Raw genomic sequence first — 55,287 nt, 5'->3', positions numbered from 1 at the left:
CCACCCTGAAGTATGAGTGGCAGCGACGGCGGCGGACTGATGTCCAGTGCGGGACTGGTCCGATATTTCGACGCCGAAGACCAGAACACGATCCGTATCGACCCTCGAACAATCGTCGCGACCGGCGTCATGTTCGGGCTGTTGATGCTCGTGCTGAACGCGATGATCGTGTAGGCGATTCCGCACTGTTTTCTGCTCCCCGCCACTGACTCGCGGGTATGCACTTCACGCAACGCGAACAGCAGGCGCTCCGCGACGCCGGCGTCGATCAGGAGACCATCGAAACGGCCTCCGACGCAGTGGTCGCAGCCACCGACGACGCGGCCGCAGAACTCGAAGCCTTCTTCGACGGCCGCGAGACGGTGTACTCCGATATGGACATCGCCCACAGTTCCAGCGAGATTCAGGAACACACTGTCGAATACTGCGACCTGTTCACCCACGCCGACGACATCCGGGGGTATCTGCGCTTCGGCACCTGGGGCGTCCCGGTCGAGGGCGGACGCGTTCTGAGCGACGAGAAAGTAGAGCTCTCGCTGGGGCCGACAGTCCACGGACGGGTCCGCTTTGCCGCCGCCGAGGACGCGCTATGACCGTCCGGGTCAGGGGCATCTACGCGACGGCGCTGACCCGGTTGCTGCGCGAGGCAGACCACGAGGTCGTTCAGGCGTCGGAACCGATCCAGAACCGCTTCGACGGCGAGTTCGCCGACGAGCGGGCGGCGGTCACCGTGGCGACGACGGACGACCAGCAGGGCGTCGGCGTCATGGGGGACACCGATATCGCCAAAGGTGTCATCGACCGCCTGACCGAAATTGGCCGGGACACGCTCCACTGGGACGACCCGACGCCAGAGGGCGCGGTCTACGCCGGCACCGTGACCGAGACGCTGGGGAGCGGGGCTGTCGTCGACCTCGGCGACGGCGAAGGCTTTCTCCCGTACTCGTCCTCGGACGAACGCGTCGAGACCGGCGATACGCTCCGGGTGCAGGTCGTCGAGGCGAGCGCGCCGTGGACGAACGGCCGACCCGTACTAGAGACGACCGTCGCGGTCCGCGGGTCGCTGCTCTCGCTCGTGCGCGGCGAGACCGCCAGCACACCGGGGACTGGCGGCCCGGCAATGCTTGACCTCATCGCTGCGGAGCCCCGGGACGGCTGGGGCGTCTCGTGGGAGTCGGCGAGCGAGGACGCGAGCTTCGACGCGCTGGCCGAGGCCCTCGACGCCGCCAACGACCGCGCAGCGGTCATCGACGACGCGCTGGCGGGAGCCGACGCGCCCGAGGACTGCGCCCCTACTCGCTACGACGAGGGGCTTTCGACGGCGTGGCTGTGGTTCGGCCGCGAGAGCCGCTTCGCGCTCGACGAGGCCCGCCGCGAGGTGACGGCGACGATGTCGGGCCACCACCGCGTGAAGGCCGGGGACCGCGCCGCCAGCGCCGCCGTCGACTACGTCGAGGCGCTGTGTGACGACATCGCGGCAGACGGCGAGACCGACTTCCCCTTCGCCGTGACAGCCCGGCAGTTCGGCCCGCAGGTCGGCGGGTCGCTGTCGCTGGGTCACGGCAAGCCCGACGGTCGGCTCATCACGCTGGGCAACGGCGAGGTCCAGTCGGTCGACGACGACGGAACGGTGACCATCGAGCGGGAGATGAGTCCCGGCGGCACCTACGACGCCCTCGGCGTCCCGAAGGAGGCCGGCGACATCGCCGAGACAAAGGTCAAGGAGGGGCGCTGGTGGTATCCGACGGTGTACCGCGACAGCGACGGCGAGAAGAAGGGCACCTACGTCAACGTCTGCACGCCCGTCGAGGTATTCCCCGACACCGCCCGGTACGTGGACCTCCACGTCGACGTGGTGAAACACGCCGACGGCACCGTCGAGCGGGTCGACGACGACGAACTCGACGCGGCCGTCGAGCGGGGACACATCTCCGAACCGCTGGCCGAGCGCGCCCGGAGCGTCGCCGCCGCTGTCAAGAGTGCGCTGGAGTGACGGAGCGAGGCCAGTCACGCGACGCGGCGTCAGTCGTGCCGGCGTCGGGCGCGCCAGGCTGCCAGCCCGACTGCAGCCAGCGCCGAGCCGACGCCGAAGCCGGGGCCGCCGACGCCGAGGGAGGTGCCGTCAGTGCCACCGGCCCCGGCGTCCGTAGCCGACGCGTCGGCCGTCGGCGTCCGTATCCGCGGGTCCGGGAACGTGTACAGCGCGGGCTGGACCTCCGTCCCCTGACTCGCGTTCGTGCTCCCGGCGACGAAACAGCCGGCGGCCCGCTGGGCGGTCCAGAAGGAAGTCGCGTCGGTGTTTCGCCACTCGAAAACCTGTTCGGGGGCGGTCGGGTCCGTCAGGTCGTGAACGCGGACGCCGCCGTTGTACCACGCGGAGTAACAGCGGTTGTCGGTCAGTTCGAAGTTGTGTGCCGTCGTGAGGATGCCCCCCGGCGTGGGGTCCGAGGTCGGCGGTGGGTCGAGCGTCGACAGCAGCTCGGCGTCGTCCGGGTCGCTGATGTCGTACAGGTCGATGCCGCTCGGGCCGCCGCTGCCGTCGTCACTGAGGTCCCACGACTCGCCGCCGACGCCCAGCAGCGACGCGTCCTCGTCGACCGTCACGAAGTGGTCGTTGCCCGGTGGCTCGCTTCGCTCGGTCCCGGGGTCCTTGATGGCGGCGAGGTCCTCGGGAGTCCGGCCACGGACGTTCGCTATCAACGAGATATCACTCGGGTCTGATACGTCGACAATCCACGTCCCGCCGTCCCAGTACGCCAGATACGCACGACCGTCCTGCACCCACACGTCGTGCAGCGGCCAGAGGCTGGTCGGCACGTCGGCCCAGGCGTCGCCGGCGTCTAACAGCGACCACTCGCCGACTTCCTGCTCAGTTTCAGTGTCGACGACGAGCAAGGGGTTGCCGTCGCGGTCGTTCGCGGTCAGATAGGCGTAACGGCCGTCGAAGTGGCAGTTGTGGATACGCGTGTCCAGTTCGAGGCCCGCGATTCGTGTCGGGTCCCGCCTGTCGCTCACGTCGAAGACGACGAAGCCGTGGGCACCATCGGCGGGGTGGGCCGGCCCAGCGGCCAGCAACCGCGAGCCGCTGACAGCGAGGTCCTGCACGCGCTGTATCGGTCCGTTGTCACTGTCGGCCAGCAGGTCCGTCCGTCGGCTGAGCGGTCGCGGACTGGTCGGCGTGACGAGGTCGACGAGCGCGACGCCGTCGCCCGTCGCGACGTAGGCCGTGTGTCCGTCGGGGCTGGTAACGACCTCGTACACCGTCTCCATCTCCAGCACGCCCAGCGGGTCCTCGCCGACCGGGGTGTCGGAGGCCGCTGGCTCGGCCGTCCCGTCACCGGTCGGCGACGGATGGCCACGGGTCGTCCCCGTAGCCAGACCGACACCTGTTCCTGCGAGGGCGAGTCGTCGGAGGACCGTCCGGCGGCGCATAGCCGTTCCTGCGGGAGCCAGGGCAAGAAGGATTCCGGTGCCCGCAGATCGATTAGTTCCCCTGGATAGCGTCGATAACCATCGCCGCGGCGATGATTGGCTCCTTGGGAACCGTGCTGGCGTCGTCGATAGTTATCTCGTAGCGGTCTTTCAGCGAGAACTGTCCGTCGATGTTGCCGACGTGGTTGCCGTCCTGGTCGGTGATCTCGTACTTGTGGGGGATCCACCCGCCGAACGGGACGACGTTGCGGGCGATGGTCACGAGCGCGCCTTGAGAGTTGATTTCGGCGATCTTCGCCTCGGTACTGGCGTCCCGAATCTTCCACGTATCTTGGAAGATGGAGTAGTCGTTGTCGAGGATGACGATGTCCTCGCCGGTCTTGGAGTCGGTCAGCACGTAGTTACCGGCCACGTCGATGATGCCGCCGGCCTTGACCTGGAACACCTCGTTGTCGTTTGCGTCGACGAACGGGAACTCCTCTTTCATCTTCATCATCTTCTGTTTCCCGCGGAGGACGACGTTCCCGGCGGCGTCCATGGCTTTGTACTTGCTGCGTATCAGGCTCTGTTCGACTGTGTAGCTGTCGTCGGAGAGGTCGATTCCGGTGATATCGTAGTCGCTCGTTCCCATACCAATCTCATATTCGATATTCGTGGTAAATCTTTCGCCACACTGTTCAAAATAAAAATAGGCCCACGCAAGGAGTCCGCCGCCGAGACCCGAACCGACAGGGTTTCCCGCCTACCGACCAAGTAAAATCCAAGAATGAGCAAGGATATAATCGAGGTCCGAGGGGCCGAGGAACACAACCTCAAGGACGTCGACGTGGAGATTCCCCGCGAGGAACTGACAGTCGTCACCGGGCTGTCGGGGTCGGGCAAATCCTCGCTCGCATTCGAGACGGTGTACGCCGAGGGCCAGCGGCGCTACATCGAATCGCTCTCCGCCTACGCACGGAACTTCCTGGGGCAGATGGACAAGCCACAGGTCGAGAACGTCGAGGGCCTGTCACCGGCCATCTCTATCGACCAGAAGAACGCGGCCAACAACCCCCGCTCGACGGTCGGGACCGTCACTGAACTGCACGACTACCTCCGTTTGCTCTACGCGCGCGTCGGCACGCCTCACTGTCCGGAGTGTGGCCGCGAGGTCGGTGAGCAGTCCGCACAGAACATGGTCTCCCGGATTCTGGAACTCCCCGAGGGGACCCGCGCCAAGCTGTGTGCGCCGGTCGTCCGCGACCAGAAGGGAGCCTTCGAAGACCTGTTCGACGACCTCGTGAGCGAGGGGTACAGCCGCGTCGAGGTCGACGGCGAGGAGTTCGACCTCACGATGGACCGACCTGAACTGGACGAGAACTACGACCACACGGTCGACGTGGTCGTGGACCGCGTGAAGATCTCGCCGGACGCCCGCTCGCGCATCACGGACTCCGTCGAGACCGCGCTCGAAGAGGCCGACGGGACGCTGAAGGTCATCCTGCCAGACCCGGCGGCGGGCGCTGCGGAGACGCTCGGTGGGTCGGATGCCAGAGCCACCGGCGACCTCGCCGACGGGGACGAGGAAGGCGACGGAGCCTCCTCGGATCGTGTCGTTGTCGAGCTTTCAGAAGACCTGGCCTGTACCCACTGTGGCATCGATATCTCCGAAATAGAGACGCGGTCGTTCTCGTTCAACTCACCCCACGGAGCCTGCCCGGAGTGTGAGGGGTTGGGCGAGACGAAAGAGGTCAGCGAGGACCTCGTCATCACCGACCCGACGAAGCCGCTCAAGCACGTCTTCGAGCCCTGGAGCTACGACCGGACGTACTACTCGCGGCAACTGGACAACGTCGCCGAGCACTTCGGCGTGGACCTCTCGACACCGTTCGAGGAGCTAGACGAGTCCATCCGGCGGCAGTTCCTCTACGGGACCGACAGCCAGGTCCACTTCGAGTGGCGAACGAAGAACGGCACCCGAGAGAAGACCGAGCGCTTCGAGGGCGTCATCCCCAACCTGGAGCGGCGACACGTCGAGACGGATTCGGACCGCGCCCGCGAACACATCGAGGAGTTCATGGCCACGACGACGTGCCCGGCCTGCGAGGGGACGCGACTCAAAGCCGAGTCGCGGGCGGTCCTCGTGGACGGCACCTCGATAACCGAGGTCAACGAGATGTCCATCAGCGACGCGCTGGCGCACTTCGAGGGCATGGAAGAGACCCTCTCGGCCCGCGACCGAAAGATCGCCGAGGAGATCCTCAAGGAAATCCGGGCCCGCCTTGGCTTCATGACCGAGGTCGGCCTGGACTACCTGACGCTGGACCGCGAGGCCTCGACGCTGTCCGGCGGCGAGAGCCAGCGGATTCGCCTCGCAACGCAGATCGGCAGCGGCCTCGTCGGCGTCCTCTACGTCCTCGACGAGCCGTCGATTGGCCTGCACCAGCGGGACAACGACCGCCTGCTGAACACCCTCGAAGAGCTCCGGGACCTCGGCAACACCCTGCTCGTGGTCGAGCACGACACCGAGACGATGCGGCGGGCCGACCAGATAATCGACATGGGTCCCGGGCCGGGCAAACGCGGCGGCGAGGTCGTCGTCAACGGCCCGATGGACGACCTCATCGACACCGACGAGTCGGTGACCGGGAAGTACCTCTCGGGCGAGCGGACGATTCCGGTCCCCGACAGCCGCCGGGATTCCGACGGCGAAATTACGGTTCGGGGCGCTCGCCAGCACAACCTCGCGGACCTCGACGTGTCCATCCCGCTGGGGACCTTCACCGCCATCACAGGCGTCTCCGGCTCCGGGAAGTCGACGCTGATGCACGACGTGCTGTACAAGGGCGTTGTCCGTCGGATGAACGATACTGACGTGAACCCGGGCGAACACGACGCCATCGACGGCCTCGACGACATCGAGACGGTGCGGCTCATCGACCAGTCGCCCATCGGCCGCACCCCTCGCTCGAACCCGGCGACGTACACCAACGTCTTCGACCACATCCGGGAGCTGTTCGCCGAGACGAACCTGGCGAAACAGCGCGGCTACGAGGTCGGCCGGTTCTCGTTCAACGTCAAGGGCGGCCGCTGTGAGGGCTGTGGCGGCCAGGGGACGGTCACCATCGACATGAACTTCCTCTCGGACGTGACGGTGCCCTGCGAGGAGTGTGGCGGCGCGCGCTACAACGACGAGACGCTGGACGTGACCTACAAGGGCGCGACCATCGCCGACGTGCTGGAGATGACCGTCGAGGAGGCCTACGACTTCTTCGAGAGCCATTCGGGGATTCGCCGCCGGCTGGAACTCCTGAAGGACGTGGGCCTGGACTACATGCGGCTGGGCCAGCCTTCGACCACGCTCTCCGGCGGCGAGGCCCAGCGCGTCAAGCTCGCCGAGGAACTCGGCAAGAAGGACTCCGGCGAGACGCTGTACCTGCTTGACGAACCCACGACCGGGCTCCACCCTGAGGACGAGCGGAAGCTCATCGACGTGCTCCACCGGCTCACCGACGACGGCAACACGGTGGTTGTCATCGAGCACGAACTCGACCTGGTGAAAAACGCCGACCACATCATCGACCTCGGGCCGGAGGGCGGCGAGAACGGCGGCGAACTCGTCGCCGAGGGCACCCCGGAGGACGTGGCCCGGACCGAGGCGTCCTACACCGGGCAGTACCTCCGTGACCTCCTGCCGAACGTCGAGCTTGAGGGGCCGCGAGCAGACCGCGAGCTATCGGCCGAACAGCCGGCTGCGGACGACGACTAATTGGCCGCGTCGTCGATCAATCGCTCCGCTCGCTTCACGAGACTCGCACTGAGGCGGGCTCCGACTTCATCCATCGCATAGAGCGTCTCCTTTGCGGCGTCTGGATCGATATCCCCGGTTTCCACGGCACGGACGAGTACACCGATTGTCCCCGAAACCGGTAGCGATATTGACTTACAAGCCTTCCGGAGCGGTTTGTCATCGGTGATGACGACACACTCGTCCGCAAGTCGAGCGCCGGTGAGCAGTGCAACATCGCCGTCGACGATCATTGGAACTTTTCTTTCGGTATCGATTACTGACCCAGGATCGTTCCCGAGTCGAGCCGCTGAATCGGAAACGAGTTCATCTTGATCTTCCTCTCCGGCCCAGGCGAGAATATTAGTTTGAACGATACTCCCTTCATCTATGCAGGTGTCGAGTGCTGATTTAGCAGGCTCTTTCGAGATCTCGAATTTTACCGCCCGAGGGACGACCAATCCACCACGCACGGAATCGAGTAAATCAATCGACCCGGTTTCAGCTAATCTAATAATAACGCTCGCATCAAGAAGTACGACCCGCCCGTTCCAGATCATCGAAGTGCGTCTACGTCGTCGGCCAGATCGACCTCGTCGTAGTTCGACAGAACTCCGCGGTCGTTCGCTTCAGCCATCATCTCCGCGATGGTGAGCCCTGCCAACTCCGCCGCACCGCGCATCCCGACCGCTCCGTCCTGATAGCGCTGGAGGGCGACCCGAATGAGTTCCTCGCGAGCGCCTTGCCGGATCGCCTGTCGGATCGCGTCGCTCCGACTCTCTCCTTTCGCCTCAGCGAGACGCGCCACCAGATCGAGTTCCGTATCGCTCATTCGAGTAGTGACGTTCTCCATGCGAAATGCAACGTATTGCATCGTATTAAGCGTGCGGTCATACCTGAGAGTGATGCCGTGTTCCGGGATAAATCTCCGCACCTGCCACCACGTTTTAGTCGACGGCGAAACCTGATATAGCCAGCTATGGCGCAGTCGACAGCGGACCGCATCGAGCGGAAACGGGGTATCGGTGGGCTGGCGAAGCAGGCGAACCCGGCCTTTGCCGTGGGCGCAGTCGCAGTCCCGCTCATTGCGTTTGCGGGGGCCGTCGCCAGCGGCAACATCCGGGCGCTAACCTACGTACATGTGATGGCTGGGGTGCTGTGGACCGGCATCGACCTGTTCATGGGGCTCGTGTTGGGGCCAGTGCTTGGCGGCCAGGAATCTGAGGCACGGGCCGACTTCTTCGCCTCGTTCACGCCCAAGATGACGTTCCTGATGCCGACACTGGCGACGGTGACCATCGCCGGCGGCATCCTGCTGGCGCTCAGGCTCGGGAAGTTCCCCAACGCCGACCCGTGGCTGGCGCTGCTGACCGCCGCGACGCTGATTCCGGTCGTCCTCCTCATCGGCTCCCAGTTCGATGCGCTGACCGACCCGAAGACGCTGGGCGTCCTCGGCGTCGCCGTCGTTGGTTCCGGCGCGTATCTGGCGGCCACGCTGCCGGCCTTCGCGATGACCTCGTGGTGGATCGTCGCGACGCTCGCTATCGTGACCCTGCTGTCCGTGCAGGGCTTCGGCGTCATCCTCCCCGGCGAAATCCGCATCTACCGGCAGGTCGTCTCCGAGAACCCGGACGTTGAGCTCGTCTCCGAGATAGGGATGCGAAACGCCAAGCTGGGCGGCCTGCAGGGGCTGTTGCAACTGGCAATCGTGTTCGTGATGGTCGGCCTGCGCTGGTGGACGCCGTAGTCTGTCTGTGGGTACCGCCCATCGGAGGCGACAGGAACAGTAATCCAGACCACATGCGCTCTCGTGTCGGCAGAACAACTACAATCTATCCGGAGTTAGCACACGTCGTATGTCCGACCCTGAAAGCGGTGAAACGGACCCCGAAACGGTACTGGAGGAACTCGCCGGACTCCCGACGCTGGCCCATCCGACGGCGTCCCCCGACGGCGACGAAGTGGCCTTCTACTACGACGTGAGCGGGCGCAACGAACTCCACATCCTCGATGTCGAGAGCGGGACCTGCGAGCAGTGGAGCGACGGCGAGGTGCCACGGAGCGCCCGCTGGCACGTCGAGTGGGGAGCCGATGGCGAGCGCGTGTTCTTCCACCTCGACGACGACGGCAACGAACAGAACGACGTGTACGCCATCGACCGCGACGGGTCGGTCGAGGCAGTCGTCGAGATGGACGGGCAGGTGGTGATACAGGACGTGGGCGAGGACGGCGAGACGCTGCTTCTGGGGTCGACACGCGACGGCCAGATGAACCTCTACAGTCACGACCTCCCGAGCGCCGAGACGACCAAACTCACCGACTACGACCGCGCGGTTCACACGGGACTGCTCTCGCCCGACGGGTCGCAGTTGGCGTACGCGACCAACGAGACCGACGACTTCGACAACATGGACGTGTACGTGAGCGACGCTGACGGGGCAAACCCGAAGCCCCTCGAAATCGGTGTCACCGGCGCGGAGGCCGCCCCGGCCGACTGGGGACCCGACGGCGACCGCCTGCTGGTCGTGGACAACAGCGACGACCTGTCCCGGAGCGGCGTCTACGACCTGGAGACGGACGAGGTAACGTGGTTCGGTGGTGAGTACGAGGAGGAGCCACAGGCGTTCCTGCCCGACGGTGAGCGGTTCTTGGCCGTTCGGACCCGTGAGGCCACGAAGGTGCCCGTCGTGTACGGCATCGAATCCGGCGAGGAGCGCGAACTCGACCTGCCCGAGGGCGTCGCCTCCTTCGGCATGATGGGCGGCGACCCGGTGCTTTCCGGGGACCGCTTGCTGACGCTCCACACAACGCCGACGAACCGGCCCGAACTGCTCGCCTACGACCTCACCGCCGACGAAACGACGACTCTCGTCGAGGCGGAGTACGGACCGTTCTCGCCCGAGGCCTTCGCCGACGCCGAGTACTTCGCCATCGAGTCCGACGGCGTCCCAGAGACGTGGCAGGCCGCAGTCGAGTACGACCCTTACAACACGCTGGAGATCGGCTGTCTCCTCTACGATTCTGGCGAGCGGCCGTCGCCGCTCATCGTGAATCCCCACGGCGGCCCGCGCGGGATGGACAGCAAGTCCTTCGACCTCTACACGCAGTTCCTCGTCCACCGGGGCTTCTCGGTGTTGCAGGTGAACTACCGGGGCTCGACCGGCCACGGCCGCGAGTTCATCCGCGAACTGTACGACGACTGGGGCGGGGCCGAGCAGGGCGACGTGGCCTCGGCCGCCGAGCACGTCCTCGCGACGCGTGAGTGGGTAGACGAGGACCGCGTCGTCGTCTTCGGCGGCTCCTACGGCGGCTACTCGGCGTACTGGCAAATGGTCCAGTACCCTGACCTGTACGACGCCGGCGTCGCCTGGATCGGCCTCACGGACCTCGAAGACCAGTACGAGAACACGATGCCACACTACCGGACTGAGCTCATGGAGAAGAACATGGGCACCCCGGCGGAGAACCCGGCCCTGTACGAGGAGCGGTCGCCCGTCACCCACGCCGATAACCTCGACGCCCCGCTGTTCATCGTCCACGGCGTCAACGACCGCCGGGTCCCCGTCTCGCAGGCCCGCCTGTTCCGCGACGCGCTCGAAGCCGCCGGCTACACCGAGGGACCGGACGGCGATTTCGAGTATCGGGAACTCGGCGAGGAGGGCCACGCCTCTTCCGACATCGAGCAGAAAACGCGGCTGTTCCGCCTGCTCGATGGCTTCCTCGACCGCCGGATCGGGACCGAAACGGTCGCCGCCGACGACTAAGCTCGGCGGCTGCTTCGCCGCGCTGTACGTCTTCGCGTTGACGCGGTCGGTCAGTCGCTGACACCGCCAGTGTTCTTGGCTCGGGCGTCGTACAGTCGGCCATGCACACCGCCTACGCTGCGCTCGGTGATCGCGTCCTCGTCGGCGACGGCCACAGCGGCTGGGACGACGGCCTCCTCGGCCACAATATCGAGTGTGTCGCTGCAGGAGCGGCCGAATTGGGGCGTGCCTTCGTGGGAACCGCCGCTGCTGGCCTCCAGCGGACGACCGATGGCGGAGCGACGTGGGAGTCGGCCCTTGACGCCGGGGACCGCGTGACGAGCGTCACAGTCAGCCCACACGACGCCGACGTGGTGTGGGCCGGGACGGAGCCGAGCGCGGTCTATCAGTCGACCGACGGTGGAGAGACGTGGACTGAGAACTCCGGGCTGACGGAACTGGACTCGGCTTCGCGGTGGTCGTTCCCGCCGCGGCCCGACACCCACCACGTCCGGTGGATCGCCCTCGCGCCGGACGACCCGGAGCAGGTGTACGCCGCCATCGAGGCCGGCGCGTTCGTCCGCAGTCCCGACGGCGGCGAGAGGTGGGTCGACCACCCCGACGGCGCGCGGCGGGACAACCACACGCTGGCGACCCACCCCGACGCCCCGGACCGGGTGTACACCGCCGCCGGTGACGGCTACGCGCTGTCGACCGACCGCGGCGAGACATGGACCCATCCGCAGGAAGGATTAGAACATCGGTACGTGTGGGGGCTAGCCGTCCATCCTGACGATCCGGACTGCATCGTCGTCTCGGCGGCCAGCGGCCCTCGGTCGGCCCACAGCACCAGCGGCGAGAGCTACGTGTATCGATGGGGTGGTGACCGGTGGAGACAGTCGATGGACGGTCTACCGGGGCCGGCGGGACTGGCCCGGCCGATTCTCACCGCCGACCCGGACGACGGCTTCCTCGCGTTGACGAACTACGGCCTGTTCCAGTCGCAGCGCGGGGAGACGTGGACTCGGGAGGGTCCCGACGGCGTGGGCTGGCCAGCCGAGTACGACCAGGTCCCGAGCGGACTGGCCGTCGTCTGACCCCGTTTTCTCGGTGAGAAGCTGGGTTCATACTACTAACATATCGGGGGTCCCAGCCGGGAGTACGATGGACGTTTCAGACGCCTGTGCCGACTGCGACCGGATCCTCGATACGGTTTCTGGGAGCGTCGTCGCCGAGCGGGAGTTCCTCGAAACCGTGCTGACCGCCGTCCTCGCCCGTGGTCACGTCCTCATCGAGGACGTACCGGGGACCGGCAAGACGCTGACCGCCCGGAGCTTCGCATCTGCGCTGGGGGTCTCCTTCTCGCGGGTCCAGTTCACGCCGGACCTGCTGCCGGCGGATGTAACCGGGACGCACGTCTACCGCGAGGGCGACGGCGAGTTCGAGTTCTCGGAGGGGCCGATCTTCGCCAACTTCGTACTGGCCGACGAGATCAACCGCGCGCCGCCGAAAACGCAGGCCGCGCTGCTTGAGGCGATGGCTGAGGGGCAAGTCACCGTCGACGGCGACACCCATCCGCTGCCGGAGCCGTTCGTCGTCGTCGCGACCCAGAACCCCGTCGAGAGCGAGGGCGTGTTCCCCCTGCCCGAGGCTCAGCGCGACCGCTTCCTCGTCAAGACTAGCATCGGCTACCCCGAAGCCAGCGCCGAGAAGGGGCTGCTCCGCCAGCGGACCGAGCGGGAGTCCAAGGCCCCCTCGACCGCCGGCATACTCGACCCGGAGGGTGTGCGCCGCTTACAGTCCGTTCCCGAGCAGGTGACCGTCGACGACGACATCCTGAGCTACCTCATCGACATCGTCCACAGGACCCGGCAAGACGCTCGGACCGAGGTCGGCGTCTCCCCTCGCGGGAGCCAGCGCCTGCTCGAAGCGGCCCGGAGCCACGCGGTGATCGCCGGCCGGGAGTACGTGCGCCCGGTCGACGTACAGACCGTCGGTGCGCCGGTCCTGGCCCACCGGCTAGTCCTGACGACCGATGCGACCGTGGACGGGACGACTGCCGACGATGTCGTCGCTGACGTGTTCGACAGCGTGGCGGTGCCGACGGTATCGCCTGCTGCGCCCGAGACGACGGCGGCCGGGGAGTGAGTCGGATGGTGGAAAGACAGTCGCTCTGGCCTGCTGGAGTCGGCAATCGGGAGGTGTAACTGTGGCGCGGCTGGGCTCGCTGGCTCTGGCTATTCTCGCCGTCGTCGCGCTGGCGATGGTCGCCGCGTCGCTCGACACCGTCTCGACAGCGCCGACGGTGACGACCGAGGAGCCGTCGGTCGATTCGACGCCACCCCCGCAAGGGCCGGGTGGTGGCGGACCCGGTACCCCGGAGGGGACCCAGTCGGCGACCAGAATTCCGGAGACTGAAGCGGAGACAGTAGCCGCCTCGAACGCAAGTGACGGGCCGCCGCGCTGGCAGGTCGCCGCCGGCCTCGCACTCGTCGTGCTGGGCGGGCTAGTCGTCCTGTACGAACTGACCCGCGGCGAGATGACCGACCCCGACGCCGACGACGAGGACCCGCCACCCACGCCGACGGCACCCGCACCCGATTCGGTTTCGCTCACGTCGGACGTGCCGCCGAAAAACGACGTGTACCGGGCGTGGACCGCGCTCAGGCACCGCGTCGAATCGGTCGACGAAGCGTCCGGTCTGCCCGGAGAGGGGCCGGTGACTCCCGCCGACGTTCGGGACGGAGCTATCGAGTCCGGCCTCCCACAGCAACCGGTGACGGCGCTGACCGAACTGTTCTGTGCGGTCCGGTACGGCGACGCGGCCGCGACGCCGGAGCGGGAGCGACGGGCGCGAGCGGTCGCAACCACGCTGTCGATAGACGCGCCTGTCCGGGGTGATGAATCGTGAGGCAGCGACGCATTCCGACTATCGTTGGCCTCCTGGCTATCAGCGCCGGGGGACTCCTGCTGGCACTGCCCGAGCTGGGCGGTGGACTTCTGCCGCGTGTGGTCGCGACGCTGCTGACGGTCGGGGTCGGGGCCGCGGCGGTGGTGCTCGCGGCCAGAGAACTGTTCGACAGCGACGACCCCGAGCTACGGCTTCCGACGCCCGAGTCCCGTCCCCCGTATCGAGTCCCTGGGGCGGCGTTCGCCGAGCGACTCGACCGGATCAGCACCGTCGGCCGCCGCGCGGTCGACGACGCGGACGAGTGGGACGGACCCCGGGAGCGCACGCCTAGGGAGCGCGTGTACGCGTCGCTCCACGAGCTTGCCGTCGACGTGCTCGGACGGACCGACGGGGACAGGCCGGGCGCGGCCGCCGACCGGCTCGCGGACGGGGCGTGGACCGACGACGAGGCGGCCGCCGCTTTCTTCGCCGACGGGCTATGCCCGCCGCTGCCGCGACGGGCGTCGCTCCCCTTAGTTCGACCTGAACTCCCCGTGGTACGTCGGGCGCGCCACGCCGTCGCTGAGTTAGCCGAGCGACTGGCGGCCGACGCACCTGACCCGGACAGCCGGCCCGCTCCGGTCGAAACAGTGGGTGACGGGGAATCGGCCGACGAGTACTGGCCCACCGCCGACCTCCCTCGAACGCGGTCGACCGGACGGACCAGACGCGTCGCCGTCGCGGTCCTGCTTGCCAGCGCGGGCGGCGTCGTGATGGGTGTTCCCGGAGCGGTGCTGACCGCCGCGTTCGGGGTCGCACTCGCCGGGGCCGCCCGGGTCCGGGAGCCGACGGCCGATATCGAACTCACTCGAACGCTCGAACCGCGGACGCCGTCGCCCGGGTCTACCGTCGAGGTCACCGTGACGGTGCGGAACGTCGGCGAGACGACGGTTCCGGACCTACGGCTGCTCGACGGCGTCCCCGCCGGACTCAGCGTCCGCTCGGGGTCGCCGCGGTTGACCACCGCGTTGCGGCCCGGCACCGAACGGTCATTTAGCTACACGCTGACGGCGGTCCCGGGCACCCACGCGTTCGAGTCACCGTTCGTGATCGCGGGCGATTTCGCCGGCGCGCGAGAGACGGTCCGGACCGTGGCGGTGACGGGCGGCCAGGACAGCCTGGCGTGTGGCTTCGAGCGGCGCAGTGACGACGCCGGCGCGCCACGAGAGCAGGCGACGCAAATGCCGGGGCAACAGAAGGCAGGGGTCACCGGGAGCGGCGTCGAATTCGATTCATTGCGCGCGTACCGCCCCGGCGACCCGGCGTCGAGGATCGACTGGCACCACCGCGCGAAGACCGGCGACCTGGCGACAGTCGAGTTTCAGGAGCCGCGACGGCCGCGGGTCGCCGTGGTCGTCGACGCCCGTCGCGCGGCGTACGTCGCGGCGACACCGGGAGATGTCCCAGCACCGCGGCACGGCGCGTCGGCCGCCTACAGCATCGCCGACCGATTGCTCGACGACGGAATTCCGGTCGGCGTGGGGACGGTCGGGGCGGGCGACTGTTGGTTGCCAACGACGACCGGCGAGGCCCATCGCGAGGCCGTCCGGACGCATCTCGCCAGCGAAAGCGCGGTTCCGTGGACGCCACCGTCGAAACCGACGCAAATCGGCGACGCCGTCGACGACCTGACGGCGCGGCTCAACCCCGACGTTCAGGTGGTCGTCGTCTCGCCGCTCTGTGACGACGACGGCGTTGCGCTGGTTCGACAATTAGAGGGGGCCGGCCACAGCGTTTCGGTGGTCAGTCCGGACTGTACGGACCCGTCGACGGTCGCCGGGGCCTACGCGCATCTCGCCCGTGAAAGCCGGCTCTCGACGCTCCGTGGGCACGACATCCCGGTCCGGGACTGGGACCCGGCGACGCCACTCGGGGAGGTGCAAGCCCATGCCGCGAGCGTCTGACCGAGACCGCCCGTCCGCATCGGGACTGCCGCGGTTCAGCGCCGGCGTCAGCGCCATCTCAGTCCTCACCGTTGTCGGACTCGTCGCGACCGACCCCGCGTCGTTAGCGTTCGCCGCCATCGGTGGGCTGGCAGTCGGCGTCGGCCTGCTGCGACGATCCGAGTTCGCACTGACGTCCGGCGTCAGCGGCCTGTTCGTAGCCGTGCTACAGGCCGGGGCTAACGGGTCGCCGGAGTGGGTCCTGGGCGCGACAGTGCCGATCGTGCTGGCCTGGGTGACCGCCAGACACGCGCTGCGATTGGGGGCGCAGGTGGGCTCCGCGGCCCCGACGCTTCGGGTCGAACTCGTCCACACCGTCTCGGTCGTGGTGCTCCTGACGGCGGGCGGCGGCATCGGCTATCTGATCTACCGGTCCGTGACGGGGACGCCGTCGCCGCTGGCGCTTGGCCTGCTCCTGCTCGCTGTCGTCGCGTTTACCGTCTCGCTTCGGTAACGGGAGGAAGCCGATCAGAGAAGTGAGATGATCGCGTATCCCAGGCCGCTTGTCACGGCCGTCGCAACGGCCGCAAGCAGGAGGATTTTCGCGGCCTGTCGCCGGTCGGCTCGGACGGCTTCGCTCGCGTCGACACGGCCGCTGGCCCCGCCCGACCCGGAGAGGTCGTAGCGGGCGAGCGCGCCAAAGGCGACGCAGAATCGGAAGTAGTCCTGGAATGCGCCGACGAAGCCGCCGAAAATGAATGGAACAGTCGCTAACAGCGCCGTCCCTGGTATCGCACCGACCGCGGCAGCGAGCGCGATACCGATGGCGACCGCAAACGAGGCGACGGCCGACAGTCGACGGGCGCGGCGCTGGTCGGCACCGATGTTACACACTCCGGGCTGGTACTCCGCCATGGCCGTCGGGAAGGGCTGCAGCGACAAATGCGTCCTGATCGGATTAGCGGCGCGGCGACCGCTTGCGTCTGGTTGTGTCATCAGGGAGCTGGTTTTTCAGCCCGGCGAGTCATCACTCGGGTATGCCCCTCCAGTTCGAACTCTCGAAGACGTGGAAATGTGCCCTCATCGGCGGCGGCGTCCCCGCGCTGTTCACGCTCGCAGACGCGTTGCGGTCGTCGTCGGACATCACCTATCACGGACTGTTCCTCGGCGGCGTCATCGCAGGGTATCTGGTCAAGCGCCACGGCGGGACGGGGACCGCCGCCGGGATCAGAGCCGGGCTCATCGGTGGTGTTCCGGCGCTCTGGTCGCTGAAAGAACTGTTGGTCGCTATCCCGACGATTCCGAACCCGCTGTGGTTCCGGGTCGTTGGCGTCGGTATGGCACTGGTAGTCGGTGTACTGCTGCTGGTGCTCCCGATGGTTGTCGGCGGCCTGGCCGGCCGTTTCGGCGGCTGGCTGGCCAAGCGACAGGGTCATCCGCGAGTCCCCACGGCGGGTAGCTGAGTCGGCGGTCGTCCGGAAAACGGGTACAACAGCCGTCTGAATCGAGAAGCTATTTGGTTCGTGACACCGAGAGAACGTGTATGCACGATGTTGTGGTGGTCGGTGCGGGTCCGGCTGGGTCCCGGTACGCGCGCCAGGCGGCGAGTCGGGGGCTCGACGTGGTGGTGTTCGAACAGGGGGAGATCGGCAAGCCGCTGGCCTGCTCGGGCCATGTGAGTACAGATATCTGGGATTTCACCGAGGACGCCCGCGACGAACTGTTCCAGAACGAGATCTCCGGCGCGCGGTTCCACACCGGCGGCCCCGGGAGCCAAGACCACCCATTCTACAAGGACGAGGTCATCTCGAACGTCATCGACCGTGTCGGTCTAGACAAGCACCTTGCGGGGCTGGCCCGCGACGCCGGTGCCGACGTTCACGAGGGGCATTCGGTCGTCGGGGTCACCGAAGACAGGGACGGCGTCACCGTGGAGGTCCGGGGCGACGACGGCGTCGAGACGCACCGAGCGAAAATGGTTGCCGGCTGTGACGGGCCAAAGAGCCGCGTCCGGCGGGAACTGGACCTGCCGGAGCCCGACGAACTGCTCCACGGCGTGCTCGGGTTCAGCGACGAGGTGGACCACGGCGCCTTCGTCGACGTGCACCTCACTGTGCCTCGCTTTTTCGCCTGGCGCATCCCGCGGGGCGAGGCCGGCGTCGAGTACGGGCTGGCCGTGCCGCCAGGGGATGACGCCCGCGGCCGCTTCGAAGAGTTCGTCGACGGCTACGGCGTCGAGACCGACCGCCGGTGCTCGGGGCTCATTCCCATCGGCCCGCCGAAGCGGGTCACCGGTCGGCGGTCGTTCCTCGTCGGCGACGCCGCGGCACAGACCAAGCCCTTCACCGGCGGCGGCATCCGCTACGGCATGACCGCGGCCGACCACGCGGCCCGGGAAATCGACCCCGGGGACCCGGCGACGCTGGGCGAGTACGAGCGAGCGTGGCGCGACGATCTCCGGCAGGAGATCCGTCTGGGCCACGCGGTTCGGGCCGGCTACTCCGCGCCGGAGCCGATACAGAAAGCCGGGATGAAGGCCTTCGAGGGCGAGATCGGCGTCCACATGGACCGACCGACGACGCTGTTCTCCCGCGAGCAGTTGGCGGCGCTGTTCTCCCGGTCCTGACGGACCTGTTACTCGACTGGTGTGTGCAGATAACGTTTTTACCGACCAATATAAAAGGACGGGCGTGGTAACACGCCGACGAACCTACGTCCTCGCGGGCCTGCTCGTTCTCACCGGCTGTCTGACGACAGTCCTGCTCGCGCGAGTGCTATCGACGATATTCTTCGCAATCACAGTCGCATACGTCCTGTTCCCCGTCTCGAAGTGGCTCGGGCGCCACGGGCTCAACAAGCGAGTGTCGGCGGCCGTGACGACTGGTATCGCCTTCGTCAGCGGCACACTCATCGTCGTCCCGCTCGGGGCCGTGCTGTATCTCCGCCGTCGTGACCTGTTTTCGTTCTTCCAGCAACTCCCTCCGATGGTGACCATCGATGTCGGCGGGTTTAGCTACCCGGTCGAGATCGCGCCGACGTTGCTATCAGCGCGACGGATACTCACGGATTTCGCAGTCGACCTCGCGGCAGAATCGCCCGTCCTGGCGCTGAAAGCCGTCCTGTTTACGATTCTCGTCTACGCGATGCTGTGGCGGCCACAGGCACCGAAAAAGGCCGCCTATCGGACGGTGCCGGCGTCGTATCACGAGGTCGTCAACCGACTCCATCAGCGACTCCGGGGGACGCTGTACGCGATTTACGTTCTCCAGGCGGCGACGGCGTTCGGGACCTTCGTCGTGGCGTGGGTCGTGTTTTGGCTGCTGGGCTATCAGGGCGCGTTCGCGCTGGCGGTGGTCGCCGGCATCCTGCAGTTCGTCCCCGTCATCGGCCCCAGCGTCGTCGTCCTTACCATCGCTGTCGCGGACCTCATCAACGGAAACATCACCGGCGCGATACTGGTGACCGTGTTCGGCCTCGTCTTCGTCGGCTTCCTCCCCGACGCAGTCATCAGGCCGAAACTCGCCCGCTACACGACCGGCCTCCCGGCCAGTCTCTACTTCGTCGGGTTCACCGGCGGCGTGCTGACGCTGGGCGTCATCGGCTTTATCGCCGGGCCAGTCGTCATCGCGCTGTTGGTCGAACTGTCGTCGCTGTTGACGAACGAGCAGCAAGGAGACCAGCAGCAACTGACGTAGTGTGGACTGTGTCAGCGGTCGCGACGCCGACTCAGTTTGTCTCCAGCGGCCGCCCCTGTGCCTCCCATTCGGTCAGGCTTCCTTCGTAGAAATCCACCTGCTCGAAGCCGAGATGCCGCAAGACGACGTAGGTGTGGCTGATGCGACGGGCGGTGTTACAGTAGAGGACGACGCGTTTCTCGGGGACGATGCCCGCACGTTCGAGAACTGATCGTGCCTCGTCTTTCGGAAGCAGTCCCCGCGTCTCGTCGTCGACGAGGTCCCGCCAGTCCAGCAGGACCGCACCGGGGATGTGGCCCTCGTCGTACTCCCCGTCCTCGCGTGTGTCGACCAGCACCGCGTCAGGGTCGTCCGCGGCGTCAGCGACCGCGTCCGGGCCGACCAGCGGCGTCGAGTCGGGACGCGTCACCTCGTAGTCGGTCGGCTCGACGGCCGGCGACTCGCTCGACGTTTCCCGTTCCAGTTGCCAACTGGAGAAGTCGCCGTCGAGGAGATGGAGCCGGTCGGGGTCGTGGCCGAATAGTTCGGCCGTGACGAGGAACCGCGCGGCGAAGACGCCGTGGTGGTCGTCGTACGCGACGATGTCGCTCTCCGGGGAGACGCCGGCCTCCGAGAGCAACTCTGCCCAGTCGCCTTTGTCGGGGAGCATCCCTTCGCCAGCGTCGGCGTCGGACTCCGCGCCGTGTTCGTCTGCCCGGAACGAATCGAAGGGCACGCTCACCGCATTCGGGAGGTGGCCGAGGCCGTCGTACTCCCAGGCGTCGCGCACGTCGACGATTCGGATACCCTCGTCCTGGCTCGCCACCCACTCCGCAGAGACGAAATCAGTCATTGTCGTGGCGTTACCGCTCTGTCCGCTTGAAAACTCCCATCGCAGTCGGTCGAAGGTGGTTGCAAATATTGCCCATTCTCGCGGGAGAACAGACCGAGCCGTCCCGGACATGGTACTCCATGGCCCTTATTCCCTCCACCGCTGGAACGCCGTCTTTCGCCCCCTCCAAATAGGGGTAATATATGCCGCCAGGGTGGATGAGTGGCCGAACATGCCGAAAGTCGTGGTAATATATGTCTGGTAGACTTACGCTTCGATGCACTATGACTGACTACGCTAACGACGTGCTCGTCTCGGCCGACTGGGTCAGCGAGCATCTGGACGAGTTCCAGAGCGACGACCCCGCCCACCGACTGGTAGAGGTGGACGTCGACACGGAACTGTACGACGAGAGCCACGCACCCGGCGCAATCGGCTTCAACTGGGAGACGGACCTCCAGGACCAGACCACGCGGGACATCCTCGACAAGGACGACTTCGAGGACCTGCTCGGTGCCCACGGCATCAGCGAGGACTCGACAGTTGTCCTCTACGGTGACAACTCCAACTGGTTCGCCGCCTACACATACTGGCAGTTCAAGTACTACGGCCACGATGACGTGAAGCTCCTCGACGGCGGCCGCGAGTACTGGGTCGAGAACGACTACGAACTCACCGACGAAGTGCCCGAGTTCTCCGAAGTCGACTACGAGGCCGCCGGTCCGCGCGAGTCCATCCGCGCCTACCGAGAGGACGTCGAGAACGCCATCGAGCGTGAACTGCCGCTCGTCGACGTCCGCTCGCCCGAGGAGTTCTCCGGCGAGATCCTCGCACCCCCTGGACTCCAGGAGACCGCCCAGCGCGGCGGCCACGTACCCGGTGCCCAGAACATCTCCTGGGCGGCCGTCACCAACGACGACGGCACCTTCAAGGACTACGACGAACTCGAAGCGCTCTACGCCGAGTACGGCATCGACGGCGACTCCACGACGGTCGCCTACTGCCGCATCGGTGAGCGCTCCTCCGTCGCCTGGTTCGCCCTGCACGAACTGCTGGGCTACGACGACACCATCAACTACGACGGCTCCTGGACCGAATGGGGCAATCTGGTTGGTGCGCCTATAGAGAAGGGCGAAGCGGACGACTAAGCGCAGCGAAGGAGTTCGCTTCGTAGTGGAACGGGGAGCCCGCAGGGCGACCCGTGGAACAGGCGAGGCTGAGTAAGCGCAAGCGCACGAAGCCTCGAATCGAAGCGGCGACCAACGGGAGCCGCGGAGAAAGGCGAAGCGGACGACTGACGCGATATTCGACCGCAGGGAGAATCTCGGTTGAGCGAGCGGGCCTTGTCCGCGAGCAGCGTAGCGAAGGAATCGGCCTCGTAGCGGAACGGCGACCACCGGGAGCCGTGAAGCAAGGCGAAGCTGAGTAAGCGATAGCGCACGAAGCCTCGAATCGAAGCGGTGACGGCTTACTTTCTGATTTTTGTAGCGTTGTTCGAGAGCAAGAGCGTCGCTGAGACAGGGCTCCGCACCGAACAGTCAGTCGCCGACCTCGACATACAGCGTTGTCCCCAACCGTACATTCAAGTCAGATGCGGGTCGTACACCCGAATGTGGACCGAAAGGAACTCGAACGGGAACTCCGCGACGCCTTCGACGCCGACCCCGATATCGTCACGGTCGTGGCCAGACAGGCACGGGACCTCTCGGAATCGGACCAGTTCGTGACCGACTTCGGGGCGGAGCTGACGGTGGGGGATGTCGTCGACAACCTCGCGGACGCGCCCGAGGACTATCAACTCGCCGAGCGGTGGAACTGGTGGCTGGGTGCGCTTGACCTCTCACACGGCGGCTACGCGCGGTTCAGCGTGCGACAGGACATCGACAAGACGTCCTGACCTGTCGCTGTCGGTGTTTCTGCGTGGATGGAAAAACGGCGCGACGCCAGTCAGTGTACGCTAAGCCCGTGTGCCTCTCGTGCGTGTTCGAGGAGTTCCTCCGTCGTGTCGAACTCCTCACCGCAACTGCACGTGTGGTACGTCGTCGGGGGTTGCTGGCGTGTCGCCATGACAACTGAACAATGAGCCCCGAGTATAATAATTGTTTATGCTAGCGTGATAACACTGCCCAGTCGACGTGTTATCTTCACACAATACCGGAACCGAAAACAGTCCCCTGACAATTCAGAGTGGCTAAACGTCCAGATATCGTCATATTCTAGTTCATAGATATTCCGTCGGTCCGGTGGCTAAGAACACGGTTCGGTCAGAACCGACGAACGGAAACGGGCGCGACGCTTCCATCCGCATAATGGATGTGCAGTTTCTCGGCGGGGCGGGTGAGATCGGCCGGAGCGCCGTCCTCATCGACGAGTCGCTGCTGCTGGATTTCGGGATGTTGACCGACTCGCCGCCACAGTTTCCGGTGCGTACGCCGTCGCCGGACGCCGTCGTCGTCTCGCACGGCCACCTCGACCACGTCGGGACCATCCCGGCGCTGGTGTCGGGCGACGCGCGGCCACCGATTCACTGGACGCCGCCGACGTACGAACTGGCGATGACGCTCGCGCGGGACACGCTCAAGCTCCACGGTGGGACGGTCAACTGCCCGTTCACCGAGACGAACGTCAGACGGGTCACGCAGGTGTCGGAGACCCACGGCTACCGCGAGTCGTTCGAGGCCGCCGGCTACGAGGTCACGTTCTACAACGCCGGCCACATCCCGGGGAGTGCGCACGTGCTCGTGGACGATAGCGACACCCGGCTGCTGTACTCCGGCGATCTCCATACCGACGACCAGCGCCTCGTCTCGGGGACGACGGCCCGTCCGGACGCTGACGCGATTATCTGTGAGAGCACCTACGCCGATGTCGACCACGAACCCAGGAAGACGGTCGAGGAGCGGTTCGTCGAGAGCGTCGAAACGACGCTCTGGGAGGGCGGCACCGTGGTCGTGCCCGCCTTCGCCATCGGTCGAACACAGGAGATGCTGCTCATCTGCGAAGCGCACGATATCCCGTGTTACGTCGACGGGATGGGCAAACAGGTGACCGAGATGCTCGGGCAGTACCCCGAGTTCGTCCGCGACGCGGACGCGCTCCAGCGGGCGAAATCCCACGCTCGGTTCGTCACAGGCAGAGACGGCCAGCGCAAGCGTATCACCGACCAGAAGGCGGCAATCGTCACCACCAGCGGGATGCTCTCTGGGGGCCCGGCGATGACGTATATTCCCGAAATCCGCGGGAATCCGATGAACAAGATCACCATGACTGGGTATCAGGTGGAGGGGACGCCGGGGCGAAACCTCATAGAGACCGGCAGCGCCGAGATAGACGGTCGGATTATGCCGGTCAGCGCGCGCGTCGAGCAGTACGACTTCTCGGCACACGCCGACCGCGACGGGTTGTTTGAGTTCCTCGACAGCTACCGTGACACGCCGGTGCTTGTGAACCACGGCGACCGCTGTGAGGCCTTTGCGACCACGCTCCGCGAGGACGGCTACGACGCGACAGCGCCCGAGCTAGGCGCGACCGTCGCCATCGAGTAGACGGTTACACAGCCGACCTCGGCCCCGCTCAGCCACTCTCGTCTGTGTCTTCGGCGGCACGCTGTTTCAGCCACTCGTCGAGCAGGTCGCGGATCGCGGCGTCCCGGTTGTCGCGGTGATCGGCGAACGCTTTGTCGTCAATCGCGTCGAGCAACTCCTCGTCCAGTTCGACCTCAACCGATTCGAGGTCCAGAAACGCTTCGTCCATTGATTACGGGGAGTTGAACGGCCAGAGAAATATATCCTCGTCAGACAGCCGTCGGTCAGTCGCGTGACGGCGACCGCGAAGGCGGGGAGTTCCGGAGAGCTGTCAGGCGACCGCCATGCTTTGATTACGACTCGCGTCGTATCCCCATCCGATGATGGTTTCGCTACAGTCTCTCATCGGTCCCCACCGGCTCGACGCGCTCGGCGCGTGGGCAGTTACCGGGATTCTCGTGGGTGGCGTCGGACGGTTCGCGGCCGGTGGCGAATTCGATTGGGCAGTGCTCACGGCACTCCTCGTCACTATCGCGGTCACGGTTCCGTTCGCCACGCGGGACCTCGAAACGACGGTGCCCGCGGAGTTGCTCGGACTGGTCGCGGTACCGGTACTCGTCCGGACGTTCGGCGGCTTCCCGCAGGTCACGCCGTTTCTCGTGGTCGCCGGGGTCGCGCTGTTGCTGGCCGTCGTCCTCGACGCGTTTACCTCGCTGACGATGACGCCGCGGTTCGCGACGGTGTTCGTCGTCATCGTGACAATGGCCGTCGCGGGCGTCTGGGCAGTCGGTATCTATGCGACCGATACGCTACTGGGAACCACGTTTCTCGATGGACAGACAGAGTTGATGTGGGATCTCGTCACTGCGGCGGGTGCCGGTGTCGTCGCCGGTATCGTGTTCGAACTGTACGTCGAGCGGTCAGCACGCATCGCCCGACTGCGCGTCTCGGGAGCGGATCCCCCGGCAGTTGACCAGTCGGAAGCGTCCCTTCCCGGAAACGGTACGCACCATCACATTGCAGTCCGGACGCTACAGGCGCTCCTCGGTGTAATATCCGCATTCGCGCTCGTTCGGGGCAACGTGACGCTGTTCGTCAATAGCGGTGGCCCGCTGGCGATAACGTTCCTGCCGGCGCTGTTCCGCCGGGAGTACGGCTACGCGATGGACACCGGCCTCGTGCTGTGGATAACGGTGGCGTCGATCCTGCACGCGGCCGGCGCGCTCGAACTGTACGGAGCGTTTGGCTGGTACGACAGTCTGACTCACGCCGTCTCGGCATCACTCGTAGCCGGCGTGGGGTACGCGGTCGCACGAGCAGTCGAACGTCACTCCCGGGCCGTCGATTTCAACCGCACGTTCCGTGCGACTTTCGTCGTCCTGTTCGTCCTCGCGGTTGGTGTCGGCTGGGAGATTCTGGAATTTGCCAGCGGCGGCATCGCGTCGATGATCGGCAGCGAGGCGGTCCTCGCCCAGTACGGCACGAGCGACATCGTGAACGACCTCGTGTTCAATACGGTCGGCGCACTCGTCGTCGCGGGCTGGAGTACCGCCCACTTCGAGGGTCTCGCGGCCCGACTCACCGGGCGGGTCGGGCGGCTCACCAGCGGTGATTGAGTCTCTGACGACCTCTGTTCCCGAAAGCGGCTCTACGGTGCAGACGGACCGAAACGTATGGAACAGACACATCTCAGTTTCGACCGCTACTTCGAGGTCGCAATGGAGACCGACGAGGCACAGGCCGCGGAGATGACTGTCGAGCCGGGTCGGTCCGTTGGCGGCCCGGAAAACTATCACGAGCACAGCGACCAGTGGCTGTTCGTGGTCAGCGGCACCGGTGTCGTCACTGTCGACGGTGACACCCACCGGGTCGACGCCGGCGACCTTGTCCGCATCGAGGCCGGCGAACGCCACGGCATCGAAAACGACGGGGGCGAGCCACTGGAGACAGTCAACTTCTACACGCCGCCGCGATAGCCGTCTCAGGACTCGGTGTCGTCGACCGGAGACAGTTCGTAACAGGACTCGTCCCGAAGGACGAAGGCCACGTCCGACGCGCTGAGCGTGCGGGCTACCTCACCGGTGACAGTCGCCGCCTCGTCCGCCCGGAGGGTCGCGTCAAGTGCCTCAACTTGAGCGTCGGCGAGCGACAGCGGTTCGAGTGTCACACACCGGTCATCGTTCGTCGATTCGACTGCATACGTGACTTCGGCCGGCTTGTCGCCGTGGACCGCAAGCGAGAACACGTAGTACGAGCCGTTGTGGACGTACACCGAGCTGTTCGGGTCGAAGCCGCCCACGTCGGAGTCGTACCGGTGCTCTCCCGCTTCTATCGCATCGATGGCTTCGCGCCGGTCACTGTCCGGGAGGTCGGCCACGCGAACCGTCGACTCATTCCCGGAGTCGTCGACTTCGCTCACGCTGTACTCGTTGACGTACCCGCCGGACCCGCTGGTCCGCTCGACGACCGCGTACGTCGTGCCCTCGAACGCGAAGCAGTCGAAGTCGCGAAGCACATGCGCCCACCTGTGTTCGGTCACGTCTGCCGACGTATCGCGGGTAGCCGCTTCGAGTTCCCCGAACGTCTCGGGAAGGACGCCGACAGTCGCCGTTTCGGGCACTGCTGCGGCGTCGACCGGTGACAGCACTACCGGGCCTGGCGTCGCTGTCGCCGTGGCTTCTTCTGTCGAGGGATCGTCGCTGAGCCCGGAACAGCCGGTCACGAGTGTACAGGCGATGGCTCCAAGAACGGTCCGGCGGGAGGGCATAGTCGCCGATTTCTGGGCGACCGGTAAATGCTTTCAGCGTCAGGCGACGCCGGCCTCCGCGTCCATCGGGTCCTGAATGTCGCCGACGACCTCTTCGAGCAGGTCCGTGACCGTCACCAGCCCGATGACTTCGCCGTCCTCAAGCACGAACGCGAGTTCCTGGCGCTCGGCCTGGAACTGGTCGATGGCGTCGCTGACGGTCGTGTCCGGCGACATCGTCATCGGCGGCGAGGCGACGGCTTCGAGGTCGATGCCGTCCAGCAGACCGCCCGCCCCGTCCTGCTCCTCGCGCTCGTCGACGAGCGCGGGGATGTAGATGATGCCGAGGAACTCTTCGAGCGTCTCGCCGACGAGCGGGTAGCGGGTGTGTGGCGTCTCAGCGATCCGCTCGGCGTTGGTCGCGTCGTCGTCGGTGGGCGACAGCGCAACGATGTCGTCCCGCGGGACCATCACCTCGCTGACTTCCCGGTCGCCGACGCGGAACGCGGAGAGGACCTCTTCACGGCGCTCGTCGGGCACGTCGCCGCGGTCCAGAACGGAGCCGAGTTCGTTGCGCAGTTCCGCGCGGGACTCGATGCTATCGACTTCCGCTTCGAGCCACGCGCCGGACATCTCGACGCCGAACAGCCCCAGTGTCCATTTGGCGACGCCGTCGCCGACCGAAATAATCGGCGAGATGAGCTTGGCGAAGTAGTACAGCGGCGTCGCACCGTACCGACAGACGAACTTCGCGCGCTCGACGCCGAGATACGTCGGCGTCTGCTCGCCGTGGGTCAGGTGGACAAGGTTGATGAGGAGGAACGCGATAGCGCCGCCGATTCCGACTCCGGCCAGTGCCGATGTCTCGAAGTACGGCTCGAAGATAGCCGCGAGCGCCGGTTCGGCGATGATACCGACGGCGATACTGGAGGCGGTGATACCGACCTGACAGCTCGTCAGATATATCTCCAGGTCGTCGGTCATCTCCCAGGCCCGCCGGAGGCCGGGTTCGTCGAACTCGGACTCGTCGTACTGTCTGGCCCGCGTCAGTGCGAACTCGATGGCGACGAAAAAGCCGTTGGCGAGAATCAGGGCGATTCCTGCAAGCAGCCTGACCGCGACTTCGACTGGTTGCATGTGCCGGCGTGGTTCACGTTCCGGCGGTGAAAAAGTGGGGATTGCAGTCTCCACTCACGCCGCGGCAGCACCGTCGGCTGTTCTCAGACACTTTCGAAGTCGTACTCGACGCCAGTGAGGTCGGTCGAGACCGCCCAGAGCCGCTCGGCGGTCTCCTCGTCGCGCGAGGCCGCGTTCGACTGCTGGAATTCTGGCGCGCCGCGCATATCGAACAGCCCGCCGGGTCCGACGTACTCGCCGCCGATGACGTCATCGGCGGTGGCGGCGTACAGCATCGGCAGCGCGCCCTGTTCGGCGGATTGGGCGAAGACGGCGTTGGCGACGCCCATGACCGCGGTTCGCAGCGTCGAGCCCATCTCCCTCGGCCCGCGGAACTGGAGGTCGGTGTCGGCGTAGCCGGGGTGGCAGGCGACGCTTAGCACGTCGTCCCAGCCGTGGTTGCCGAGGCGCCGCTGGAGTTCGTAGGCGAAGAGGAGGTTTGCGAGTTTGCTCTGGCCGTAGGCCGACCACTTCCCGTAGGAGCGGTCGCGCTGGAGGTCGTCGAAGTCGATTTCGCCCATCTCGTGTGCGCCGCTCGACTGCGTGACGATCCGGGATTCGCCGTCGGCGGCCCGGAGCAGGTCGAGCAGGTGTCCGGTCAGGGCGAAATGGCCCAGGTGGTTGACGCCGAACTGCGTCTCGAAGCCGTCGGCCGTCTCGCTCCGGGGAATCGCCATGACGCCGGCGTTGTTACAGAGGATGTCGATAGCGTCGTAGTCGTCCCGGAGGCTGTCGGCGAACGACGCGACGTTCGACAGGTCGGCCAGATCACACTCCCGGATGTCGAGCGTCGCGTTCGGAACGGCCTCGCGAATCTCCGCGGCGGCTGATTCTCCGCGCTCGACGCTCCGGCAGGCCATCACCACTGTTGCACCCCTGCGAGCGAACGCTTTCGAGCCTTCGAGACCCAGCCCGCTGTTCGCGCCAGTCACGACCACAGTTCGGCCTCTCAGCGGGGGCATGTCTTCGATAGTCCAGCCAGTCATTGACGGAGTTACGGGCGCGAGACACTGAAACCCATCGCCGGTGGGAGAGTGAGAGTCTTATGCCGTCGCCCCCGTGTTTCCAGTAATGAGCGACGTGTCGGTCACCGTCTACACGCGGGAGGACTGCCATCTCTGTGAAGAGGCCATCGAGACAATCGAGCGGGTCGCCGACGACGAGGGGGTCGCCATCGAACTGGACCTCATCGACGTCGACGAGGACCCCGACCTCCGCGAGGAGTACGGCGAGCGCGTCCCCTACGTCTTCGTCGACGGGTCGCCGGCGTTCAAATACCACGTCGTCGAGGGAGAGTTGCGCGAGAAACTGCAGCAGTGGGCGTAACCGCAGGGGCCGGACCTACCAGAGCCGTTCGCTGTCGGGACCGGGTCGGCGCTATTGGGCAAGTACCAGTGCTGTTTATTATTTCTCGATGAGAACACGTCGGCGATGCCCTCCAGTATCAGCGAGACGCTCTTTAGTGAGCCGTCCGGACGCCCGATTACACTCGTCCACGCCGCCGGGGCACTCATCTTCGCCGGCCTGTATCTCTACGGCTGGGTCGTCGATGGCACCCCGGCTGCTTGGTTGCTCGCCATGGTAATCGGGACCGGATTAGCCGGCACTGCGGAAGCGCTTCCGAAGAGCCGACACCAAGCGGCCGGTATCCTCCGCTCCGTCGCGATTCTCGTGTTCCTCAGTCTCGTCGTTGCGTCCATCGTTGCACCCGAGTTCATCGTTGGCTGACCGCTGTACTGTGTTGGGAGTGGCATCGTTCCCCTTTGGCTGGGCTACTTCAGGAGTGTGCGCACGGTCGCCGACGAACGCCGGTGCTACTGACCGCGTTCGACCGCGTGTTTCAGTGCTTCAGCGGCCGCCGCCGGGTCGTCGGCCTGCGTAATCTCGGTGATAACAGCTACGCCGTCGGCCCCGGCTTCGACGACCTCGGTGGCGTTCTCGGCCGTGACGCCGCCGATACCGACGAAGGGAATGTCCACTGCCTCGGCGATAGCGGCGACGCGGTCGGTGCCGATGGCGTACTCGTCGTCGGCGATGTCGTCTTTCGATCCGGTGGCAAACACCGCGCCGACGCCGAGGTAGTCCGCGCCGGCGGCCGCGGCCGCTTCGGCGTCTGCGACAGTCGAGACGGAGCGGCCGATGAGCGCGTCGTCACCCAGAAGCTCCCGCGCAACGGGAACGGGAAGGTCGTCGTCGCCGAGGTGGACCCCGTCGGCGTCGAGGGCCTGTGCGATGTCCACGCGGTCGTTGACGACGAACGCGACGCCAGCCTCGCGGGTCAGTTCCCGGAGTTCCCGGCCGAGTTCGTAGCGTTCGCGCGCGGTCCGGTCCTTCTCGCGGAGCTGAACGACGCCGACGCCGCCGTCGATCGCGTCCGCGACGATGTCGGCGGTTGTCTGGCCCGCCGAGAGCGACGCCTGCGTGACGAGGTACACGTCCCAGTCGACCATAGCGGATTTCGGAACCGATGGCCCTTGTGTGCTGTGCGTTCGTCAGGACTCCGTTTCGGCTGTCGAACTCGGCGCGTTCGCCTCGTCAGTGCCGGCGTTGTCAGCCGTGAGCGCCCCGTCGCGGACGGCCATTCGGAGGCCGAACTCGGCGATGTTGCCGCCGTGTTCAGCCGTTCTGGAGAGACTATCGAGGGCGCGCGTGAGCCGGTAGTCGGCGTCGCCGGATTCGAACAGCTGTCGGTCGAGGTCGGTTATCCGCTGGCGGACGGCCCGGCGCGTGGCCAGCGTCTGTCGAGCGGTAGCGACGCAGGCGTCACCGATGATGACGCGGACAGCGTCTTCGACGACGGTTCGGACCTCCTGAGCGATACCTTCGAGGGCTGTGACGATGGTCCGCCCTGGCTGGCCGTCGAGCTGGTCGGCGACGGTCCCGATTCGCTCGGCGTGGTCGGCCACGCGTTCGAGTTCGTTGGCGGTCGCCCAGAGGCTGAACAGTTCGGGGCGGGTCAGCCCGAGCGCGTCGATTTCGTCGAGCCGTGCCAGTCCCCGCTCGAAGTAGCGGTCGATCATGGCGTGCAGCCGGTCGGCCTGCTCGTCTCGGTCGGCCCATCGGTCGCTGGTCGTCCCGGTCGTGAGCGCGGCCATCGCATCCCGGTGCATCGACAGGGCGACGAACTGGAGCTGGCGGACCGACTGCCTGACCGACACCTCGCCGGCGTCGAGCAACGTCTGGACCGTGACTTGTGTCTCGGTTTCCTCGGCGACGGTCACGCCGGTCAGGTTCCGAGTGACACGTTCGATGGCCCGGAGTTGTTCGTCGGTGTAGCCATCAGGGACTTCGAGGACGACTGATTCGACGCCGGCGGCGTAGGCTGCCCGGAGTAACTGTTCTATCTCGGCCGGGTCGTCGGTCCCGGCTTCGAGTTCGACGCGGTTCCGCGCCGTCGTCTGGGACTCGGGGGTCTGGATCACTAGCAGGCCGTCGATGTGCGTGTGGAGGTTCACCGTCGTCCCGGCCGTACAGTTCTCCGATTCGGCCCACTCTTTCGGCAGCGAAACGGTGTACGTGCCGCCGCCGACGGTCTGTATCTTTCGGGTGTCCATGCTTAGTAGATGAGTTCCGAGTCGGTTTCGACCATGTACAGCGTGCGTGCCGCGATGTTGACGGCGTGGTCGCCCACGCGTTCGAGGTCCCGCACCGTAAGCAACAGCGCCGAAACGTCGTCGAGGAGCTGCTCGACGGCCCAGCCGTCGTCGCCGTCGGCCTCCCGCTCGATGAGGTCCCGGGCAACGGTCTCGCTGGCCCGCTGACAGAGCGCGTCGAGTTCGTCGTCGTCAGCCGCGACGGCGCGGCATTCGTCAATGTCTTCACGTCTGTACGCGTCGATACTGCGCTCGACCATCTCGGTGGCCTCGCGGCCGATTGTGTCGACGTCGACTTCCGGGGCGAGACGGCGGTCGGCGGACTGCGCGTAGGCCGCGAGGTTCGTGGCGAGGTCCGCGACGCGTTCGAGGTCGGTGATAATCTTGAACGAGGCGGCCACGAATCGGAGGTCGGTCGCGACCGGCTGCTGGAGGGCGAAGAGGTCGATGCAGTCGGCTTCGAGTGCCAGATACAGGTCGTTTATTTCGTCGTCGCCGTCGATGACCGACTGTGCCAGGTCCTCGTCGACGGACCGAAGCGCAGTGAGGGCCGCTTCGAGTCGCTCGACGACGAGTGTCCCCATGTCGACGACGGCAGCCCGGAGTTCGTCCAGTGCTTGCTGGTACGACTCTCGTGACATGGGTCACCCGAACTTGCCGGTGATGTAGTCCTCGACGCGCTGGCTCTCGGGGTTCTCGAAGATCTTGTCCGTGTCGTCGTACTCCACGAGTTCGCCGCCGGTGAGGAACACGGCGGTCTGGTCAGAGATGCGAGCGGCCTGCTGCATATTGTGAGTGACGATGACGACGGTGTAGTCCTTCGACAGTTCCTCGACGAGGTCCTCGATCTTCGACGTGGCGATCGGGTCGAGCGCCGACGCCGGCTCGTCCATCAGGATGACCTCGGGGTCGACGGCCAGACAGCGGGCGATACAGAGCCGCTGTTGCTGGCCGCCTGAGAGGCCCAGCGCGTTGTCGTCGAGGCGGTCGCTGACCTCGTCCCACAGCGCGGCCTGTTTCAGCGAGCGTTCGACGAGTTCGCCCTCCTGTTCCGTGTCATCGCGGCCGAACAGGCGCGCGAGCAGGCCCTTGTTGATGTCGCCGTGCTTGCGGGGACCGTAGGAGATGTTCTCCCGGATGGACTTGGGGAACGGGTTCGGCGACTGGAACACCATCCCGATGCGTTTGCGAAGCTCGACGAGGTTGGCGTTGGGGTCGTAAATCTCAGTACCGTCCAGCTCAACCGAGCCGTCGATTCGAGCGGCCTTGATACGGTCGTTCATGCGGTTCAGACACCGCAGGTACGTCGATTTGCCACAGCCCGACGGGCCGATGAGCGCCGTGACGCTGTTTTCCGGAATCTCCATCGAGACGTCTTTCAGCGCGTGGTCGTCGCCGTACCAGACGTCGAGGTTCTCGACCGAGAGCTTCGTATCGCCGTCGAACTCGTACTGCCGCCACTCCTCGCGGACCTGCTCCTCGCTCTCACCGGCCGTCGTTTCGGTGCTCGGCGAGGCGGCTGTGACCGTCTGCTCGCCGTTCGTTTGCGTGTCCGTGCTCGGCTCCGTGTTGATGCTATCACTCATAGTTGAGTTTCCTCCGGAAGTACGTCCGCGCCGTGATACCGACCGCGTAGAACGTCAGGACGACCATCAGCAAGATGAACGCGGTCGCCCATCCCATCTGCGGCGACCCCGACACTCCGGCCGCGATGACGGCCCACACCTGCGTCGGCAGTGACGCCGAGGCCGTCAGGAGGGCGTCGTTGGCGATGAACGGCGGCCCCGAGACGAAGCGGAAGCCGTCGATGACGTCGACGCTTTCTGTCGCGTTCAGCGTCGACCCCAGCACCAGAATGAGCGGGGCAGTCTCACCGGCGATACGGCCGACGCCGAGGATGACGCCGGTGATGACGCCCGGCATCGCCGCCGGCAGGACGACGCTCTTGATCGTCTCCCACTGGGTCACACCCAGGGCCGCGCTGGCGTCCCGGTACTCGTCGGGAACGGCCTTGATCGATTCCCGCGAGGTGATGAGCACAAGCGGCAGGAGCATGAAACCAAGCACCAGCATTCCGGCCAGCAGCGACTCGTCGCCGCCCAGCCGCGGAATCAGGAACGCCGCCCCAAACAGGCCGAAGACGATACTCGGCGTGCTCCAGAGCGCGTTCGTCGCGATTTCGACGACCGCGGTGAACCGGCCCTGCTCGGCGTACTCGGTGAGGAACACCGCCGCACCGACCCCCAGCGGGACGGCGAACAGCGTCGCCCCGACGACCAGCCACACCGTGCCGACGATTGCGGGCATGATCCCGCCGGGTTCGGCCCCAAGCGGGATGTAGGCCTGCATCACCATCGGCCACGAGAAGCTCCCCTCGTTCGAGACAGCGACGCCGAGCACGGTGAACGAGACGCCGGTCGCGGCGACGTGCAGGCCGACCAGGGCGGTGAAGCCGGCCGCGCCGACGAGGCCGAGGCGCGTCTCCTCGGTCAGCAACCGGCGGGTGATCGTCTCCTCGCTGGACCGCTTTGCGACAGTCGTGAGTGTCGCCAGTGCGAGCGAGGCGACGGCGGCCCCGAACGCGACCACGGGCACGAGGTTCACCGGGCCGACCCGCGGATTGATGCCGGCGACGGGCTGGAGCAACAGCGCGGCCAGCAACAGCCCGAGTCCGCCGAACACCCCCAGCGTGAACAGGGGGGCCTCGCGCTGTGCGCTGTCGGCCAGCGTCGGCCCGTCGCTGGTGAGCACGCCGACGAGGGGGGTGACGGCGAGGCCGCCCGCGGCGACTGCTCCGGCGACGACGGCGGCGAATCCGAGCGTCTCACCGAGAGGCAGACCGAACGGAGCCGGGCCGAGAATCAGGAAGAAGCCGATGAGGACGACCAGCACGAGAGCTGCGGTCGGGACGGCCTGTCGGATCGACCCGGTCCGCTCGGACTGCGTCCCGACGTTTCGGAGCGAGCCGAACGAGCGGAAGAAGGTGACTGCGAGCAGCACCGCTGGTGCGAGCAGCAGTAGCGGCCCGACCGTCGTGTCGGGGGTCACTGCGAGTGCCGTATCGAGTGCCTGCCCCTGTCGGTTGACCTGGACAGTGTAGGCGTAGGAGTAGCGCAGCGGGGACCCGGTGACGAGCACACTCACGAACGTTGCGGCGAGCGCACCGACCGCCGCCAGCGGGAGGACCCGAAACAGTTGTCGAGCGCCGTCGTTCCAGTCGTTTGTGCCCGCGGGTGTGCGAGCGAACTGGACGGCGGCGAGGAGGGCTGGCGTCAGGAAGACCAGCGCGGTCAGCGCACCGACCGAAAGTCCGCGGACAGCGTAGCCGACGCCCTTGAGCGTCACGAACACGACGATTGTCGCCATCACGGCCACCATCAGGAAGGCGTTGAGGTTGATGACGAGGAAGGCTCCGTACTCGCGGCCCCGAGCGCCGAACCCGGCCCGACACTTGGCGGCCGACCAGGCTGACAGGAGCGTCCCGACGAGGAGGAACACCGGGATGACCGCGCCGCCGGTGAAGCCACCGGAGAGCGTCTGGGGGTTCCACTGCCAGCCGACGCCGATGGTGCCGGTCACGATTGTCAGCCCGAGCGCGCCGACGACGAGCGCCGTCGGGAGCGTCGAACCGAGGTCCTCGCGGGGGAGAATCGCCAGCAGGAACAGGCTGACGCCGGCGACGGCGGCCCCGATGAGCCACGGGAGCGAGCCGAACCCGGCGAGGGCACCCCCGACAGCCGCGCCCATAGCGAGGCCGATTGCGCCGAAGGCCACGCCGGAGAGCAGCCCGGCGCTCATGTTCGGTTCCGTGTCCACGAGTTCGAGTCGGGAGGTGACGCCAGCGGCAGTGATAGCCAGCGCCTCGACCAGTAACACGGCCCCGAGTAGCGTCGCCATCGTCACCGGAAGGAGCGCCGCGAGGACAGTCAGCGCGACCACCGAGACGACGAGGCCCAGCCCGATGCCGCGCACCCGCTGTGAGGTGACCGGGACGACGTTGGCGTAGGAGGCGAGGCCGGTGATTCCGACGGCCCCGACGACGACAGCAAGCAGTGTCCCGAGCGCCGTGGTGAGGCTGCTGCCGCTGGCACCGGGCGGAACCAGGTTCACGAGCGTGACGAGCCCGAGCGTGAAGCCGATAACGCTGAGTGCGATTGCCGCATCGAGCCCCCGGTCGTAGCTGTTCGAGTCCGCACTGACGAGTCGGTCGGTGGTCGCGTAGGCGTCACTCATTGTTGCCCCTTCAGTTTCCGCTGCATACGTCGCTCGATGTACTGCGAGACGATGCTCATCCCGGCGACGATGACGAACAGCATGACGCCGGCGACGAACAGCACGTCGACAGTGCTCTCGGATGCGCTCCCGTACTGGGTCGCAATCAGGCTGGTCAGCGTCGCGTTCGCGTCGAAGACGTCGAACAGCGGGTCGGCGAACTGCGTCCCCGAGGCCATGATCGCGGCGACGGCCATCGTCTCGCCGATGGCCCGGCCCAGTCCGAGAATGACGGCCGCGGAGATACCCGAGAACGCCGCCGGGATGGAGATGCTCTTCATCGTCTGCCACTCGGTCGCGCCCATGGCGACGGAGCCGTCACCCATCGACTGGGGGACGCTGGAGAGGGCATCCTCGCCGACGGAGACGACCGTCGGCAGCGCCATCACGCCAACGACGATACCGGCGATGAGGAAGCTCGCCCCGTCGTCGAGGAAGTTCGTCTGGATGAAGCCGTTCAGCACCTGAAAGCCGATGAACCCGTAGACGATAGAGGGGATGCCGGCCAGGATCTCGACGCCGGGCTTGATGATCTCCCGCAGACGGTCGCTAGCGACCTCGGCGATGAACAGCGCGCCGAACAGGCCGAGCGGCCCCGCCACCGCGCCCGCGATGACGGTGACGACTACCGTCGCCCAGATCATCGGTATCAGCGAGTACGCCCCGCTGAGCGGGTTCCAGTACGTCGAGTCCGACGGCAGGACGGTTTCGAGCCAGAAGAACCAGCGGGCCTCCCCGCCCTGCTCCGGAATCAGTAGCAGTCCGGTCCCGTGTTCGAGAAACGCCGGCAACGCGCTCGCGAACAGGAAGAACGTGATGAACGCGACGGTCAGCACCGTAAGGACCGTCGCGACCAGCGTGAGCAGGCGTGCGACTTCGGCCTGATAGGTAACCCAGCCGACCGCGGTGACGAACACGAACGCCAGCAGCATGGGCAACGCAAGAGCGGGCCGAAACAGGAAGACGAGAATCGTCGCCACCAGCGTCGTCGCGACCGCGCCGACAGCAAGCGTCGACCCGTCAGCTCTGTCCTCGCTCGACACCGTCTCGCCCTCCGTCGTAGGTATGTCCTCTGTCATAGTATGGAAAATCGACCGGCACGGTCGATAGTCGTCCGACGACTCTCAGTTGCGGTCGATCACACCTGGTCGGGGAGCTTGGCGCGCTCTTCCTCGCGGCGGCGCGAGCCGAGCTTGAAGTAGTTGTTCGGTGCGACGAAGGTGTCCTGACCGAAGTCGGACAGGATCATGTTGATGACCGCGGCCTCTTTCTCCGAGGTGCCTTCCCAGGTGTACATGTGGAGGTCGCGCGACAGCGGGTACGCCTTCGAGTCGAGACCGTTCTGGTCGTCCTGATAGCTGTAGGTTGTCCCCTCCCATTCCAGCGAGATGGGGGCCAGCCCGTCGGTGTCAATGAACGCCAGCGCGAGGTAGCTGATGGCGTTGTCGGCCTGTGCGATGGCCTGTGCGAGGCGCTGATTCTGCCCGTAGCGGTTGGCAACGGAGGTGTCTTCCTCGGAGTTGCCGAAGACGTTGGAGACGAAGGAAGTTCGCGTTCCGGAGCCTTTGACGCGGGCGAGGACCTGAATCTCACGGTCCGGACCGCCGAGTTCGCTCCAGTTGGTGATTTCGCCCTTGTAGAGCCCCTTGAGCTGGTCGCCGGTGATCTGCTCGACACCGGCATCGGCGATCTCCTGGGAGACGACCAGCGGCTGTCCGTCCACGCCGACGACGTGGTCGACGAACTGCTCGTAGGAGTCGCGGTCGGGCAGTTCGTCCTCGACGTTTCCGGAGGAGTTGCCGAGGTCGTTCTGCCCGTTCATGACCTTCTCGATTCCGGTCCCGGAGTGTGAGAGGCCGACAGTGTACTGGAACGGCGGCCCCTCCTCGCCGCCGGCTTCGAACCCGTACAGGCCGGCCCAGTAGTCGGCGAGGTTCTGGTCCGTGTCGATGTCGTACTCTTCGTGGGGCCAGTACTCGGTGTCGCTGGCCGGTCGGTTCGCGTTCCAGTAGGACGCTGCCGTGTTCGCGATGGGGTACACCGTCGAGGAGCCGCCGGACGAGAGTGCGCTGGTACCGCCGGAGCTACCGCCCTCGTCGGTGCTTTCGGTCGCTTCCATCTCCGTCGACACCGCTTCGGTGTCCGCACTCTCGCCGGAGCTCCCGTCCGACTCGGAGTCGCCGCTACCGCTGGAACAGCCAGCGATCGCAGCGATACCGGTCGCACCTGTCGTTGCGATGAATTTCCGCCGCGATACGAACTCTGACAGCCCGTCTGGGTCGTGCGCCATCACCAGAGTCAAGCAGGACGGCTAATAAGTAACCTGCTAAGATTGCTATATCTATTGGGTTATTACTATATAGATATAGTATGCTAAACAGCCACAAATGGGCAGGCATATATCAGCGAGCACGTCGTCATTGTGCCTTCAGCCCCCCGAATACGCCGCATATGGGCGAGTGGCCGAGTATAGCTTTTTCAGCCGTTTGAACTACCTACACCGGCGAATTTCGTCGCCGAATCGACGGTTATCCGGAGAATATGTCCCCAAATATTAGAGCTTGGATATAGTATATAGATATGAGTGGATTTATATCATCCCGTGAACGAGTGCCAGCCACATGGAGACACGCAAGGTCCAGGTGACAGGCGGGTCGACATACACCGTCTCCCTCCCCAAAGAGTGGGCGACAGAAAACGACGTGAGTGCGGGCAGCGTCGTCGAATTCCACGCCGAGCGGGACCTGCTGTTGCTCGCTCCACAGCGGAACAACGGCCGCGTGGAGGGGAGTCTCGACGTGGAAGGACTCGAAAACAGGCACGAACTCACGCGGGCGGTGATGACGATGTACGTCAGCGGCTTCGACATCATCCAGCTCGAAGCGACGCGGATAACAGCCGAACAGCGACGCATCATCCGCGATGCGACTCAGGGACTGGTCGGTTTAGAGATGATCGAAGAGACGACCGACCGGGTCGTCCTGCAGGACCTGCTGGACTCCTCGGAGCTGTCGGTCCACAACGCGATCACACGAATGCGGCTGGTCTCGCTGACGATGCTCTCCGACGCTGTCGAGGCGCTCATCGAGGACGACGACGACCTCGCGGCGGACGTGATCCAGCGCGACGACGACGTCGACCGCCTCTGGTACATGGTTTCGCGCGTGTTTCGCACCGTCCTCCGAAACCCGACGACAGCTGACGAGATCGGTTTCCCACGCGAGACCGTGTTCGATTTCCAGTCCAGCGCCCGCCAGCTAGAGCGTATCGCCGACCACGCGACCAAGGTCGCCAGCCTCTCCCAGGAAATCGGGGAAATAACTGGGGAAACCGCAGAACTGCTCGATCAGCTGGAAGCCGAGGCTATCGCCGTCCCCGAGACCGCGATGGACGCGCTGTTGACCGAGGACTCCGACGAGGCCGTCGAACTGGCAAACGAGGCCCGGAGCCAGATCCCCGACGTCGACGGAACCGCTCGCGAAGTCGACGGGCAGATCCGCGAGTTCGACCCACAGAGCGCACAGGTACTGGGCCTCATCGTCGACTCCCTGTCCCGGACCGCCGACTACGGCGGCAACATCGCCGAGAGCGCGCTCCAGAAGGCCGCACCGCGACCGCAGTCCTGACGGGTCGTCAATACAGAGAACGACGGACAGCCGTCCTGTGATCTCAACGTGTCGAAACCAGACAGTGACGGCGGTGCCGCCTGATCGTATCGAGGCACGCGAGGATGTCGGCGAGCGCCGGACACGTCGCCGAACAGTCGCCGTAGAGATACCGGACGAGACTGGTCCCGTCGATGCCCGAGATGGCAGCGGCCGACCGGCTGTGAAGCTGTCGCTGGCGGGTCGCTGCCGCCGTCTCACAGTCGGCTTCGATTTCGGCGAGCTGGTCGTCAATAGTGTCGAGTCGGGCTGGGTCGGTCGTTCGCCGTGCGTTCGCACCCAGTGCGGCCCCGCGGCGTTCACAGTCGTCGAGCGTCGCTCGTACCGACTGTAACGACTCCCGTTCGCGTTCGAGCGCCGGGAGCAACGTCTCGCGTTCGTCGCGTGCCCCCTCGCTCGCGGTCAGCAGTGCCTCGTACAGTTTCGGGGTCAAGCGTGTTCCCGTGGCGATCTGCGTGCCGAGTTCCGGCCCGAACTCCATCGACATATTCGCCTCCAGCGAGTCGTCGTACTCGGCCTCGAAGTGTGGCACGGCCATGACCGTCTCCCGGTAGGCTTCCCGGACGGCGCGCAGGCTCGTCTCTGGTTTCGGCTGCCGGGCACTGAGCGCCGACATCCCCCCGGCTGAGGTGTCGACAGTGCCTGCGGATTGTCCCGTCGGTTCGATGGACACGAGTCTGGTCCGAAAGCGCCTGAAAGCCGACAGTTCCGCCTCGATACAGTCAATCTCCCGCTGAACGACGGCGAGCGCCTGCTCGATCTGTGGCTGGCTCGTCTCAGTGTCAGACACGGAGTACTCGACCGAACCGTCAGCTGTCGTCGTATAGGTATTTTATATGTTCGCTATATAGTCGACAGTACCGCTATCGCCGAGCAGCCAACGGGTGGTTCGGGACAAGTTCGGCAGGCCGCGCGACTACTCTTGTTCCAGCGGTTTCGGGAATAGCAGGACGCGGGGAGATCATACCGGGCAGCCATGCTGTCAGATTGTCCGTTCGCATCGTCGTCAGCGGATGCACTTTTGCCACACGGGCAGGTACGGCTCGACGGTGGCGATGACGAGATGTTACCCCCGCTGAGCCTCGGTTTCTAGTAATATATGCGCTTATCGCTCGGGTAGCTTCCACCCCTGCTCGACATCGACAAGTTCGTCGGATTCGGGTAGTTGGTTCACAGGCCGTTCAACGATATCCATGATGTCGGCGGCTCTGAAGACGCGGTTTTGATTGTTTCCGGTTATCTCCTCCACGACGCCATCTGATTCGAGTGTTTCGACAGCATTGTTCGCAGTCTGATACACGACACCAATCCGCTCACTGGCTTCGCGGACGGTAAAATACGGATCTTCGAACAGTGCGAGTGAGAGGTGATGGACAGATTTTGCTGCGTCCGAGTATCGAGACTCGTACTCTTTTCGCTTGTCGACGAGCAGCCTTGCTCGGAGGAACGCCTCTTCTGCCTGCTCTCGGATGCCTCGGAGAAAGAACTGGAGCCATTCGTCCCAGGCGCCCTCTTCACTCACAGCGAGCAACCGATCGGCATATTCGGTGCGGTGTCGTTCGATATACGAACTGAGAGAGAGCATTGGGTAGTGGAGTAATCCACTCGAGATGAGCATGAGGACCACGAGCAGTCGTCCCACCCGTCCGTTACCGTCTTTGAACGGATGGATCGTTTCAAACTGATAATGAGCGATTGCGACATCGATTAGATCGGGCCAATCAGAGCCCTGCTGAACGAAACGCTCTAAATCGTCCATCAGCCCCGGAACCATATCTGGCTTCGGCGGAACGAACCGAATCTGCGTCCCGATTCCGTGCGGCCCTTCCTCTTCTATTGCAGTATATCCCGGTCGAAACTCGCCAGGCAATGGTTCGTCGCCATCTGATCTTCCCTTGATCAGTAACTGCTCGTGGAGCGACTTGATGAGTTCTGTCGTGATGCTCTGTCGTTCAATACCCGCGGTCTGGAGAAACGAAATAGCATCGTCGAGAGCGGTGATGTAGTTTCGAGCCTCTCTGACATCGGCTTCGTGGGCACTCTCGACTGTCTCTCTAATCTGGAGTTCGTCGACATCGTATCGGTAGAGATCAGACACAGTCACGGCTGTCCCTTCGACCTGGGACGACTGCTCAGCCTCCTTGTAGACAAACGAACTGAACACAGCGCCGGGATTGTCGATCTCACTGCCGAGTCCCTCTAGTCTGCCGAGGGACCACATCGCTCTCGAGACTTCCGCAACAACGGCATCCGAGAGTTCCAGTGTCGGAGGCAGTTTATCCGGGAAGTACGCCTTCGAGAGATGTTCATCGGTCCGGAGTGGCATGTACTGCCCGGGTGCAGTTGAAGGGAGATCGTATCCGTCTCTCATTGCACATGCTTGAACCCCATTTGATTAAAAATTTCTGTGTATTATTAGAATTGCAATTGTGCTTGAGAGAGCGTATGACAATATCCACCTGAAAATTTGGATTGTGTGGTGCTAAATCACGACTATTGCAGTCCAAGCCGATATCGATGGTATCAGTTCAGTCTTGTCCGAGGGAACACGTCGGTCCCCACGCCGACGCCAGTCGGGGCCTGTTTCGTTAGCTCGGACAGTATCCAAGGCTATGCAACGAGAAATAAATCACGCAATCGATACCACACCAGGAACGGACTGCTTTTCAGCCCCGGCCTGCTACGGAACAACGGTGGCGATGACGAAATGTTACCCCCGCTGAGCCCCTTGTGACGATGGACTTTTCCTGAGCCACCATTTCGACTCCAAACAGCGGCTAAAACGGTGCAGCAGGGCCTTCGTCGGTGTCTCCGTCGGCAGTCGCACTGTCCGACATCGTCTCTCCGCCAGCGTTCTCGCGCTCCAGCGGTCCGTCCCAGCCGTTCAGCCCGGGTTCGAAGCTTACCACGTCGCCATCAAAGCCTTCGTACGACGCGATGAGCCGGGCGGCCTGCACGCTTGACTTTCCTTTCGGACACACTGTCACGACCTCGTCGTCGCCTTCGAACCGTTCGACCTCATCGACGAGCGACGGGAACGGGATATTCTCGCTCTCCGGGATGTGACCTCGTTCGAACGCACCCGGGGACCGGATATCGACCACTCGGACCGTCCCGTCTTCGAGTTTTGACCGCAGCTCGTCGGCGTCGATTTCGCCGTCCATATCCAGCCGCTAGCGGGCGATACCTAAACCTTCACCGGCTACAGCAAACCGTCAGCCTGTGCCAGCAGGATACCTTCGATGGTTGCGTCGTTGGCCGGTTCGCGCCGGGCGACCTGCAGCGCCTCGTCGATGGGTACCGTCGTCACCGAGAGGAACTCGTTGTCGTCGAGTTCCCGGTCGACGGGTTCGAGCCCCTCGGCGAAGACGATGCCTCGGCGATGGCGGAGCACGCCGGTCGAACACGAGAACTCCTCGATAAGTGAAACGCCGGCGGCCTCGAAGCCGGTCTCCTCGCGGAGTTCGCGCGCGCCGGCGGCCGTGTAGGACTCGTCGTCCTCGACGATTCCGGCCGGGAGTTCGAGACACTGCTCGCGGATGGTCGGGCGGTACTGGTCGACCATGACGAGTTCGTCGCCGGTCGTGGCGACCACGACCGCTGCATCGGGCAGTTCAGCCCAGTAGTAGTCCTTCTCGGAGCCGTCGGGCTGGCGAACCCGGTCGTAGCCGCCGGTGTACCAGCCGGTCTCGTACTCGCGTTCGCTCTCGACGATTGGCCACTCGTGGGCCGGTTCGCGGGTCATACGTCCTGTCGGACCGCGACGTGGTAAAACGTGCCGTTGTGCCTGACGACGACGCCGTCGTCGGTCACGGCCCCGTCGTACTGCTGGCGGAGCGCGTCGCGTTCGTCGAAGGGCGAGTGGGTGAACGCGCCCTTGAATCCCAGCGGTCCGCGCCAGTACGGCTCTGACTGCCCGGTCGCCGACGGGGATGCGTCAGCCAGCGCCGCGCTCGTGTACGGGAAGCGTCGCTCGGACTGGGTGCTCCAGTTGATCGCCGTGCCGTTGTCGACGCTATACTCGCCGTCGGTGGGCGTGGCGACAGTGTAGTAGGGGTCCCCGCTCTTGAGGAGGCCCGGCAGCGCACCCAGCGCCAGCAACAGGATGACGACGGCGATGATGCCGAGCAGGGTGTTCCGTGTGACCGGGCGCATCAGACGACCTCGCGGTAGATGCGACCGAAGGCCTGGCGACGGAGCGTCCCGACGGCGGCCCGGCGTTCGTCCTGAAACGTCGCCGCGACGGCTTGCTCTGCGAAGGGCGCGGCGTGCCAGACGACGTTGTCGACGTTCTCCGCGCCGACCAGTGTCACCTCGCAGTCGGTGTCTTCGCGCCACTCCTCGAACTCCGCCATCGACCCGACCTGGACCGCGAGCGATTCCGCGAACAACACGTCGCGGGCGGTTTCGACCACCTCGCTGGTGACCCGCTCCTCGTAGGTCTCCGCGTCGAGACCCATCGCCTTCGCGACTTCCTTGACGACGACCTGCGCCGTCGGCCCGAACGCGTCGTAGCGCTCGCGGGCCTCGGCTGCCGATGCCGGCGCGAACTGCCCCTCAGTGTCCATACGTCCCCTTGCCGCCGGCGGGACTATTCGGTTTCGTCTCCGGACTCGCCGGCGTCGTCGTCAGCGTCGAACGCCGACGCGTCGCTGTCAGCGGCGTCCGCGTCGGTTTCGTCGTCGCTGTCGCGCAACATCTCCCGCGTCAGGTCCCGGGCCTCGGCCAGCACCTCGCTGTCGTGGTCGCTGAGCGCGTTTGACCCCCGGTGTTGGTCCGCGCCCCGCGGGAGGTCGTCGTGGTCGTGGCCTGTGCCGTGCTCGTGGTCGTGACTGTGCCCGTCGCCGCTACGGTCGACGGTGTCCTCGAACACCTGCGGGAACTCCGTCTCTTCGGCGTACTCGACGACCTCGGTGGACAGTTCGTCCTCGCCGAGTTGGCCCCAGTCGGGGACGCGCTCGTCGAGCCACGCCTCGTGGTCGTCGCCGCCGGTCATCGCCGTGAACGCGAGGTGGTTCGCCAGATGCACGTCGTCGGCTTGCGGGTCGTCACACACTGGACAGGCGTATCCCATCGGTGTACGAACCGAGGACACGGAGCCGTATATGCGGTCGGGATCTCGGAGAGATGCGCGGCCCGGGGATGTAGCTGCTACGGCCAGAGACCACACTTACAGCAGCCGGACCATCACGAGCGCGTCCTCGCCGTTGCTGTAGTAATTCGGGATAGTCTTCCGGTGTTCGAACCCGAAGCGCCGGTAGAGCCGTCGCGCTCCCTCGTTGTCGGCTCGGACTTCCAGTTTTATCGACCCGGCACCCGTCTCGCCGATGACCTCCATCGCGCGCCGCAACAGCGCGCTCGCAACCCCCTGCCGACGGTACGCCGGCCGAACGGCGAGATCCTTGATGTGGCCCAGCGGGGTCCCGTGGTTCGGCACTGTATCCGCGATGACGTAGCCCGCGACAGCAGGCGGGTCGCCGTCGTCGTTGCCGGTCTCGGCGACGAGAAATCCCGCTTCGTCGAGGTAGCTCTCCAGCGCCGAAAACGGCCACGGCTGTGGAAACGACGCCTGTTCGATGCGGTGGATCTCGATGAGATCCGCGCGGACGGCGCGCCGAACCGCTGGCGTATCCGGCGTCTCCGGCCCGTCAGGAGCGACCGTTGTCACATGTGTACTTCGGTGTGGCCCTACATATGTGTTACCGCCGACCGAAGATACCCTGGTATCTGACTGTTTGTCGATAGGTGCTGATAGTTCATGCATCGATAGGGCCGAGACAGAGTTAGAACGCCGGAAGGTTCTTTAGTCTGACGAGTCTACGTGTAGTTGCACCCGTTTTGGGTGCCACCACCCCCACCCCCACCCCTCTTTCCGAACTTTTCCATCGCTGCCGAGTTGTACTAGATGTAGGTTCTGTCAGAACCGACTGCACACGCCGGGGAAGCGACAGCAGTCACAGAAGGGCACGATGGGTCTGGCACTGTCGCGAGGCAGACTTCGTATATCGCCGTTGACCTGAGACAGCCGTGGTACTAAGCCTGGTTTCACTGCCGGAAAAATCACGGTCGAGGGGCAACCCACTGTCTCACGGCGCGAAGCGCCGTTCGCACAAACCGAGCGTCTTCGCTATTCCGGCTTCACTGCTCACAAAAAAACCGCGGTCGCAAGGCGACCGCGCGACGCTCGGAATCGCTCTGCTCGCGGGACCTGCGGTCCCGCTCCCAATACGAGGTTTCTGCGAAACCTCGCGTGTCTCACGGCGCGACGCGCCGTTCGACCCGCAAGAGACTCCTCACTACGTTCGGAGTCTCTCTAGTCGTCTGCAGGTGCAGCGCCGCCTTCGTCGTGCTGCTGTTTCGTGTGCGAGAGCTTGCCACCGGCGGCGAGGATCTCGCGTTCGCGCTCGGAGGCGTCGAGCTGGCCGGTCGCTTCCCAGTCGTCGTTCACGCGGATGGTGAACTCTTCCTGGCCGGAGCGGACGGCTTCGGCAGCGTCGTCGACGACCTCGATGTCGTCGCCTTCCTCGATCTTCTCGTAGGTCTCCTCGTCGATGGTGAGCGGGACGATACCGAAGTTGAACAGGTTCGCCTTGTGGATGCGGGCGAAGCTCTGTGCGAGGACGGTCTCGATACCCAGATACATCGGGCACAGGGCCGCGTGTTCGCGCGAGGAGCCCTGACCGTAGTTCTCGCCAGCGACGAGCACGCCGCCGTCGGCTTCGAGTGCGCGCTCCGCGAACGTGTCGTCGACGCGCGAGAGCGTGAACTCGGAGAGCTTCGGGACGTTCGACCGGTACATCAGGATGTCCTGCGTGGCCGGGATGATGTGGTCCGTCGTGATGTTGTCCTCCATCTTCAGGAGGGCTTCACCGCCGACTTCGGTCTCCAGCGGGTCCTTCAGCGGCACATCGCCGATGTTCGGGCCCTTGATGAGTTCGTCGTCGACGGCCTGGTCGGGCGCGATGAGGTCCGACTCGGAGTTGCCGATGTACTGGTCGGGCATCTCCAGACCGGGGGCGTCGAGGTCGCCGAGTTCGTCGGCGAGGTCCCGCGGGTCGACGATTTCGCCTTTGATGGCCGCCGCGGTGGCGACTTCCGGCGAACAGAGGTAGACGTTGTCGTCCTCGATACCGGAGCGACCCTCGAAGTTGCGGTTGAAGGTCCGCAGGGAAACGGAGTCGGAGGCCGGGACGTGGCCGATGCCGATACAGGCACCACACGTCGCCTCGGAGAAGTTGACGCCAGCGGCCATCATCTCCGCGGTCCAGCCCTCGCGGGCCAGCATCTCGGAGGCCTGCTTGGAGCCGGGGGCGACGATCATCTCGGTCTTCTTGTCGATGTTGCGCCCTTCCAGCATCTTCGCGGCCGGGAGGATGTCCTCGTAAGCGCCGTTCGTACAGGAGCCGATCATGACCTGCTCGACGTCGACGCCCTCGACTTCGCTGACGGGGACGACGTTGTCGGGCATCGACGGCTCGGCGATGAGCGGTTCGAGGTCCGAGAGGTCGACGACGATCTCGTCGGCGTACTCGGCGTCCTCGTCGGGGCCGATGTCCTCGAAGACGTCCTCGCGGCCGAGGCGTTCGAGGTAGTCCTTGGTCTGGTCGTCCGTCGGGAAGATCGAGGAGGTGGCACCGAGTTCGGTCCCCATGTTGGTGATGGTAGTCCGCTCGGGGACGGTCAGCGTCTCGACGCCCGGGCCGGTGTATTCGAGCACCTTGCCGACGCCGCCCTTGACGGACAGCCGACGGAGCAGCTCCAAGATGACGTCCTTGGCGGTGGCCCATTCGGGCAGTTCGCCTTCGAGGCGGACGTTGACGACTTCCGGCATCTCGATGTAGTACGCGCCGCCACCCATCGCGACGGCGACGTCGAGGCCACCGGACCCGATGGCGAGTTCGCCGAGACCGCCGGGGGTCGGCGTATGGGAGTCGGACCCGAGCATCGTCTTGCCGGGTGCGGCGAAGTTCTCCTTGTGGACGTTGTGGCAGATACCGTTGCCGGGGCGCGAGAAATGGGCCCCGAACGTGCCTGCCGCAGAGCGGAGGAAGCGGTGGTCGTCGGTGTTCTTGAAGTCGAACTGGTAGGTCTGGTGGTCACAGTACTGGGCGGCCAGTTCCGTCTGGACCTCTTCGAGGCCCAGCGCTTCGAACTGCAGCCAGACGAGCGTCCCGGTCGTGTCCTGTGTCAGCACCTGATCGATCTCGATACCGATCTCTTCTCCGGGTGTTAGCTCCCCTTCGACGAGATGGTCGTCGAGAATTTTTTCCGTAAGCGTCTGTCCCATAACGTGCGTCAATGGATGGCGCGGCGGTATAAATCCCGCGTATTCCGTCGTATTTTTCATATAAAAACCCGCTCCGTCCGTCGCTCAGAAGCGAGTCAACCGACCGGAGGGCGATCAGCCAGATCGGCAGGTCTTTCCACGACACTCGCACAGAGTCGCGTATGTTCAAAAGCGGGCGGTTCGTCGCCGATGCCCTCGGCGACCTGAGAGAATCGCAGGTACAACCGAACGGCGTCGACCTCACGCTCGGTGCGATCTACGAGCAGAGCGAGCCGGGACGCATCGAACGCGGCGGCAAGACCGTCGGCGACCGTCAGGAACTCGAACCCAGCGACGGGATCTATCAGCTCGACCGCGGCGGCTACATCGTCGAGTACGCCGACCGGGTCGTCATTCCGGATGGACACATCGGCTTTCTCCTCCCGCGGTCGTCATTGCTCCGTAATTCGTGTATGCTCGATACGGCTGTCTGGGACGCCGGCTACGAGGGGCGGGGCGAAGGGTTACTGGAGGTCCACCACCCGATCCAACTCGAACAGGGCGCGCGGATCGCACAGCTCGTTCTCGCCGACGCCGCTCACGAGGGGACGTACGAAGGGTCGTATCAGGGTGAGAATCTCTGATGCGTGATCGCGGTCCGAAACACGTCTCATAGCCTGAGACATGGTAGGCCATGCTGTGAATTTAAGTGGATTTCCTGAGTGCTATCGATTGGTGCTTGAAGCAACTATACCCCGGTCCATACTGCCGTCAGCCTTCAGTACCCGGAAATTACACAAGCACCGTTTTCAGGTACGACAACTGTCTGACCGGGGTTTATCACCGTTGCTGCGTGACAGTGAGACATGATAGTAGAATTTCACATCGATGCCCCCCTCTTGCAGCGAACAGCTGAAACGCTGAGTAAAGCAGCGATACGGATACAGCGACTTCACTGCGAGAGTGGCGACTGCCGTGCCGTCGCCTGGATTGGCCCCGTCGAGCGGCCCGCCATCGAAGCGAATCTGGCCCAGGACGAGAGTATCACCGACTATGCCCACGTAGCGGCAGAAGGAGATGGTCACTGGTACACCCTGCATACAACTGACACGATAATCGATACGATCGGAGAAGCGTTGTTGAACGCGGACGGGTTCCTGCTCGGTGCCGCACAGACCGGCGACGACTGGGTGTTTCGAGCCCGGTTCCCCGAGAAGAGTTCGGTGCTGTCGTTCCGTGACGTGCTCGTGTCCAGTGATATCAACATCGACATTCAGACCATCACCGACGACACGGAAGCCTCTCCCCAGTTCGGCGTGACGGATCCACAGCAAGAAGTGCTGTTGCTCGCGCTCAATCGTGGCTACTTCACCGTCCCGCGAGAATCGTCCCTCTCGGACCTCGCCGCGGAGCTCGGGATCTCCAGTCAGGCCGCCTCGGAGCGGCTCCGTCGCGGGACGCGAACGCTGGTGCAGAACACGTTGGCGGCCCCTGAACGGCCGCTTGTCGGCTCACCGCCCGAGTAACCCACGGACGGCTTCCGGTTGGTGGAAAGCGAAGATGGTGGAACGCCGGCCCTCTGTGAGCAGCCGGTCTGGGGGAGATATATTGCCGAATAGCTGCGTTCTGTGTTGTCTGGGCTGACAGTGTGCGGATACGGGCCGTCTGATGCGTCATCGGCCCACCGGTTATTTCAGACAGTGAAATAGCTCGTCCGCTGTTATAAGAGAAGGGAGCGTACACTGGAGTATGAGCTCGAACGAGGGGACCGTGTATATGCTGCGGAACCGGGCCACGGAGGGGTCCGACGACTGGGTCAGCCCCGAACCCGCAGGTGATGTTATTGCCGATGCGGTGATCGAAGCGACAGATCTAGATGCGGACGATATTGACGGGCTGGATACGTACGTCGACATCGGGTCACTCCGTGCGGTCGTCACAGAGAGGACGACGGAGTCGCTGACGTTCGCCGTCGAAGGACACGACGTGACGATTACCGCTGGCGGAGAGATTTCCGTCGACAGTTGAGTCGGTGCTATGTCCAAATGACATAAGACGATGGCCCGAGAGCCCCAGATATGACCCGCGTGGCACTCATCGCACACGACGACGAGAAGCCCGAGATGATCGACCTGGCTCAGAGCTATGAATCGACACTCGCGGAGTTCGACCTCGTCGGGACCGGCACGACGAGCAAGCGCATCATGGCCGAGACCGACCTCACAGTCGAGCGAAAGGAGAGCGGACCGATGGGGGGCGACACGCAGATCGGCGCTGAGGTCGCCGAGGGCCGGATGGACGGCATCGTCTTCCTCCGGGACCCGCTGACGGCACAGCCCCACGAGCCGGACATCTCGGCGCTCCTGCGTATCTGTGACGTCCACGACGTACCGCTGGCGACGACGCGAGCCTCAGCGGAGTACATCCTCGAAGGGCTGGTTCGGGACGAAGCCGACGACTAGCCCGCCGGGAACGGGAGACGACCGTCTGCGGTCCGTTTACAGCGGGAGCAAGGCGAAAGCCCACCCCTTCAGGGGTGTGGATGAAGCCGACAACCCGGCAGCTTCGCCTGTAGCCTCACTCCGCGTGCGTCGGTCGTTCGGCGTACTCGATGGGGTCCCGTTCGCCGATACGCTGGAAGGCTTCCAGCCGGAAGGCGCAGGCGTCGCACGTCCCGCAGGCCGGTTCGTCGTCCCGGTAGCAACTCCAGGTGTCCTCGTAGGGAACGCCGAGTTCGACGCCGCGCTCGGCGATGTCGGTCTTGGACCACTCGACGAAGGGCGCGACGAGGTCGATGTCGGTGTCGGGTTTCGTGCCGGCGTCGATGACGCCCTGAAAGGCGTCGAAGAAGGCGGGCCGGCAGTCCGGATACCCCGAGAAATCCTCGCTGTGTGCGCCGATGAAGACGGCCCCGCAGTCGTTGGCCTCGGCGTAGGAGACCGCCATCGATAGCAGGTTGGCGTTCCGGAACGGGACATAGGAGGTCGGTATCTCGTCGCTGTCGGTGTCGGCGTCCGCCACGTCCATCGAGTCGTCGGTCAGCGACGACGCGCCGATTTGCGTGAGGTGGCCGGTCTCGACGTGGAGGAAGTCCGCCGCGTCGACGTGGTCGGCCAGCGCGCTGGCGCAGTCGTACTCCCGGCCCTCGGTGTTCTGCCCGTAGCTGGTGTGCAGCAGGTACAGGTGGTCGTAGCCGCGGGTCTGTGCTTCGTAGGCCGCCGTGGCGCTGTCCATGCCGCCGGAGGCGAGCACGACAGCGCGGGTGTCGTCGGTCATCGTTGTACGTGGTGTCGCAAGCAGTTACGTTCCCGGTTCGTCGTTCCAGAGGTCGACGTGGAGTCGCGGTGTGTACCGGTAGCCGAACTCCAGCGCGAGGTCCGCGACCGTCTCCCGTGTCGCTTCGAGTTGGTCACGCGTCTGGCCCTCCGGCATCAGTAACACGTCGTCGTCATCCACGCGGGCAGACGTAGCGTCTCGGAGTCGCTCGACGAGGCACTCGATTTCGGCCATGTCCTCGCGGCCCGTGACGACGAACTTGAGTTGCGTGTCGTAGGTTTCGACGAGTTCGGCCAGCGTCGGCACGTCGAGCCGGCGCTCCTCGTGGCGGTCCGCCCACTCGCCGTCGCCGTCGGGGTCGCGGTCGGCCGTCGGCGTACTGGAGGCCAGTTTCGGGCTGACGCTGGCGAGGTCGATAGGGGCGTCGGGGACGACGGTCCCGTTGGTCTCGACCGTCGTGTGGTAGCCCCGGTCGGCCAGCCGCTCTAGCAAGTCCGCACTCGAATCGTGGATGAGCGGTTCGCCACCGGTGAGGACGACGTGGTCGGCGTCGTACTCCTCGATAGCGGCGAGCACGTCGTCGACGGTGAACCAGTCGTGGGTCGGCTCCCAGGAGGTGTGATAGGAGTCACAGAACCAACAGCGCAGATTACAGCCGCTGGTCCGGACGAACACGCTCGGGACGCCCGCCAGTCGGCCCTCGCCCTGAAGCGACTGGAACAGTTCGTTGATGGGGAGGTCGCCCGTCTCCGCGTCGGCGTCGGTCCCCTCAATATCGGCCCCGGGCGCGTCGTTTGCGACCGGCATCAGCGGGTACAGAGTTCGCTGGTCTCCCGGACGGAGACGGCCACGTCCGACACCGTCTCCGGGAGGCGGTCGGCGAGGCGCTGTTCCAGTATCGCGGCCATGACTTCGGCTGTCGGCGGGTGGTCAAGCACGACCACGGCGTCGCCGTCGCCGCTGGCGTCGAAGGCCTCAACCAGTGGGTCGCCGGCCTCCAATAGGAAGCGGTGGTCCCACTCGTCGACCACGTCCGTGACCTCGCCCTTGTCGACGACCCACCCCTCGTCGGTTAGTTCGCCGGTGATGCGGACGGTGATTTCGTAGTTGTGTCCGTGCGGGCGCGAACATTTCCCGTCGTGGTGTCGCAGTCGATGCCCCGCAGAGATCCGGATCGGCCGGTCACCACCGACGACGAGTTCGCGTTCGCCCGCGTCGGCGAGCGTGTCCTCGGCCTTCGATAGTCGCTGAGACATACCACGGTATTATCATTCGGTGTCTTAACTCTCACGGGAGCTGGCCCGCCAATGTCTCGATACTACGGAGCCAACAGTAGTTCGATGACCGGTATCAGCAGTCGTCGTCGACGGCCGCAAGTCGTCGGTTCATCGCTCGTAGATACTCGGCGGCAGCGTCGGGATGGTCGGAATCTAGCGCGGTACGCACTTGCTCGCAGCCGTGCAACAACCGCGACCGCAGATCACACTCCGGCAGTTTGTTCCGGCTGACCGTCTCAGCCGTCGCAACTGTCTGTCGGGCCGTATGGTACTCCGCCGCGATAATGGCTGTTTCGCCCTCTTCAGCGAGTTGTGTCAGCACCGCGTGGACGTCGCTGGGCAGGTCTCTGGGCACATCCGCTGTTAGTTATGCACAGTCATAACGCTCGTGTTAGTTGTACAGCGATGGGCGGCGGCCCGTATCGCGAACGACTATCGGCAGCGGACATCGGCGTAAGGGATAGGTCGCTGCAGCCCACAGAGTCGGGTGTGACACGACGTGCCGTCGAACGGGAGTTCGAACGTTACCTCTCGCAGTTCGTCGACGAGACGTACGCAGCCTTCGACGTGGCAGCCGTGCTACGCGGGTCAAACGGGAGCGGAAGCCGCGTTGCGGGCAAACTGCTGAACAACAGCCGCCCGCTGGAGCGCCACGTCGTCCGGCCGAAACTACAGTCCTACCAGCAACAGATACTCGCCCAACTGGAGCCGGTGCTTGATTACGCCGCCACTGACGCGGCGTTCGATACCTATGCTGACGAAGTGCTGGCCCGTGATATCTACTGGAACGCGCTCCGCAACACCGTCCGTGGCGACCGCCGGGACCGGATTCGAGAGAGCCTGCTGGCCCGCCAACAGTCGTTCGGTGACGACCTCGCGCCGCTTGTCGCCGCCGACAGCGACGACTTCTGGACCGCCGTCACCGAGTCCTACGAAAAGGAGACGGCGACGGATATCGTCCGGACGCACTTCGAGTTCTCCGTCCCACTGCGGGAGAATCAGAACGCCTTCGCCTTCGAACTCACCATCGACCCCGGCGAGGTGCTGGGCGGTCTGGCACGAGCCCTCCCCACGCTCGACGTCGAGTTCACTGACGAGGCGTTGCGGTCGATGCGACGGGCTGAACAGCAGGTCATTCCGTCGGCGAAGGCTGACGTAGAACAGGCCTACGAGTCATAGACCGGCTCCGCCGCTGGGTGTCGCCTTGCATCGCGCTCGCTACTGACTGGTGTTCCTCAGAGGAATAGTCCGAAAGTGGACACGACGGCCGTCTTGGCACATGGACGGCCGTTGTGTCAGGTATTGGTGTTGGTGTTGACTGACGACGGCAGGTATGGTTTACTCACGTCGACTCGGCCTCGGACTCCGCGAGACCGATAAGCATGGGAGCTTGGCAGCGAACGCCGGTGACGGCGTTCACATACGGGCTACAGTACGTAGACCAATCAACCTGCCATCGATTTCCAGGTACCCATATGGTAAATAACCTACGGAATATGTTACTTCTATACTGAGTAAATCATTATATCCAATCGTCAGCGACCAGAGAACCGGAACACTGGAGGGGGCGAAAATACTAGAAATCTGGTAGTTCTTTCGTACAGGTCGCGGGAGTCGAACGTGGCAGTGAAGGGACTGGCGTCGTGTCAGTCGTCGAAGGGCCAGTCACCTGTGATCCGCATCCCTTCGGCGAGGTTCTGGGCTTCGAGCGCATCGGCTATTTCCGTGGGGTCTTTGTGAGCAGATCGCACTGAGTCGTCTGCAAGTGTCACGGCGAGTTCGGTCAAGAGGACGGCCTGCTCGCGGAACGTCCGGGGTTCCAGTTTGTCCAGCGTATCGGCGTGGGTGTGGCCCCAGCCACGCCCCTCGCCGCCGGTTTCGCTGGTTACATGATAGCCGGGGACGCCCCGCCGCACGAACGGCCAGTGGTCGCTGTGAGGGCCTTGCTCCGGCGTGAGCGAGATGGGGTGGTCGAAGCGGTCGGCCACGTCATCGGCGGCGGCCGCCAGCGCGTCGAAGCCGTGGGTGTAACACTTCAGCGTGCGGCCCTGAACGACGCCGTCGAAGTTGAGCACGGCCGTTACGTCGTCGAGGGCGGTCTCGTCGGCCAGGCGGTTCGACCCCACGAGGCCGACCTCCTCGGCACCGAAGGCGACGAACTCCACGCGCGTCTCCAGTTCGTCCTCGCGGCCGGCCAGCGCGCGGGCGGCCTCGACGACCATCGCCGTCCCGGCCCCGTTGTCCATCGCCCCCTCCGCGATGTCGTGGGCGTCGACGTGGCTGGTCACCAGCAGTCGCTCGTCGGTGTCCGGTCCCAGTTCGGCGTGGACGTTCTGGCTCGTCGCGTCGGGCGTCTCGCAGTCGACGCTGACGGTGACGTCGTCGCCCGCGTAGCGACGCGCCAGTCGCGCGCCCGTCTCGCTGGCGACGCCGATAGCCGGAATCTCGCCGATGGGTGCGTCTGCTGTCCCGACGCTTCCGGTCGGCGGCAGCACGCCCTCGACGTGGTTGCGGTAAATAAATCCGGTTGCGCCGGCCTCGACGGCGTGATAGTACTTTTCCCGGCGGTGGATGTACCGGTCGTACCAGTCGGGCACGTCGGAGCGGGCCAGCACTACTTTGCCCTCGCAGTCGGCGTCTTCGAACTCCTCCGGAAGGCCGTGTCCAACGTCGACCAGTTCACCGGTCGCCTCGCCGGCCGGCGACCGCGGCAGAGCGATACACTCGTGGGCCTGCGCCGCGACCGGCGACCCGTCGGCGCGGACGGCGCTGTCGCCCCGTTCCCAGCCCTGAATTCCGAACTCCGAGAGCCGAGCGTCGCGGGCGTACGCCGCCAGCGCGTCCCGGGTCGCTTCTGCCGCCGCCCGTTCGCCGTCGCTGCCCGCCATCCGGTTCCCGATGTCGACCAGCGTCTCCAGGTGATCCCAGCCGGCCGTGCTGGTGAACGTCTCGCCGATCCAGTCAGTGTCGTCCATACGTCCCGGTGGGGCCGTGCCGGGTTTGAAATTAGGGGTCGTCGTGCTGGTCGTCCTCTACGGCCTGTTTCTCCTGACCAAGCCCGGCGACATCACCTACGACGCCTGGGTCCACGCGACAGTGTTCGTCATTCCAGCTATCGGGTTTCTGGGACAAACCCTCCAGCAAGCGCTGTCGGGCTGAGCGGAATCGGTGCCGGTCACTTCCAGGGGTTCGGCACCAGTTCGGCCTGTACC

The 55,287-nt window shown here is 65.1% G+C and carries 59 protein-coding genes; 28 read left to right on the top strand and 31 right to left on the bottom strand.

Translation table 11 applies throughout. From position 1 onward, the window contains the following. The first annotated feature begins 12 nt into the window (after positions 1-12). Genes C442_RS03815 through C442_RS03805 form a run of 3 tightly spaced genes read left to right on the top strand, consistent with a single transcriptional unit; the run spans position 13 to position 1,993 of the window. Entirely contained in the window at positions 13-174 is a 162-nt protein-coding gene (locus tag C442_RS03815; RefSeq protein ID WP_004514908.1) for a preprotein translocase subunit Sec61beta, read from the top strand. 44 nt (positions 175-218) lie between these two features. After that, positions 219-593, top strand: a complete 375-nt coding sequence (locus C442_RS03810) for a DUF7532 family protein (RefSeq protein ID WP_008307961.1) — start codon at positions 219-221, stop codon at positions 591-593. Beyond that, positions 590-1,993, top strand: coding sequence for a DUF402 domain-containing protein (locus tag C442_RS03805; RefSeq protein WP_008307960.1), 1,404 nt, complete (start codon positions 590-592; stop codon positions 1,991-1,993). The genes C442_RS03810 and C442_RS03805 overlap by 4 nt, the downstream gene beginning before the upstream one ends. Positions 1,994-2,022: 29 nt before the next feature. Here C442_RS03805 and C442_RS03800 read toward each other — a convergent pair whose 3' ends face one another. Together C442_RS03800 and C442_RS03795 are read right to left on the bottom strand one after the other, a co-directional pair. Continuing rightward, complete coding sequence (locus C442_RS03800; protein WP_008307959.1) at positions 2,023-3,432, bottom strand: LVIVD repeat-containing protein; 1,410 nt, start codon at positions 3,430-3,432, stop codon at positions 2,023-2,025. A gap of 52 nt (positions 3,433-3,484) precedes the next feature. Further along, positions 3,485-4,063 carry an LURP-one-related/scramblase family protein gene (locus C442_RS03795; RefSeq protein WP_008307958.1) on the bottom strand — a complete coding sequence of 193 codons (579 nt, stop codon included), beginning with the start codon at positions 4,061-4,063 and terminating at the stop codon, positions 3,485-3,487. Positions 4,064-4,198: 135 nt separating this feature from the next. Here C442_RS03795 and uvrA point away from each other — a divergent pair, with 135 nt between their 5' ends. Continuing rightward, positions 4,199-7,180: an excinuclease ABC subunit UvrA gene (uvrA, locus tag C442_RS03790; RefSeq protein ID WP_008307957.1), complete on the top strand. Its 2,982-nt coding sequence runs from the start codon at positions 4,199-4,201 to the stop codon at positions 7,178-7,180. Here uvrA and C442_RS21785 read toward each other — a convergent pair. After that, entirely contained in the window at positions 7,177-7,452 is a 276-nt protein-coding gene (locus tag C442_RS21785) for a DUF3368 domain-containing protein (protein WP_008307956.1), read from the bottom strand. The genes uvrA and C442_RS21785 overlap by 4 nt on opposite strands. Positions 7,453-7,754: 302 nt before the next feature. Continuing rightward, positions 7,755-8,051 carry a UPF0175 family protein gene (locus tag C442_RS03780; protein WP_008307955.1) on the bottom strand — a complete coding sequence of 99 codons (297 nt, stop codon included), beginning with the start codon at positions 8,049-8,051 and terminating at the stop codon, positions 7,755-7,757. Between the two features lie 126 nt (positions 8,052-8,177). Here C442_RS03780 and C442_RS03775 point away from each other — a divergent pair, with 126 nt between their 5' ends. The 7 genes from C442_RS03775 to C442_RS03745 all read left to right on the top strand — a co-directional run bounded on the left by C442_RS03775 (position 8,178) and on the right by C442_RS03745 (position 16,288). Continuing rightward, positions 8,178-8,945: a hypothetical protein gene (locus C442_RS03775; protein WP_008307953.1), complete on the top strand. Its 768-nt coding sequence runs from the start codon at positions 8,178-8,180 to the stop codon at positions 8,943-8,945. A gap of 109 nt (positions 8,946-9,054) precedes the next feature. Then, positions 9,055-10,962 carry a S9 family peptidase gene (locus C442_RS03770; RefSeq protein WP_008307951.1) on the top strand — a complete coding sequence of 636 codons (1,908 nt, stop codon included), beginning with the start codon at positions 9,055-9,057 and terminating at the stop codon, positions 10,960-10,962. A 101-nt stretch (positions 10,963-11,063) separates the two neighbouring features. Then, positions 11,064-12,038 carry a WD40/YVTN/BNR-like repeat-containing protein gene (locus C442_RS03765; RefSeq protein ID WP_008307949.1) on the top strand — a complete coding sequence of 325 codons (975 nt, stop codon included), beginning with the start codon at positions 11,064-11,066 and terminating at the stop codon, positions 12,036-12,038. Positions 12,039-12,105: 67 nt separating this feature from the next. Beyond that, a complete protein-coding gene (locus C442_RS03760) occupies positions 12,106-13,089 on the top strand; it encodes an AAA family ATPase (protein ID WP_008307947.1) in 984 nt (327 codons plus the stop codon). Between the two features lie 61 nt (positions 13,090-13,150). Further along, positions 13,151-13,852: a DUF4129 domain-containing protein gene (locus tag C442_RS03755; RefSeq protein ID WP_008307945.1), complete on the top strand. Its 702-nt coding sequence runs from the start codon at positions 13,151-13,153 to the stop codon at positions 13,850-13,852. After that, complete coding sequence (locus C442_RS03750) at positions 13,849-15,795, top strand: DUF58 domain-containing protein (protein WP_008307943.1); 1,947 nt, start codon at positions 13,849-13,851, stop codon at positions 15,793-15,795. The genes C442_RS03755 and C442_RS03750 overlap by 4 nt, the downstream gene beginning before the upstream one ends. Further along, the gene (locus C442_RS03745; RefSeq protein WP_008307941.1) at positions 15,779-16,288 is read left to right on the top strand and encodes a DUF7519 family protein; all 510 of its coding nucleotides are present in this window, start codon (positions 15,779-15,781) and stop codon (positions 16,286-16,288) included. The genes C442_RS03750 and C442_RS03745 overlap by 17 nt, the downstream gene beginning before the upstream one ends. A gap of 14 nt (positions 16,289-16,302) precedes the next feature. Here the strand turns inward: C442_RS03745 and C442_RS03740 are convergent, their stop codons facing one another. After that, positions 16,303-16,689, bottom strand: coding sequence for a hypothetical protein (locus C442_RS03740; protein WP_008307940.1), 387 nt, complete (start codon positions 16,687-16,689; stop codon positions 16,303-16,305). Positions 16,690-16,811: 122 nt separating this feature from the next. Between C442_RS03740 and C442_RS03735 the strand changes: the two genes are divergently transcribed. The 3 genes from C442_RS03735 to C442_RS03725 all read left to right on the top strand — a co-directional run bounded on the left by C442_RS03735 (position 16,812) and on the right by C442_RS03725 (position 19,469). Continuing rightward, positions 16,812-17,237, top strand: a complete 426-nt coding sequence (locus C442_RS03735; RefSeq protein ID WP_008307938.1) for a DUF5518 domain-containing protein — start codon at positions 16,812-16,814, stop codon at positions 17,235-17,237. An 80-nt stretch (positions 17,238-17,317) separates the two neighbouring features. Further along, complete coding sequence (locus C442_RS03730) at positions 17,318-18,400, top strand: geranylgeranyl reductase family protein (RefSeq protein ID WP_008307937.1); 1,083 nt, start codon at positions 17,318-17,320, stop codon at positions 18,398-18,400. A gap of 64 nt (positions 18,401-18,464) precedes the next feature. Then, complete coding sequence (locus C442_RS03725) at positions 18,465-19,469, top strand: AI-2E family transporter (RefSeq protein ID WP_008307936.1); 1,005 nt, start codon at positions 18,465-18,467, stop codon at positions 19,467-19,469. 31 nt (positions 19,470-19,500) lie between these two features. Here C442_RS03725 and C442_RS03720 read toward each other — a convergent pair whose 3' ends face one another. After that, the gene (locus C442_RS03720) at positions 19,501-20,301 is read right to left on the bottom strand and encodes a sulfurtransferase (RefSeq protein ID WP_008307935.1); all 801 of its coding nucleotides are present in this window, start codon (positions 20,299-20,301) and stop codon (positions 19,501-19,503) included. A gap of 263 nt (positions 20,302-20,564) precedes the next feature. Here C442_RS03720 and C442_RS03715 point away from each other — a divergent pair, with 263 nt between their 5' ends. The 3 genes from C442_RS03715 to C442_RS03705 all read left to right on the top strand — a co-directional run bounded on the left by C442_RS03715 (position 20,565) and on the right by C442_RS03705 (position 23,825). After that, positions 20,565-21,428, top strand: coding sequence for a sulfurtransferase (locus tag C442_RS03715; RefSeq protein WP_008307934.1), 864 nt, complete (start codon positions 20,565-20,567; stop codon positions 21,426-21,428). Between the two features lie 443 nt (positions 21,429-21,871). Next, a complete protein-coding gene (locus C442_RS03710) occupies positions 21,872-22,177 on the top strand; it encodes a hypothetical protein (RefSeq protein WP_008307932.1) in 306 nt (101 codons plus the stop codon). Between the two features lie 412 nt (positions 22,178-22,589). Continuing rightward, entirely contained in the window at positions 22,590-23,825 is a 1,236-nt protein-coding gene (locus C442_RS03705) for an MBL fold metallo-hydrolase (RefSeq protein ID WP_008307930.1), read from the top strand. Positions 23,826-23,853: 28 nt separating this feature from the next. Here C442_RS03705 and C442_RS03700 read toward each other — a convergent pair whose 3' ends face one another. Beyond that, positions 23,854-24,033, bottom strand: coding sequence for a ribbon-helix-helix protein, CopG family (locus C442_RS03700; protein WP_008307928.1), 180 nt, complete (start codon positions 24,031-24,033; stop codon positions 23,854-23,856). Positions 24,034-24,184: 151 nt separating this feature from the next. Between C442_RS03700 and C442_RS03695 the strand changes: the two genes are divergently transcribed. Beyond that, the gene (locus C442_RS03695; RefSeq protein WP_239642253.1) at positions 24,185-25,420 is read left to right on the top strand and encodes a hypothetical protein; all 1,236 of its coding nucleotides are present in this window, start codon (positions 24,185-24,187) and stop codon (positions 25,418-25,420) included. Positions 25,421-25,477: 57 nt separating this feature from the next. Beyond that, positions 25,478-25,780, top strand: a complete 303-nt coding sequence (locus C442_RS03690; protein ID WP_008307924.1) for a cupin domain-containing protein — start codon at positions 25,478-25,480, stop codon at positions 25,778-25,780. Positions 25,781-25,785: 5 nt separating this feature from the next. Here C442_RS03690 and C442_RS03685 read toward each other — a convergent pair whose 3' ends face one another. The 3 genes from C442_RS03685 to C442_RS03675 all read right to left on the bottom strand — a co-directional run bounded on the left by C442_RS03685 (position 25,786) and on the right by C442_RS03675 (position 28,712). Next, complete coding sequence (locus tag C442_RS03685) at positions 25,786-26,571, bottom strand: hypothetical protein (RefSeq protein WP_008307922.1); 786 nt, start codon at positions 26,569-26,571, stop codon at positions 25,786-25,788. 39 nt (positions 26,572-26,610) lie between these two features. Continuing rightward, positions 26,611-27,687 carry a hemolysin family protein gene (locus C442_RS03680; protein ID WP_008307919.1) on the bottom strand — a complete coding sequence of 359 codons (1,077 nt, stop codon included), beginning with the start codon at positions 27,685-27,687 and terminating at the stop codon, positions 26,611-26,613. Positions 27,688-27,770: 83 nt separating this feature from the next. Next, positions 27,771-28,712, bottom strand: a complete 942-nt coding sequence (locus C442_RS03675; protein WP_049942805.1) for an oxidoreductase — start codon at positions 28,710-28,712, stop codon at positions 27,771-27,773. 85 nt (positions 28,713-28,797) lie between these two features. On the opposite strand from C442_RS03675, the gene C442_RS03670 reads away from it, so the two are divergent. After that, on the top strand, positions 28,798-29,052 hold the full coding sequence (locus tag C442_RS03670) for a glutaredoxin family protein (protein WP_008307915.1): 255 nt from the start codon (positions 28,798-28,800) through the stop codon (positions 29,050-29,052). A gap of 105 nt (positions 29,053-29,157) precedes the next feature. Continuing rightward, complete coding sequence (locus tag C442_RS03665) at positions 29,158-29,454, top strand: hypothetical protein (protein ID WP_008307913.1); 297 nt, start codon at positions 29,158-29,160, stop codon at positions 29,452-29,454. Positions 29,455-29,540: 86 nt separating this feature from the next. Here the strand turns inward: C442_RS03665 and thiE are convergent, their stop codons facing one another. Genes thiE through C442_RS03630 form a run of 7 tightly spaced genes read right to left on the bottom strand, consistent with a single transcriptional unit; the run spans position 29,541 to position 37,881 of the window. Then, a complete protein-coding gene (gene thiE / locus C442_RS03660; RefSeq protein ID WP_008307912.1) occupies positions 29,541-30,176 on the bottom strand; it encodes a thiamine phosphate synthase in 636 nt (211 codons plus the stop codon). 42 nt (positions 30,177-30,218) lie between these two features. Further along, positions 30,219-31,280 carry a phosphate uptake regulator PhoU gene (locus tag C442_RS03655; protein ID WP_008307911.1) on the bottom strand — a complete coding sequence of 354 codons (1,062 nt, stop codon included), beginning with the start codon at positions 31,278-31,280 and terminating at the stop codon, positions 30,219-30,221. Positions 31,281-31,282: 2 nt separating this feature from the next. Then, complete coding sequence (gene phoU, locus C442_RS03650) at positions 31,283-31,960, bottom strand: phosphate signaling complex protein PhoU (protein WP_008307909.1); 678 nt, start codon at positions 31,958-31,960, stop codon at positions 31,283-31,285. Positions 31,961-31,963: 3 nt separating this feature from the next. Beyond that, positions 31,964-32,905, bottom strand: a complete 942-nt coding sequence (gene pstB / locus C442_RS03645) for a phosphate ABC transporter ATP-binding protein PstB (RefSeq protein ID WP_008307907.1) — start codon at positions 32,903-32,905, stop codon at positions 31,964-31,966. Next, positions 32,898-35,552, bottom strand: a complete 2,655-nt coding sequence (pstA, locus tag C442_RS03640) for a phosphate ABC transporter permease PstA (protein WP_008307906.1) — start codon at positions 35,550-35,552, stop codon at positions 32,898-32,900. The genes pstB and pstA overlap by 8 nt, the downstream gene beginning before the upstream one ends. After that, a complete protein-coding gene (pstC, locus tag C442_RS03635) occupies positions 35,549-36,670 on the bottom strand; it encodes a phosphate ABC transporter permease subunit PstC (protein WP_008307904.1) in 1,122 nt (373 codons plus the stop codon). The genes pstA and pstC overlap by 4 nt, the downstream gene beginning before the upstream one ends. A 59-nt stretch (positions 36,671-36,729) precedes the next feature. Beyond that, positions 36,730-37,881, bottom strand: a complete 1,152-nt coding sequence (locus C442_RS03630) for a PstS family phosphate ABC transporter substrate-binding protein (RefSeq protein WP_008307903.1) — start codon at positions 37,879-37,881, stop codon at positions 36,730-36,732. Between the two features lie 331 nt (positions 37,882-38,212). Between C442_RS03630 and C442_RS03625 the strand changes: the two genes are divergently transcribed. Beyond that, positions 38,213-39,217, top strand: coding sequence for a phosphate uptake regulator PhoU (locus C442_RS03625; protein WP_008307902.1), 1,005 nt, complete (start codon positions 38,213-38,215; stop codon positions 39,215-39,217). Positions 39,218-39,260: 43 nt separating this feature from the next. Here C442_RS03625 and C442_RS03620 read toward each other — a convergent pair whose 3' ends face one another. The 9 genes from C442_RS03620 to C442_RS03580 form a co-directional block, all read right to left on the bottom strand. Next, on the bottom strand, positions 39,261-40,046 hold the full coding sequence (locus C442_RS03620) for a DUF7260 family protein (RefSeq protein WP_008307901.1): 786 nt from the start codon (positions 40,044-40,046) through the stop codon (positions 39,261-39,263). A gap of 315 nt (positions 40,047-40,361) precedes the next feature. After that, positions 40,362-41,627, bottom strand: coding sequence for a Fic family protein (locus C442_RS03615; RefSeq protein ID WP_049942804.1), 1,266 nt, complete (start codon positions 41,625-41,627; stop codon positions 40,362-40,364). A gap of 406 nt (positions 41,628-42,033) precedes the next feature. Beyond that, positions 42,034-42,420 (bottom strand): rhodanese-like domain-containing protein, encoded by a 387-nt coding sequence (locus tag C442_RS03610; protein ID WP_008307899.1) that lies wholly within the window; start codon positions 42,418-42,420, stop codon positions 42,034-42,036. A 38-nt stretch (positions 42,421-42,458) separates the two neighbouring features. Further along, the gene (locus C442_RS03605) at positions 42,459-43,001 is read right to left on the bottom strand and encodes an NUDIX hydrolase (protein ID WP_008307898.1); all 543 of its coding nucleotides are present in this window, start codon (positions 42,999-43,001) and stop codon (positions 42,459-42,461) included. Then, a complete protein-coding gene (locus C442_RS03600) occupies positions 42,998-43,411 on the bottom strand; it encodes a hypothetical protein (RefSeq protein WP_008307897.1) in 414 nt (137 codons plus the stop codon). The genes C442_RS03605 and C442_RS03600 overlap by 4 nt, the downstream gene beginning before the upstream one ends. Next, positions 43,411-43,824, bottom strand: coding sequence for a DUF5809 family protein (locus tag C442_RS03595; RefSeq protein ID WP_008307895.1), 414 nt, complete (start codon positions 43,822-43,824; stop codon positions 43,411-43,413). The genes C442_RS03600 and C442_RS03595 overlap by 1 nt, the downstream gene beginning before the upstream one ends. A 23-nt stretch (positions 43,825-43,847) precedes the next feature. Further along, complete coding sequence (locus C442_RS03590) at positions 43,848-44,330, bottom strand: DUF5810 domain-containing protein (protein ID WP_008307893.1); 483 nt, start codon at positions 44,328-44,330, stop codon at positions 43,848-43,850. Between the two features lie 96 nt (positions 44,331-44,426). After that, positions 44,427-44,924, bottom strand: a complete 498-nt coding sequence (gene rimI, locus C442_RS03585) for a ribosomal protein S18-alanine N-acetyltransferase (RefSeq protein ID WP_008307891.1) — start codon at positions 44,922-44,924, stop codon at positions 44,427-44,429. 645 nt (positions 44,925-45,569) lie between these two features. After that, the gene (locus tag C442_RS03580) at positions 45,570-47,543 is read right to left on the bottom strand and encodes an aconitate hydratase (RefSeq protein WP_008307889.1); all 1,974 of its coding nucleotides are present in this window, start codon (positions 47,541-47,543) and stop codon (positions 45,570-45,572) included. A 161-nt stretch (positions 47,544-47,704) separates the two neighbouring features. Between C442_RS03580 and C442_RS03575 the strand changes: the two genes are divergently transcribed. The 4 genes from C442_RS03575 to C442_RS03560 all read left to right on the top strand — a co-directional run bounded on the left by C442_RS03575 (position 47,705) and on the right by C442_RS03560 (position 49,984). Beyond that, the gene (locus tag C442_RS03575; RefSeq protein ID WP_008307887.1) at positions 47,705-48,166 is read left to right on the top strand and encodes a deoxyuridine 5'-triphosphate nucleotidohydrolase; all 462 of its coding nucleotides are present in this window, start codon (positions 47,705-47,707) and stop codon (positions 48,164-48,166) included. 222 nt (positions 48,167-48,388) lie between these two features. Continuing rightward, positions 48,389-49,048 (top strand): helix-turn-helix domain-containing protein, encoded by a 660-nt coding sequence (locus C442_RS03570; protein WP_005537411.1) that lies wholly within the window; start codon positions 48,389-48,391, stop codon positions 49,046-49,048. 223 nt (positions 49,049-49,271) lie between these two features. Further along, the gene (locus tag C442_RS03565; RefSeq protein ID WP_008307884.1) at positions 49,272-49,550 is read left to right on the top strand and encodes a HalOD1 output domain-containing protein; all 279 of its coding nucleotides are present in this window, start codon (positions 49,272-49,274) and stop codon (positions 49,548-49,550) included. A gap of 50 nt (positions 49,551-49,600) precedes the next feature. Continuing rightward, positions 49,601-49,984, top strand: coding sequence for a methylglyoxal synthase (locus C442_RS03560; RefSeq protein ID WP_008307882.1), 384 nt, complete (start codon positions 49,601-49,603; stop codon positions 49,982-49,984). Between the two features lie 115 nt (positions 49,985-50,099). On the opposite strand, the gene queC is transcribed toward C442_RS03560, so the two are convergent. The 4 genes from queC to C442_RS03540 all read right to left on the bottom strand — a co-directional run bounded on the left by queC (position 50,100) and on the right by C442_RS03540 (position 52,430). Continuing rightward, positions 50,100-50,798: a 7-cyano-7-deazaguanine synthase QueC gene (gene queC / locus C442_RS03555; RefSeq protein WP_008307880.1), complete on the bottom strand. Its 699-nt coding sequence runs from the start codon at positions 50,796-50,798 to the stop codon at positions 50,100-50,102. A 24-nt stretch (positions 50,799-50,822) separates the two neighbouring features. Continuing rightward, complete coding sequence (locus C442_RS03550) at positions 50,823-51,605, bottom strand: 7-carboxy-7-deazaguanine synthase QueE (protein ID WP_008307878.1); 783 nt, start codon at positions 51,603-51,605, stop codon at positions 50,823-50,825. After that, a complete protein-coding gene (locus C442_RS03545; RefSeq protein ID WP_008307876.1) occupies positions 51,605-52,054 on the bottom strand; it encodes a 6-pyruvoyl trahydropterin synthase family protein in 450 nt (149 codons plus the stop codon). The genes C442_RS03550 and C442_RS03545 overlap by 1 nt, the downstream gene beginning before the upstream one ends. 94 nt (positions 52,055-52,148) lie before the next feature. Continuing rightward, positions 52,149-52,430 carry a hypothetical protein gene (locus C442_RS03540; RefSeq protein WP_008307874.1) on the bottom strand — a complete coding sequence of 94 codons (282 nt, stop codon included), beginning with the start codon at positions 52,428-52,430 and terminating at the stop codon, positions 52,149-52,151. A 134-nt stretch (positions 52,431-52,564) separates the two neighbouring features. Between C442_RS03540 and C442_RS03535 the strand changes: the two genes are divergently transcribed. Continuing rightward, positions 52,565-53,254, top strand: a complete 690-nt coding sequence (locus C442_RS03535; RefSeq protein WP_008307873.1) for a hypothetical protein — start codon at positions 52,565-52,567, stop codon at positions 53,252-53,254. A gap of 467 nt (positions 53,255-53,721) precedes the next feature. Here the strand turns inward: C442_RS03535 and C442_RS03530 are convergent, their stop codons facing one another. Beyond that, the gene (locus tag C442_RS03530; protein ID WP_008307872.1) at positions 53,722-55,050 is read right to left on the bottom strand and encodes a M28 family peptidase; all 1,329 of its coding nucleotides are present in this window, start codon (positions 55,048-55,050) and stop codon (positions 53,722-53,724) included. A gap of 25 nt (positions 55,051-55,075) precedes the next feature. On the opposite strand from C442_RS03530, the gene C442_RS22025 reads away from it, so the two are divergent. After that, positions 55,076-55,234 (top strand): hypothetical protein, encoded by a 159-nt coding sequence (locus C442_RS22025; protein WP_167320670.1) that lies wholly within the window; start codon positions 55,076-55,078, stop codon positions 55,232-55,234. Positions 55,235-55,287: the final 53 nt, after the last annotated feature.

Source organism: Haloarcula amylolytica JCM 13557 (assembly GCF_000336615.1).
Lineage (GTDB): Archaea > Halobacteriota > Halobacteria > Halobacteriales > Haloarculaceae > Haloarcula > Haloarcula amylolytica.
Note: the sequence above shows the minus strand (reverse complement) of the source record. Positions and strands in the feature narration are given on the sequence as shown.

Bases quoted from the DNA above. Each gene is read 5' to 3' on its own strand.
- C442_RS03815 (WP_004514908.1), top strand. From the start codon at position 13: ATGAGTGGCAGCGACGGCGGCGGACTGATGTCCAGTGCGGGACTGGTC.
- C442_RS03810 (WP_008307961.1), top strand. From the start codon at position 219: ATGCACTTCACGCAACGCGAACAGCAGGCGCTCCGCGACGCCGGCGTC.
- C442_RS03805 (WP_008307960.1), top strand. From the start codon at position 590: ATGACCGTCCGGGTCAGGGGCATCTACGCGACGGCGCTGACCCGGTTG.
- C442_RS03800 (WP_008307959.1), bottom strand. From the start codon at position 3,432: ATGCGCCGCCGGACGGTCCTCCGACGACTCGCCCTCGCAGGAACAGGT.
- C442_RS03795 (WP_008307958.1), bottom strand. From the start codon at position 4,063: ATGGGAACGAGCGACTACGATATCACCGGAATCGACCTCTCCGACGAC.
- uvrA (WP_008307957.1), top strand. From the start codon at position 4,199: ATGAGCAAGGATATAATCGAGGTCCGAGGGGCCGAGGAACACAACCTC.
- C442_RS21785 (WP_008307956.1), bottom strand. From the start codon at position 7,452: ATGATCGTCGACGGCGATGTTGCACTGCTCACCGGCGCTCGACTTGCG.
- C442_RS03780 (WP_008307955.1), bottom strand. From the start codon at position 8,051: ATGGAGAACGTCACTACTCGAATGAGCGATACGGAACTCGATCTGGTG.
- C442_RS03775 (WP_008307953.1), top strand. From the start codon at position 8,178: ATGGCGCAGTCGACAGCGGACCGCATCGAGCGGAAACGGGGTATCGGT.
- C442_RS03770 (WP_008307951.1), top strand. From the start codon at position 9,055: ATGTCCGACCCTGAAAGCGGTGAAACGGACCCCGAAACGGTACTGGAG.
- C442_RS03765 (WP_008307949.1), top strand. From the start codon at position 11,064: ATGCACACCGCCTACGCTGCGCTCGGTGATCGCGTCCTCGTCGGCGAC.
- C442_RS03760 (WP_008307947.1), top strand. From the start codon at position 12,106: ATGGACGTTTCAGACGCCTGTGCCGACTGCGACCGGATCCTCGATACG.
- C442_RS03745 (WP_008307941.1), top strand. From the start codon at position 15,779: ATGCCGCGAGCGTCTGACCGAGACCGCCCGTCCGCATCGGGACTGCCG.
- C442_RS03740 (WP_008307940.1), bottom strand. From the start codon at position 16,689: ATGGCGGAGTACCAGCCCGGAGTGTGTAACATCGGTGCCGACCAGCGC.
- C442_RS03735 (WP_008307938.1), top strand. From the start codon at position 16,812: ATGCCCCTCCAGTTCGAACTCTCGAAGACGTGGAAATGTGCCCTCATC.
- C442_RS03730 (WP_008307937.1), top strand. From the start codon at position 17,318: ATGCACGATGTTGTGGTGGTCGGTGCGGGTCCGGCTGGGTCCCGGTAC.
- C442_RS03720 (WP_008307935.1), bottom strand. From the start codon at position 20,301: ATGACTGATTTCGTCTCTGCGGAGTGGGTGGCGAGCCAGGACGAGGGT.
- C442_RS03715 (WP_008307934.1), top strand. From the start codon at position 20,565: ATGACTGACTACGCTAACGACGTGCTCGTCTCGGCCGACTGGGTCAGC.
- C442_RS03710 (WP_008307932.1), top strand. From the start codon at position 21,872: ATGCGGGTCGTACACCCGAATGTGGACCGAAAGGAACTCGAACGGGAA.
- C442_RS03705 (WP_008307930.1), top strand. From the start codon at position 22,590: ATGGATGTGCAGTTTCTCGGCGGGGCGGGTGAGATCGGCCGGAGCGCC.
- C442_RS03700 (WP_008307928.1), bottom strand. From the start codon at position 24,033: ATGGACGAAGCGTTTCTGGACCTCGAATCGGTTGAGGTCGAACTGGAC.
- C442_RS03695 (WP_239642253.1), top strand. From the start codon at position 24,185: ATGATGGTTTCGCTACAGTCTCTCATCGGTCCCCACCGGCTCGACGCG.
- C442_RS03690 (WP_008307924.1), top strand. From the start codon at position 25,478: ATGGAACAGACACATCTCAGTTTCGACCGCTACTTCGAGGTCGCAATG.
- C442_RS03685 (WP_008307922.1), bottom strand. From the start codon at position 26,571: ATGCCCTCCCGCCGGACCGTTCTTGGAGCCATCGCCTGTACACTCGTG.
- C442_RS03680 (WP_008307919.1), bottom strand. From the start codon at position 27,687: ATGCAACCAGTCGAAGTCGCGGTCAGGCTGCTTGCAGGAATCGCCCTG.
- C442_RS03675 (WP_049942805.1), bottom strand. From the start codon at position 28,712: ATGACTGGCTGGACTATCGAAGACATGCCCCCGCTGAGAGGCCGAACT.
- C442_RS03670 (WP_008307915.1), top strand. From the start codon at position 28,798: ATGAGCGACGTGTCGGTCACCGTCTACACGCGGGAGGACTGCCATCTC.
- C442_RS03665 (WP_008307913.1), top strand. From the start codon at position 29,158: ATGCCCTCCAGTATCAGCGAGACGCTCTTTAGTGAGCCGTCCGGACGC.
- thiE (WP_008307912.1), bottom strand. From the start codon at position 30,176: ATGGTCGACTGGGACGTGTACCTCGTCACGCAGGCGTCGCTCTCGGCG.
- C442_RS03655 (WP_008307911.1), bottom strand. From the start codon at position 31,280: ATGGACACCCGAAAGATACAGACCGTCGGCGGCGGCACGTACACCGTT.
- phoU (WP_008307909.1), bottom strand. From the start codon at position 31,960: ATGTCACGAGAGTCGTACCAGCAAGCACTGGACGAACTCCGGGCTGCC.
- pstB (WP_008307907.1), bottom strand. From the start codon at position 32,905: ATGAGTGATAGCATCAACACGGAGCCGAGCACGGACACGCAAACGAAC.
- pstA (WP_008307906.1), bottom strand. From the start codon at position 35,552: ATGAGTGACGCCTACGCGACCACCGACCGACTCGTCAGTGCGGACTCG.
- pstC (WP_008307904.1), bottom strand. From the start codon at position 36,670: ATGACAGAGGACATACCTACGACGGAGGGCGAGACGGTGTCGAGCGAG.
- C442_RS03630 (WP_008307903.1), bottom strand. From the start codon at position 37,881: ATGGCGCACGACCCAGACGGGCTGTCAGAGTTCGTATCGCGGCGGAAA.
- C442_RS03625 (WP_008307902.1), top strand. From the start codon at position 38,213: ATGGAGACACGCAAGGTCCAGGTGACAGGCGGGTCGACATACACCGTC.
- C442_RS03615 (WP_049942804.1), bottom strand. From the start codon at position 41,627: ATGAGAGACGGATACGATCTCCCTTCAACTGCACCCGGGCAGTACATG.
- C442_RS03610 (WP_008307899.1), bottom strand. From the start codon at position 42,420: ATGGACGGCGAAATCGACGCCGACGAGCTGCGGTCAAAACTCGAAGAC.
- C442_RS03605 (WP_008307898.1), bottom strand. From the start codon at position 43,001: ATGACCCGCGAACCGGCCCACGAGTGGCCAATCGTCGAGAGCGAACGC.
- C442_RS03600 (WP_008307897.1), bottom strand. From the start codon at position 43,411: ATGCGCCCGGTCACACGGAACACCCTGCTCGGCATCATCGCCGTCGTC.
- C442_RS03595 (WP_008307895.1), bottom strand. From the start codon at position 43,824: ATGGACACTGAGGGGCAGTTCGCGCCGGCATCGGCAGCCGAGGCCCGC.
- C442_RS03590 (WP_008307893.1), bottom strand. From the start codon at position 44,330: ATGGGATACGCCTGTCCAGTGTGTGACGACCCGCAAGCCGACGACGTG.
- C442_RS03580 (WP_008307889.1), bottom strand. From the start codon at position 47,543: ATGGGACAGACGCTTACGGAAAAAATTCTCGACGACCATCTCGTCGAA.
- C442_RS03575 (WP_008307887.1), top strand. From the start codon at position 47,705: ATGTTCAAAAGCGGGCGGTTCGTCGCCGATGCCCTCGGCGACCTGAGA.
- C442_RS03570 (WP_005537411.1), top strand. From the start codon at position 48,389: ATGATAGTAGAATTTCACATCGATGCCCCCCTCTTGCAGCGAACAGCT.
- C442_RS03565 (WP_008307884.1), top strand. From the start codon at position 49,272: ATGAGCTCGAACGAGGGGACCGTGTATATGCTGCGGAACCGGGCCACG.
- C442_RS03560 (WP_008307882.1), top strand. From the start codon at position 49,601: ATGACCCGCGTGGCACTCATCGCACACGACGACGAGAAGCCCGAGATG.
- queC (WP_008307880.1), bottom strand. From the start codon at position 50,798: ATGACCGACGACACCCGCGCTGTCGTGCTCGCCTCCGGCGGCATGGAC.
- C442_RS03550 (WP_008307878.1), bottom strand. From the start codon at position 51,605: ATGCCGGTCGCAAACGACGCGCCCGGGGCCGATATTGAGGGGACCGAC.
- C442_RS03545 (WP_008307876.1), bottom strand. From the start codon at position 52,054: ATGTCTCAGCGACTATCGAAGGCCGAGGACACGCTCGCCGACGCGGGC.
- C442_RS03530 (WP_008307872.1), bottom strand. From the start codon at position 55,050: ATGGACGACACTGACTGGATCGGCGAGACGTTCACCAGCACGGCCGGC.